The 56180-nt window shown below is 71.6% G+C and carries 52 protein-coding genes (2 of these 52 running past the window's edge); 24 read left to right on the forward strand and 28 right to left on the reverse strand.

What is annotated here, in order from left to right; genetic code table 11:
• The 5 genes from ACGFYP_RS08895 to ACGFYP_RS08915 all read right to left on the reverse strand — a co-directional run.
• Window positions 1-1916, reverse strand: the 5' portion of a protein-coding gene (locus ACGFYP_RS08895; RefSeq protein WP_393488140.1) for an ABC transporter permease. 952 nt of this gene lie to the left of the window's left edge; 1916 of the gene's 2868 nt are visible here — the first part of the coding sequence; its start codon is at window positions 1914-1916; its stop codon lies beyond the left edge, outside the window.
• The gene (locus tag ACGFYP_RS08900) at window positions 1913-2647 is read right to left on the reverse strand and encodes an ABC transporter ATP-binding protein (protein ID WP_361960036.1); all 735 of its coding nucleotides are present in this window, start codon (window positions 2645-2647) and stop codon (window positions 1913-1915) included. The genes ACGFYP_RS08895 and ACGFYP_RS08900 overlap by 4 nt, the downstream gene beginning before the upstream one ends.
• Before the next feature lie 182 nt (window positions 2648-2829).
• Window positions 2830-3510, reverse strand: a complete 681-nt coding sequence (locus tag ACGFYP_RS08905; protein WP_393488144.1) for a PadR family transcriptional regulator — start codon at window positions 3508-3510, stop codon at window positions 2830-2832.
• A 106-nt stretch (window positions 3511-3616) separates the two neighbouring features.
• Window positions 3617-4330, reverse strand: coding sequence for a hypothetical protein (locus tag ACGFYP_RS08910; protein WP_393488146.1), 714 nt, complete (start codon window positions 4328-4330; stop codon window positions 3617-3619).
• 359 nt (window positions 4331-4689) lie between these two features.
• On the reverse strand, window positions 4690-6339 hold the full coding sequence (locus tag ACGFYP_RS08915; protein ID WP_393488149.1) for a protein kinase: 1650 nt from the start codon (window positions 6337-6339) through the stop codon (window positions 4690-4692).
• A gap of 269 nt (window positions 6340-6608) precedes the next feature.
• On the opposite strand from ACGFYP_RS08915, the gene ACGFYP_RS08920 reads away from it, so the two are divergent.
• Entirely contained in the window at window positions 6609-8198 is a 1590-nt protein-coding gene (locus ACGFYP_RS08920) for a protein kinase (protein WP_393488153.1), read from the forward strand.
• 32 nt (window positions 8199-8230) lie between these two features.
• Here ACGFYP_RS08920 and ACGFYP_RS08925 read toward each other — a convergent pair whose 3' ends face one another.
• The 3 genes from ACGFYP_RS08925 to ACGFYP_RS08935 all read right to left on the reverse strand — a co-directional run bounded on the left by ACGFYP_RS08925 (window position 8231) and on the right by ACGFYP_RS08935 (window position 10651).
• Window positions 8231-9256 (reverse strand): phosphotransferase, encoded by a 1026-nt coding sequence (locus tag ACGFYP_RS08925; RefSeq protein ID WP_393489142.1) that lies wholly within the window; start codon window positions 9254-9256, stop codon window positions 8231-8233.
• 165 nt (window positions 9257-9421) lie between these two features.
• Window positions 9422-9838: a pyridoxamine 5'-phosphate oxidase family protein gene (locus tag ACGFYP_RS08930; protein ID WP_361960021.1), complete on the reverse strand. Its 417-nt coding sequence runs from the start codon at window positions 9836-9838 to the stop codon at window positions 9422-9424.
• A gap of 153 nt (window positions 9839-9991) precedes the next feature.
• Entirely contained in the window at window positions 9992-10651 is a 660-nt protein-coding gene (locus ACGFYP_RS08935; RefSeq protein WP_361960018.1) for a response regulator transcription factor, read from the reverse strand.
• Between the two features lie 338 nt (window positions 10652-10989).
• On the opposite strand from ACGFYP_RS08935, the gene pdhA reads away from it, so the two are divergent.
• Genes pdhA through ACGFYP_RS08950 form a run of 3 tightly spaced genes read left to right on the forward strand, consistent with a single transcriptional unit; the run spans window position 10990 to window position 14604 of the window.
• Window positions 10990-12159: a pyruvate dehydrogenase (acetyl-transferring) E1 component subunit alpha gene (pdhA, locus tag ACGFYP_RS08940; RefSeq protein WP_393488158.1), complete on the forward strand. Its 1170-nt coding sequence runs from the start codon at window positions 10990-10992 to the stop codon at window positions 12157-12159.
• Between the two features lie 2 nt (window positions 12160-12161).
• A complete protein-coding gene (locus ACGFYP_RS08945; RefSeq protein WP_361960012.1) occupies window positions 12162-13142 on the forward strand; it encodes an alpha-ketoacid dehydrogenase subunit beta in 981 nt (326 codons plus the stop codon).
• Window positions 13143-13182: 40 nt separating this feature from the next.
• Window positions 13183-14604, forward strand: a complete 1422-nt coding sequence (locus ACGFYP_RS08950; RefSeq protein WP_393489145.1) for a dihydrolipoamide acetyltransferase family protein — start codon at window positions 13183-13185, stop codon at window positions 14602-14604.
• A gap of 174 nt (window positions 14605-14778) precedes the next feature.
• Here the strand turns inward: ACGFYP_RS08950 and ACGFYP_RS08955 are convergent, their stop codons facing one another.
• Window positions 14779-15033 (reverse strand): hypothetical protein, encoded by a 255-nt coding sequence (locus ACGFYP_RS08955; protein WP_393488162.1) that lies wholly within the window; start codon window positions 15031-15033, stop codon window positions 14779-14781.
• A 230-nt stretch (window positions 15034-15263) separates the two neighbouring features.
• Between ACGFYP_RS08955 and ACGFYP_RS08960 the strand changes: the two genes are divergently transcribed.
• The 3 genes from ACGFYP_RS08960 (at window position 15264) to ACGFYP_RS08970 (ending at window position 17783) form a co-directional block, all read left to right on the forward strand.
• The gene (locus ACGFYP_RS08960; RefSeq protein WP_393488165.1) at window positions 15264-15707 is read left to right on the forward strand and encodes a hypothetical protein; all 444 of its coding nucleotides are present in this window, start codon (window positions 15264-15266) and stop codon (window positions 15705-15707) included.
• 124 nt (window positions 15708-15831) lie between these two features.
• Entirely contained in the window at window positions 15832-16473 is a 642-nt protein-coding gene (locus ACGFYP_RS08965; RefSeq protein ID WP_393488168.1) for a GntR family transcriptional regulator, read from the forward strand.
• Window positions 16470-17783 (forward strand): nitrate/nitrite transporter, encoded by a 1314-nt coding sequence (locus ACGFYP_RS08970; RefSeq protein WP_393488172.1) that lies wholly within the window; start codon window positions 16470-16472, stop codon window positions 17781-17783. Before ACGFYP_RS08965 ends, ACGFYP_RS08970 begins: the two co-directional genes overlap by 4 nt.
• Window positions 17784-17817: 34 nt before the next feature.
• On the opposite strand, the gene ACGFYP_RS08975 is transcribed toward ACGFYP_RS08970, so the two are convergent.
• Complete coding sequence (locus ACGFYP_RS08975) at window positions 17818-18642, reverse strand: maleylpyruvate isomerase family mycothiol-dependent enzyme (protein ID WP_393488175.1); 825 nt, start codon at window positions 18640-18642, stop codon at window positions 17818-17820.
• Between the two features lie 179 nt (window positions 18643-18821).
• On the opposite strand from ACGFYP_RS08975, the gene ACGFYP_RS08980 reads away from it, so the two are divergent.
• A complete protein-coding gene (locus tag ACGFYP_RS08980; RefSeq protein WP_393488178.1) occupies window positions 18822-19595 on the forward strand; it encodes a carbon-nitrogen family hydrolase in 774 nt (257 codons plus the stop codon).
• Between the two features lie 36 nt (window positions 19596-19631).
• On the opposite strand, the gene ACGFYP_RS08985 is transcribed toward ACGFYP_RS08980, so the two are convergent.
• Entirely contained in the window at window positions 19632-20123 is a 492-nt protein-coding gene (locus ACGFYP_RS08985) for an LURP-one-related/scramblase family protein (protein WP_393488181.1), read from the reverse strand.
• A 168-nt stretch (window positions 20124-20291) separates the two neighbouring features.
• Here ACGFYP_RS08985 and ACGFYP_RS08990 point away from each other — a divergent pair, with 168 nt between their 5' ends.
• Window positions 20292-20858 (forward strand): GNAT family N-acetyltransferase, encoded by a 567-nt coding sequence (locus ACGFYP_RS08990; protein ID WP_393488184.1) that lies wholly within the window; start codon window positions 20292-20294, stop codon window positions 20856-20858.
• A gap of 53 nt (window positions 20859-20911) precedes the next feature.
• Window positions 20912-22720, forward strand: coding sequence for an NHL domain-containing thioredoxin family protein (locus ACGFYP_RS08995; RefSeq protein WP_393488187.1), 1809 nt, complete (start codon window positions 20912-20914; stop codon window positions 22718-22720).
• 13 nt (window positions 22721-22733) lie between these two features.
• On the opposite strand, the gene ACGFYP_RS09000 is transcribed toward ACGFYP_RS08995, so the two are convergent.
• The 4 genes from ACGFYP_RS09000 to ACGFYP_RS09015 all read right to left on the reverse strand — a co-directional run bounded on the left by ACGFYP_RS09000 (window position 22734) and on the right by ACGFYP_RS09015 (window position 26829).
• Entirely contained in the window at window positions 22734-23096 is a 363-nt protein-coding gene (locus ACGFYP_RS09000) for a hypothetical protein (RefSeq protein ID WP_393488189.1), read from the reverse strand.
• Window positions 23097-23183: 87 nt separating this feature from the next.
• A complete protein-coding gene (locus ACGFYP_RS09005) occupies window positions 23184-23411 on the reverse strand; it encodes a DUF6458 family protein (RefSeq protein ID WP_361959967.1) in 228 nt (75 codons plus the stop codon).
• A gap of 53 nt (window positions 23412-23464) precedes the next feature.
• Window positions 23465-24754, reverse strand: a complete 1290-nt coding sequence (locus ACGFYP_RS09010) for a M18 family aminopeptidase (RefSeq protein WP_361959964.1) — start codon at window positions 24752-24754, stop codon at window positions 23465-23467.
• Window positions 24755-24999: 245 nt separating this feature from the next.
• A complete protein-coding gene (locus tag ACGFYP_RS09015; RefSeq protein ID WP_393488193.1) occupies window positions 25000-26829 on the reverse strand; it encodes an acyl-CoA dehydrogenase in 1830 nt (609 codons plus the stop codon).
• A 164-nt stretch (window positions 26830-26993) separates the two neighbouring features.
• On the opposite strand from ACGFYP_RS09015, the gene ACGFYP_RS09020 reads away from it, so the two are divergent.
• The gene (locus ACGFYP_RS09020) at window positions 26994-27506 is read left to right on the forward strand and encodes an SseB family protein (protein ID WP_361959958.1); all 513 of its coding nucleotides are present in this window, start codon (window positions 26994-26996) and stop codon (window positions 27504-27506) included.
• A gap of 113 nt (window positions 27507-27619) precedes the next feature.
• A complete protein-coding gene (locus tag ACGFYP_RS09025) occupies window positions 27620-28591 on the forward strand; it encodes a pirin family protein (RefSeq protein ID WP_361959955.1) in 972 nt (323 codons plus the stop codon).
• A 57-nt stretch (window positions 28592-28648) separates the two neighbouring features.
• Here ACGFYP_RS09025 and ACGFYP_RS09030 read toward each other — a convergent pair whose 3' ends face one another.
• A complete protein-coding gene (locus ACGFYP_RS09030; protein WP_393488198.1) occupies window positions 28649-28852 on the reverse strand; it encodes a DUF5708 family protein in 204 nt (67 codons plus the stop codon).
• 292 nt (window positions 28853-29144) lie between these two features.
• On the opposite strand from ACGFYP_RS09030, the gene ACGFYP_RS09035 reads away from it, so the two are divergent.
• The gene (locus ACGFYP_RS09035; protein ID WP_393488200.1) at window positions 29145-30233 is read left to right on the forward strand and encodes an AI-2E family transporter; all 1089 of its coding nucleotides are present in this window, start codon (window positions 29145-29147) and stop codon (window positions 30231-30233) included.
• A gap of 45 nt (window positions 30234-30278) precedes the next feature.
• Here ACGFYP_RS09035 and ACGFYP_RS09040 read toward each other — a convergent pair whose 3' ends face one another.
• Both ACGFYP_RS09040 and ACGFYP_RS09045 read right to left on the reverse strand, forming a co-directional pair.
• Window positions 30279-31097, reverse strand: coding sequence for an MBL fold metallo-hydrolase (locus ACGFYP_RS09040; protein WP_393488202.1), 819 nt, complete (start codon window positions 31095-31097; stop codon window positions 30279-30281).
• A 173-nt stretch (window positions 31098-31270) separates the two neighbouring features.
• Window positions 31271-33439, reverse strand: a complete 2169-nt coding sequence (locus tag ACGFYP_RS09045) for a SpoIIE family protein phosphatase (RefSeq protein ID WP_393488204.1) — start codon at window positions 33437-33439, stop codon at window positions 31271-31273.
• A 171-nt stretch (window positions 33440-33610) separates the two neighbouring features.
• On the opposite strand from ACGFYP_RS09045, the gene aspS reads away from it, so the two are divergent.
• The 3 genes from aspS (at window position 33611) to ACGFYP_RS09060 (ending at window position 37065) form a co-directional block, all read left to right on the forward strand.
• Entirely contained in the window at window positions 33611-35443 is a 1833-nt protein-coding gene (gene aspS / locus ACGFYP_RS09050; protein WP_393488206.1) for an aspartate--tRNA ligase, read from the forward strand.
• 183 nt (window positions 35444-35626) lie between these two features.
• Complete coding sequence (locus tag ACGFYP_RS09055) at window positions 35627-36451, forward strand: hypothetical protein (RefSeq protein ID WP_393488208.1); 825 nt, start codon at window positions 35627-35629, stop codon at window positions 36449-36451.
• Between the two features lie 263 nt (window positions 36452-36714).
• Window positions 36715-37065, forward strand: coding sequence for a DoxX family protein (locus ACGFYP_RS09060; RefSeq protein ID WP_393488210.1), 351 nt, complete (start codon window positions 36715-36717; stop codon window positions 37063-37065).
• A gap of 68 nt (window positions 37066-37133) precedes the next feature.
• On the opposite strand, the gene metG is transcribed toward ACGFYP_RS09060, so the two are convergent.
• Window positions 37134-38741: a methionine--tRNA ligase gene (metG, locus tag ACGFYP_RS09065; RefSeq protein WP_393488212.1), complete on the reverse strand. Its 1608-nt coding sequence runs from the start codon at window positions 38739-38741 to the stop codon at window positions 37134-37136.
• A gap of 148 nt (window positions 38742-38889) precedes the next feature.
• Between metG and ACGFYP_RS09070 the strand changes: the two genes are divergently transcribed.
• Window positions 38890-39543 carry a response regulator transcription factor gene (locus tag ACGFYP_RS09070; protein ID WP_393488214.1) on the forward strand — a complete coding sequence of 218 codons (654 nt, stop codon included), beginning with the start codon at window positions 38890-38892 and terminating at the stop codon, window positions 39541-39543.
• A gap of 35 nt (window positions 39544-39578) precedes the next feature.
• On the forward strand, window positions 39579-40736 hold the full coding sequence (locus ACGFYP_RS09075) for a sensor histidine kinase (RefSeq protein WP_393488216.1): 1158 nt from the start codon (window positions 39579-39581) through the stop codon (window positions 40734-40736).
• Here the strand turns inward: ACGFYP_RS09075 and ACGFYP_RS09080 are convergent.
• Window positions 40703-42055 (reverse strand): VWA domain-containing protein, encoded by a 1353-nt coding sequence (locus ACGFYP_RS09080; protein WP_393488219.1) that lies wholly within the window; start codon window positions 42053-42055, stop codon window positions 40703-40705. The two genes, ACGFYP_RS09075 and ACGFYP_RS09080, sit on opposite strands and share 34 nt — an antisense overlap.
• A 487-nt stretch (window positions 42056-42542) precedes the next feature.
• Here ACGFYP_RS09080 and ACGFYP_RS09085 point away from each other — a divergent pair, with 487 nt between their 5' ends.
• Window positions 42543-44618 (forward strand): PhoX family protein, encoded by a 2076-nt coding sequence (locus tag ACGFYP_RS09085; protein WP_393488221.1) that lies wholly within the window; start codon window positions 42543-42545, stop codon window positions 44616-44618.
• A 43-nt stretch (window positions 44619-44661) separates the two neighbouring features.
• Here ACGFYP_RS09085 and ACGFYP_RS09090 read toward each other — a convergent pair whose 3' ends face one another.
• From ACGFYP_RS09090 to ACGFYP_RS09125, 8 genes are all read right to left on the reverse strand, one after another.
• Entirely contained in the window at window positions 44662-45663 is a 1002-nt protein-coding gene (locus ACGFYP_RS09090) for a hypothetical protein (protein WP_393488223.1), read from the reverse strand.
• A 114-nt stretch (window positions 45664-45777) separates the two neighbouring features.
• Window positions 45778-47250 (reverse strand): APC family permease, encoded by a 1473-nt coding sequence (locus tag ACGFYP_RS09095; protein ID WP_393488225.1) that lies wholly within the window; start codon window positions 47248-47250, stop codon window positions 45778-45780.
• 199 nt (window positions 47251-47449) lie between these two features.
• Window positions 47450-49432 carry an FUSC family protein gene (locus tag ACGFYP_RS09100; RefSeq protein WP_393488227.1) on the reverse strand — a complete coding sequence of 661 codons (1983 nt, stop codon included), beginning with the start codon at window positions 49430-49432 and terminating at the stop codon, window positions 47450-47452.
• A gap of 65 nt (window positions 49433-49497) precedes the next feature.
• A complete protein-coding gene (locus tag ACGFYP_RS09105) occupies window positions 49498-49737 on the reverse strand; it encodes a DUF2630 family protein (protein WP_361960256.1) in 240 nt (79 codons plus the stop codon).
• Between the two features lie 27 nt (window positions 49738-49764).
• Window positions 49765-50820, reverse strand: a complete 1056-nt coding sequence (locus ACGFYP_RS09110) for an endonuclease/exonuclease/phosphatase family protein (protein WP_393488229.1) — start codon at window positions 50818-50820, stop codon at window positions 49765-49767.
• A 4-nt stretch (window positions 50821-50824) separates the two neighbouring features.
• Window positions 50825-51259 (reverse strand): hypothetical protein, encoded by a 435-nt coding sequence (locus ACGFYP_RS09115; protein ID WP_393488231.1) that lies wholly within the window; start codon window positions 51257-51259, stop codon window positions 50825-50827.
• Window positions 51256-51690 carry a hypothetical protein gene (locus ACGFYP_RS09120; protein WP_393488234.1) on the reverse strand — a complete coding sequence of 145 codons (435 nt, stop codon included), beginning with the start codon at window positions 51688-51690 and terminating at the stop codon, window positions 51256-51258. Before ACGFYP_RS09120 ends, ACGFYP_RS09115 begins: the two co-directional genes overlap by 4 nt.
• 38 nt (window positions 51691-51728) lie before the next feature.
• The gene (locus ACGFYP_RS09125) at window positions 51729-52529 is read right to left on the reverse strand and encodes an alpha/beta fold hydrolase (protein ID WP_393488237.1); all 801 of its coding nucleotides are present in this window, start codon (window positions 52527-52529) and stop codon (window positions 51729-51731) included.
• Window positions 52530-52659: 130 nt separating this feature from the next.
• Here ACGFYP_RS09125 and ACGFYP_RS09130 point away from each other — a divergent pair, with 130 nt between their 5' ends.
• From ACGFYP_RS09130 to ACGFYP_RS09150, 5 genes are all read left to right on the forward strand, one after another.
• Window positions 52660-54069 carry a PLP-dependent aminotransferase family protein gene (locus ACGFYP_RS09130; protein WP_393488239.1) on the forward strand — a complete coding sequence of 470 codons (1410 nt, stop codon included), beginning with the start codon at window positions 52660-52662 and terminating at the stop codon, window positions 54067-54069.
• A gap of 24 nt (window positions 54070-54093) precedes the next feature.
• Complete coding sequence (locus ACGFYP_RS09135) at window positions 54094-54567, forward strand: RrF2 family transcriptional regulator (RefSeq protein WP_393489150.1); 474 nt, start codon at window positions 54094-54096, stop codon at window positions 54565-54567.
• Between the two features lie 176 nt (window positions 54568-54743).
• Window positions 54744-55175, forward strand: a complete 432-nt coding sequence (locus ACGFYP_RS09140; protein WP_393488241.1) for a RidA family protein — start codon at window positions 54744-54746, stop codon at window positions 55173-55175.
• 105 nt (window positions 55176-55280) lie between these two features.
• Window positions 55281-55664: a hypothetical protein gene (locus ACGFYP_RS09145; protein ID WP_361959884.1), complete on the forward strand. Its 384-nt coding sequence runs from the start codon at window positions 55281-55283 to the stop codon at window positions 55662-55664.
• A 234-nt stretch (window positions 55665-55898) separates the two neighbouring features.
• Window positions 55899-56180, forward strand: partial view of an ATP-binding cassette domain-containing protein gene (locus ACGFYP_RS09150; protein WP_393488244.1) — the beginning only. 687 nt of this gene lie beyond the right edge of the window; only the first 282 of its 969 coding nucleotides appear in the window; it begins with the start codon at window positions 55899-55901; the stop codon falls past the right edge of the window.

Genomic DNA, 56180 nt, shown 5'->3' on the forward strand with positions numbered 1-56180 from the left:
TGCTCCTTGGAGAACTTCTCGGAGGGGTCCGAGCCGTCCTCGGTCGTCACCCACAGCGGGCACTCGTTGGCCTTGGGGATCACCATCTCGAAGCGGCCGCAGCCCGGGGCCTCGCTGTACGGGGCACAGCCCGTCTTGCCGACCTGGATGCGCTGGACGTCCGCGCGGGAGTCGACGGGCAGCAGCCGCTGCACGGCGTCACGCACCTGCGGAACGTCCCGGCCGCCGTCCTCCATCACGAGCGCGGAGACAGCGCCGTACGGCAGCTTCGCCGTGTAACCGGCCTCGTCCTGGGCCTCCCGGCTGGCCGCGTACGTGGAGACGGCGACCGTTCCCGCGACCGCGGCGAGCACGGCGGCGACGGCGGGTGCCGTACGGCCCCGGTTGCGCACCGCGTCCCGCAGGGCGAGGCGCGGCGAGAGCGGCAGCCAGCGGCCGGTGCGCCCGAAGAGACCCACCAGAGCCGGCGTCATGGCGACCACGCCCAGCTCGGCGAGGGCGCTGCCGCCCGCGACGACGATGAACTGGTCGGAGACCACCGAGCCGTACAGAGCGATCGCGCCGCCCAGGAGCAGGGCGCCCAGGCCGATCAGCGGCAGCACGCGGCTGCTGCGGCGGACGCCGCGACGGCCGGTGAGCGAGGCGAGGACGGTCTGCCGGGACGCGGTGACGGCCGGGACGATCGCGGCCAGCAGGCCGGTCAGGACGGCGATGAACGCGATACCGAGCAGTTCCAGCGGGCGGACGTCGAAGGAGCCGAACCGCTGGTTCATGGCGGCTTCGAGGAACGGCTGCAGCGCGAACGTGAGGATGAGCGCGAGCACGGTGCCCGTGACGGCCGCCGCGACGCCGATGACGAGACCGCCGCTCAGCACGATGGCGCGGATGTGGTGACGGTCGCCGCCGTTGGCACCGACGAGCCCGAGCTGACGGCGCGAGCGGCGGGCGCCCACGGCGAACGCGGGCCCGGCGAGCAGGCAGATCTCCAGCATCGCGAGGCCGACGACCGTGCCCGCCGCGGCGAGCTCGGCGGCCCGGGCGGCCGCGCTGTCCTCGAAGCCGCCCCAGCCTTCCTTCTGGTAGAGCGGCACGTCGGCCTTGGCGGGCGGGTCGAGGAGCACCGCACGCGAGGTGACGGCCACACCCTTGGTGTTGATCTTCTGGACGGTGTTCCACGTGAAACCACCGGCGGACTTCACCAGGTACGTGGTGTAGGCCTCGCCCGTGTCCAGGCCGCTCTTCTCAAGCACCTTGGCGTACGAGGCGAGGAAGGCGCCCGGGAGGGCGTTGATCTGGTCGGCCTTCAGATCGTTGGGGAGCTCGTACGAGCCCACGATCCGGAACGTCCGGGTGTCACCGCGCGCGGAGAGGGTGGAGCCGATGCTGAGCCCGCTGGTCTCCAGGAAGTGCGTGGTGGCGGCGATCTCGTCGGCCTTCTCGGGGAAGCGGCCGTCCTGGAGGCTCATGATGCCCCGGGCGATCGGGTCACCGGCCTTCAGCTCACGGACCTCGCTCTGGAGCAGCCCGTGGGTGGTGGTCAGCTTGGCGCTGCCGGTGCTGTCCGTGAGGACCGTGGAGCCGGCCGGGAAGGTCTTGGTGACATCGGTCGGACCGCTCGGCCAGACCCTGTCCTGGTAGTCCTCGGCCGTCGTGTTCGTCTCGCCGCTCGGATCCTGGAGGATCGGCACGCCGCTCACCTGGGCGTCGGTGAACCGGGCGTCGGCGGCGCCCATCGTCCGGCTCAGGTTCTCCTCGGTGGAGAGCTCGGAGCTGCGCAGGGTCAGGTCGGCGGCGCTGACGCCGAGGATGGGCAGGGCGATCATCGCGAGGACGAGGAAGCTGCGTCCCTTGGAGCGCCAGGCGTCACGGCGCGCGATGCGGATCGCGGCGCGCCAGGAGTGGAGCCACTTGTTCACCGCTCGGCCGCCTGGCCGGAGAGGAGCGAGTCGGCCTCGCTGCGCACGGTCTGGTCGACGACGGCACCGTCCCGCAGGAAGACGACCCGGTCGGCCCAGGCGGCGAACCGCGGCTCGTGGGTGACGAGGACGCCGGCGGCCCCGCCGTCACAGCGGGAGCGCAACAGGGCGAGGACGGACTCGCCGGTCTCGGAGTCCAGGGCACCGGTGGGCTCGTCCGCGAGGACCAGGCGCCGGTCGCCGACGAGTGCGCGGGCGATGGCCACGCGCTGCTGCTGACCGCCGGACATCTCGTCGGGGAAGCGGTCGGCGAGGTGACCGAGGTCCATCTCCTCCAGCGCTGCCACGGCCTCGACGCGCGCCTTGCGGGCCGGGACACCGTCCAGCTCGCGGGGCAGGGCGACGTTCTCGGCGGCGGTCAGCGCCGGGATGAGGTTGTAGTCCTGGAAGACGTAGCCGATGCTGCGGCGGCGCAGGGCTGCGAGCGCCTTGCGGCCGGCGGTGGTGATGTCGGTGTTCTCGACGATCACCCGGCCGGAGGTGGGTATGTCGAGGCCGCCCGCGATGGTGAGCAGGGTCGACTTTCCGGAGCCGGACGGGCCCATGACGGCGACGAGTTCACCGGGGTAGACCGCGAGGTCGATGCCGCGCAGGGCGTGCACCTCGGTGGCGCCGGAGCCATGGACGCGGGTCAGGTTCTGGAGTTGCAGCACGGGCTGCGCTGTGGACATGGAGGGGTCCCCCTTGGGCGTACGGACGCGGGTGGCGTTCTCGTACGGAGCGGATGAGCGGACGGAGCGGATGGAGAGGTGGCGCCTGCCGGCCGGAGGGTCGGTGACGCGGACGGCTACCTGGGCGGTACGGCCTGGGCGGTAGGTACGGCCTGTGCGGTTCGGCCACCCGGGCGGTGCGGCTACCCGGGACCCGGCGTGGACCGCGCCGCAGCCGGCGACACGGGCTGGGACACGGGCTGGGACGCGGGCTGAGAAGCAGGCCGTGACGGCGGGTCGGCGGGCTCGGGAGGCCGGGGCTCCCCCGTGCCGACGGCGGACGCCGAGAGCCGGATCAGCCGGGCCTCGCAGTGGTCCAGCCAGCGGGCCTCGGCCTCGGTCTGGAAGATCAACTGCTCCAGGACGAGGAGCCAGGCCACGTCGTCGCGTTCCCGGGACCGGCCGCTCTCGAGCGCGGCGAGCGCCTGGGCCTTGAGCCGGGTGTAGTCCTGCATCGCCTGCACGGTGTGACGGCGCTGGGACTGGATGACGGCGCGGATGTCGACGCCGGGCGCTCCGACGGCCATGGCGAGCTTGATGGCGAGCTCGTCGCGGGCCGGGCTGGTGCGGTCCACGGGCTTCTCGAACCAGTTACGCAGCTCTGCGCGACCGCCGTCGGTGATCGAGTAGAGCGCGTGACCGGCCTCGTCCTCGCCGTCCTGGGCGACCATGCCGTCCCGTTCGAGACGGTTCAGGGTCGTGTAGACCTGGCCGACGTTGAGCGGCCAGGTGGAGCCCGTGCGGGACTCGAACTCCGTACGGAGCTGCGAGCCGTAGCGAGGCCCGCGTTCGAGGAGGGCGAGAAGCCCGTGGCGGATCGACATACTCAGTATGTATACCGAGTATGCCGACGCGGACAAGCGACCTGAGACGGAGCTTCCGCGTCCGTCTCAAGGGGGACACACGGGGGCCTGCGGGGGACCGGGCCCCTCAGCGGCGCCGCATCCGGAGGCCGAGGAAACCGATGCCGAGCCCCATGAGCGCGAGCCCGGCGCCCAGCGTGACGACGGGAATCTGCCGGTCAGTGGCGGTGGTGGCAGTACGGGCGCCGACCCCGGGGGCGGCGGCGGGCACGGTCGCGGCCGGCGAAGCGGAATCCGTGGCGTCCGTCTCCGGTGCCGCTTCGAGGACCTCTTCCGCCGCGTCCGCCTCCTCGGGCGGCTCCTCCGAAGGCTCCTCGGCTGTTTCGGATTTGGTACGAGACGGCTCCTCCGACGCGTCCGTTCCGCTCGGCTTCGGCGGCGCGGCGGGGCGCCCGGGCCGCTCGCGACCCTCTCCTGCGGGACGCCCGGCGAGCGAGCCGGACGGGGTGGGTCCGGGGACCTCGGAGGTCGACGCCGGGGTCGAGGGCGCGCCGGAGCTCGGCGCGCCGGGCGGCCCGGAGGCGCCGGGGGTGGGGGTGCCGGGCCCCGGCGAGGCGGAGGCGGAGGCGGAGGTGGAGGCGGTCGGGGTCGGTGAGGTCGGCGCGCCCGATGTCGCCGGCGCCGAGGGCCCGGCGGTCCTGGTCGAGGACGGGGACGACGAGGAGGATGAGGACGACGAGGTCGAGGTCGACGTCGTGGACGCCGAAGCGGGTGCCGGAGCGGGCCGCTCGTGCCCGTACGCCACCGGTACGGCGCCGACCAGCAGCCAGCACGCGACCACAGGGCCGAGCGCCCGCCACCGAGGCCCCCACCACCGAGCCGTCCGAGCCCGCAGCGTCTGTGCCCGCAGCTTTCGAGCCCCCGGCGTCCGTGCCCGTCGAACCCGAAACCGAACCCGCGCCCGCCGGGCCCGTGGCCGAAGTGGCCGCAACGGTCGCAACGGTCGCAGTGGTCGCGGTCTCCGTACCCGTAGTGCCCGCATCCGCGTGCTGCGGAGTCCTGGAGTCACCGGGTGACCCCCTCCCGTGCCGAGCCGCCGAGGTATCCAACTCAGCGTCACATGACGGGACAATTCCGGCATCCGGGCGCCCGCGCACGGATGAAGGCCGCCCTGACACTCACCGGACAGAGGAACGCGGACTACTGCCCCGGGTTGCCCGTCGAGATCTCCAGGGTGAACTCGGCGTCGTCCTTGGACGCGTCCTCACCGGCCGGCGGGTACTGGCTGAGCACCGTGCCCTCGCCGTACGTCGCCTCGTCCACCGGGGTCTGCTTCGTGAGCTTCCACCCAGCGGCCTGGATGCAGTCCTTCACCGACTGGATGTTCTTGTACGTGAAGTCGGGGATCTCGAACTTCGACGGGTCGTCGCTCGACTCCCTCGGCTGGGTGCACTTCTTCACGTCGATGGTCTTCGTCAGGTCAGGGCCCTTGTGCCCCGGCGCGACCGACTGGCTCTGGCTCGGGTCGCCGCCCGTGCCGTTCCCCTTGTTGTCCTTGTTGTTCAGGTTGATCGCGGTGATCACGCCGCCGATCACGAGCAGCGCGGCGACGGCCGCACCCACGATCATCGGCACGTTCCGCCGGGAACCACCCGAGCCGCCCGACGTCCCGACGCCCGTCGAAGGCTGCGGAGACGGCTGAGGAGACATCGAGTACGGCCCGGGGGTGGGCGTCTGGTACATCGGGGCCGGCGGCGGGGTCGGCGCCTGCTGCGGGTACCCGTAGGAGGGTGCCGGCGCCGGCGTCGGCGGACCGTAGGGACTCGGCTGCGGCGTCGGCTGCTGGTACGGGTGCTGGACCCCGTGCGTCGACGGCGGCGGCGTCTGGCCGACCGGCGGGAAGACCGCCGAGCCCACGCCCGCACCGCTGCTGACCGGACCGCCCGCCACGATCACCGGCGCGCCCGTCTGACCGGCCGACAGCACCCGGAGGCACTCGTCCTGCATCGAGGCGGCGCTCGGGAAACGCTCGTTCGGGTTCTTCTTCAGCGCGCGGGCGACGAGCGCGTCCATCGCCGGGGTGACCGAGCGGTTGATGGACGACGGAGCGACCGGCTCCTCCTGCACGTGCGCGTACGCGATGGCGAGCGGCGAGTCGGCGTCGAACGGCAGACGGCCCGTGAGCAGCTGGAACAGCATGATGCCGACCGAGTACAGGTCGGAGCGGGCGTCCACCGCGCGGCCGAGGGCCTGCTCGGGGGAGAGGTACTGCGGCGTGCCGACGACCATGCCCGTCTGCGTCATCGAGGTGACACCGGACTGCATGGCGCGCGCGATGCCGAAGTCCATCACCTTGACCACGCCACGCTTGGTCATCATCACGTTGCCGGGCTTGATGTCCCGGTGGACCAGGCCCATCTCGTGGCTGGTGTCCAGGGCGGCGAGGACGTCCGCCGTCACCTTGAGCGCCTTGTCCGCGGGCATCGCGCCGAACTGCCGCACGTCGGAGGCGAGGACCGAGCCGAGCGGCTGGCCCTCCACGTACTCCATGACGATGTACGGCATGACGGAGCCGTCGAGGGTGTCCTCGCCGGTGTCGAAGACCGAGACGATGTTCGTGTGCGAAAGCTTCGCGACCGCCTGCGCCTCGCGCCGGAACCGCTCGCGGAACGACTGTTCCCGGCCGAGTTCCGTGTGCAGGGTCTTGATGGCGACCTGCCGGTCCAGGGCGCTGTCGTACGCCAGGTAGACGGAGGCCATGCCGCCTTCGCCGAGCAGGTCGCGAAGCTGGTACCGGCCGTTCGCTACCGAACCGCCCGCATAGCGGCCCTGGGCGCCGTCCTGGCTCATTCGTGCTCCCCCTACGCGCGCGTGGCGGCGCTGATCGTGAATTTCCTGGCCAAGTCTGCCCCAGGGCACCGACACGTCAAGCCGGGTGCCCGTTCCGTGACCCTCCGCGCAAGAAGCGTCTCGGAAGCGTTACACGAACCGGCCGGAATTTGCACGGGTGTACGCGCAGGGGGTTGGATGGCCGGTCCACTCGGACCGTGGTGTCGGACGAAGCCTGTAGCGTGACGACGGCACGGCTCCACACGACAGACACATGACGGCGAGGACTGATGGCACCCGAATCCGAAGCAGGCGGCGGCCTGTCGGGCGCGGCCGCGGAGTCCTGGGGCGTCGGCGGAGTCGTCGGTGACGGACGGTACCGGCTGACGCACCGCCTCGGGCGGGGCGGCATGGCCGAGGTGTTCGCCGCCGAGGACGTTCGCCTGGGACGCACCGTCGCCGTCAAGCTGCTCCGCTCGGACCTCGCCGAGGACCCGGTCTCCAAGGCCCGCTTCACGCGCGAGGCCCAGTCGGTCGCCGGCCTCAACCACCACGCGATCGTCGCGGTGTACGACTCCGGCGAGGACGTCGTCGGCGGCCAGTCCGTGCCGTACATCGTGATGGAGCTGGTCGAGGGCCGCACCATCCGGGACCTGCTGATCAGCGCGGAGGCGCCGGGCCCCGAGCAGGCCCTGATCATCGTCTCCGGTGTCCTGGAGGCGCTCGCCTACTCGCACCAGCACGGCATCGTCCACCGTGACATCAAGCCGGCGAACGTCATCATCACGCACGGCGGCGCGGTCAAGGTGATGGACTTCGGCATCGCGCGCGCCCTGCACGGCGCGCAGTCGACGATGACCCAGACCGGCATGGTCATGGGCACGCCGCAGTACCTCTCCCCCGAGCAGGCGCTCGGCAAGGCCGTCGACCACCGCTCCGACCTGTACGCCACCGGCTGTCTGCTGTACGAACTCCTCGCGCTGCGGCCCCCGTTCACCGGCGAGACCCCGCTCTCGGTGGTCTACCAGCACGTCCAGGACACGCCGGTCCCGCCGTCCGAGGTCGCCCACCCCTCGCCGCCGGAGCTCGACGGGCTCGTGATGCGCTCGCTGGCGAAGGACCCGGACGACCGGTTCCAGAGCGCCGAGGAGATGCGCGGGCTGATCCAGTACGGCCTGCAGATGCTCCAGCAGGCGGGCGGTCACACGGGCATGTGGAACACGGGCCCGGTGGAGGTGCACGAGGGCGGTCACACCCCGGTCGGCGGCGTCGCGGCGACGACGGCGATGGGGCACCCGATGCACCACGAGACCGCGCAGGGCCCGATCCTGCCGCCGATGAACCCGGACGACGGGGGATACGACGGCGGTGGCCGCGCCGGCTACGGCCAGGACGGCGGCTACGGCCGCCAGGGCGGCGGCAAGCGTGGGCGGGGCAAGGTGCTGCTCTTCCTGTCGTTCGCGCTGATCGCGATCGTGGCGGGTGTCGTGTACGCGCTCGACAAGGCCGGTAACACGGGCAACGACAAGCCGACGACGCCGATCAGCAACACGCCGACCCCGTCCTCGGAGACGCCGACGCCGTCGCAGGAGCAGAGCCAGGACACCCAGGAGCCGGACACGTCCACCGGCGGTGGCAACGAGGAGCCGTGGACGAGGCCTCCGACCACCCCGCAGACGACGCCGCCGACGACGCCCCAGACGACGCCGCCCACCACGCAGCCGACGCCGACGGACGACGGTTCGGACGACGGCGGCACCACGGGCGAGCCGACGGACGAGCCGACGGGCGAGCCGACCGACAACACGACGGAACCCCCGACGACCATTCAGGGGAGCACCGGGCAGCCGACCCGCGGCGGCACCGGCTCCACCCCCTGACCTCCTGAAGGAACCCCTGACGGACTCGTCCGTCACCCCGCGAACGCGTCGCGTACCGCCTCGTACTCGCGGGTCCACCACACCGCCAGGGCCGACGCCGCAGGAAACTGCGGGTCGGCCCTTCGGTCGTGGAGCTGGTAGCGCCAGCGCAGTATCCAGAAGTCGTTGAGCCGCTCCCACCACACCCGGTGCACCGCGGAGGCGAGCTCGGCCCCGTCCGCGCCCGCCGCCCGCCGGTAGGCCCGCGCGTACGCCCGTACCTTCGCCAGAGCCAGCTCCCCCGCCGGCCGTACGAAGAAGATGGCGGCGGCCCTGACCGCCTCCTCCGCCCGGGGCTGGACGCCGAGGCGGTCCCAGTCGACGATCGCGGCCGGTTCGGCGCCCCGGTAGAGCAGGTTCAGGGGGTGGAAGTCGCCGTGCACCCAGCCGGCCGACGCGGCGCGCGGCGGGCGGCGGTGGGCGTGCTCGGCGAGCAGCACCCGGCGTTCGAGCAGCCGGTGCTCGGCGAGCGCGTCGAAGCCGGTGCGGGGCCGGTGGGCGCGGGCGAGGCGGAGGAGCTCGTCGATGACGCGGAGGGTGTCCTCGGGGCGGGCGCTCTCGTGCCCGTCGCCGGGCGGCGGGGACTCCATCACCTGCTCCAGGCAGGTGTGGACGTGCCCGAGGAGCGCGCCCAGGCGTCGCGAACCGCCCTTCGAGAGCTGGGCGCCGTCGCGGTGGCGGCCGTCGATCCAGGGGTGCAGGGCGTAGCAGCGGCCGCCGATGACGGCGACCGTGCGTCCTGCGGAGTCGGCGAGCGGCGGGGCGACGGGCAGGCCGAGGGCGTGCAGGCGCTGGGTGGCGCGGTGCTGGCGGCTGATGGTGTCCCGGTCGGCGGTCGGGGCGTCGAGGTGCTGCTTGAGGAAGTAGGCGCCCCGGGTGGTGGAGAGGCGGTAGCCGCGGTTGAGGAGGCCCTGGGTGACGGGTTCGCAGGAGAGCGGCTCGCCGGCCTCGCGATAGCGCCGCAGCAGGGCGGTGACGGGCGGGGCGAGCGGGGAGGGGCCGACGGGCGGCGGGGGCATCGAGGAGCCGACGGGCTGGGCCGACAGCCAGGAGCCGACGGGCTGGGCCGACATCGAGGAGCCGGTGGGCTGAGCGAGCAGGCCGAAGGGCGGCGGGGCGAGCGTGGGGGCGCTCACGGGCGGAGCGAGCGTTTCAGATGAGCGCGGCACTCACCAGATGTTAGATCACGCTACGTGCTGGAGGTGTCGCTCGGTGGTGTAGTCGAGCTGGTGCACGGTCACGAACTGGGGCTCGATGCGCATGTAGATGGGGTCGAAGGGTTCGCCGTCCACGACCTGCGGGGTAGGGCCGAAGGCGACGAGCTGCTCCTCGGTCGGCTCGACGACCTCGGCGGTGCCGGTGAACTGCACGGACCAGAGGTTCTCGGCGCCGGAGTTGAAGTTGTCCGCGCCGTACGCGACGACGCTTCCCGCGCAGGCGCGGTGGTAGCCGAGGCCGCGGTGCATGCGGAGCAGGACGCAGTCGTCGACCACGATGTGCCGGGCGGGCGCGACGAACGGCATCGCGCGCATGCTCGTCGCCACCCGTCCGTACGAGACGCGGCTCAGCAGCTCGATCGCGCGGATCTCCTCGGTGGACATGGCTTCCACTCTCCGCCACCGGCACCGGGCCGGGAAGGGGCGCCTGCCCCGGTTCGCCGGGGACGTAGGTCCCGAATCGGGGTCCGCACCGGGTCGGGCCGAACGGGTGACCCCGGTGACCCGGTGCGACCCGGTGACCCGTGGCCTCGGCCCTCAGTGCCGTTCGGCCTGCATGCGGGCCACGTACGCCGCGGCCTGCGAACGGCGCTCCATGCCCAGCTTCGACAGCAGGCTGGAGACGTAGTTCTTGATGGTCTTCTCCGCCAGGTGGAGCCGTTCGCCGATGGCCCGGTTGGTCAGGCCCTCGCCGATCAGATCCAGGATCTTGCGCTCCTGTTCCGTCAGATTGGCGAGCTTGTCGTCACCCTTCGGATTGTTTCCGTCCCGCAGCCGCTCCAGGACGCGGGCGGTCGCGACCGGGTCCAGCAGGGACTTCCCCGCCGCCACGTCCCGTACCGCCGAAAGCAGCTCGTTTCCGCGGATGGCCTTGAGGACATAACCCGAGGCCCCGGCCATGATCGCGTCGAAGAGCGCCTCGTCGTCGGCGTACGAGGTGAGCATCAGGCACTTGATGTCCTCGTTCTGCGAGCGCACCTCGCGGCAGACCTCCACGCCGCTGCCGTCCGGCAGCCGCACGTCGAGCACGGCCACGTCGGGGCGGGTCGCGGGGATCCTGACCAGGGCGTCGGCCGCCGTACCCGCCTCTCCGACCACCTCGATGTCGTCCTCCACGGAGAGCAGCTCGTGGACGCCGCGCCGGACGACTTCGTGGTCGTCCAGCAGAAATACCCGGATTTTTCCATCTTCGCGCACGCAGTCAGTCTCACATATTGGCTCTTCCCGTGCCCGGGGTGTGCGGGATAACGTGCCGGTGTTCCGGCGGCCTGCGAGGCTGTTGCCAGCGCGCTGACCAGCTACTGTTCCCACATTTCTCGATTTACTTGGAAATCCAAGCAAAATCGCAGGTCAAATGGGGTTTCGCAGTAATGCGAAGCAGTGGGTAACGTGCCTATGACAGGGCGCTCGCCGGGGCAACCTGTCACGCCCGACCCGGCCGAGTCGCACCCACCCCGTGCGCACGTCCGGACAAGGCGAGCCGCACTGGCCTTTCCCGGCAACCCCGGGGGCCGGACCGACGGAGGAGTACGCACGTGACCGTGGAGAGCACTGCCGCGCGCAAGACGACGCGACGCAGCAGCGGCACCAAGCGCACGGCCAGCGCCAGCGCGACCGCCAAGAAGTCCCGGGCTTCGGAGCCCGAGCTCGTTCAGCTGCTCACGCCCGAAGGGGAGCGCGTCCAGCATCCCGAGTACGACATCGACCTGAGCGCCGACGAGCTGCGCGGCCTCTACCGGGACATGGTCCTCACCCGCCGCTTCGACGCCGAAGCCACCTCCCTGCAGCGCCAGGGCGAGCTGGGCCTCTGGGCCTCGCTGCTCGGCCAGGAGGCCGCGCAGATCGGCTCCGGCCGCGCGCTGCGCGACGACGACTACGTCTTCCCGACCTATCGGGAGCACGGTGTCGCCTGGTGCCGCGGGGTCGACCCGACGAACCTGCTCGGCATGTTCCGCGGTGTGAACCACGGCGGTTGGGACCCCAACAGCAACAACTTCCACCTGTACACGATCGTCATCGGCTCGCAGACCCTGCACGCCACCGGCTACGCCATGGGCGTCGCCAAGGACGGCGCGGACTCGGCCGTGATCGCGTACTTCGGTGACGGCGCGTCCAGTCAGGGAGACGTCGCCGAATCCTTCACGTTCTCCGCGGTCTACAACGCGCCCGTCGTGTTCTTCTGCCAGAACAACCAGTGGGCGATCTCCGAGCCCACCGAGAAGCAGACCCGTGTGCCGCTCTACCAGCGCGCGCAGGGCTACGGCTTCCCCGGCGTCCGCGTCGACGGCAACGACGTCCTCGCCTGCCTGGCCGTGACCCGCTCCGCCCTGGAGCGCGCCCGCAGGGGCGAGGGCCCGACCCTCGTCGAGGCGTTCACGTACCGCATGGGTGCCCACACCACCTCCGACGACCCGACCAAGTACCGCGCCGACGAGGAGCGCGAGGCCTGGGAGGCGAAGGACCCGATCCTGCGGCTCAAGGCGTACCTGGAGCGCGAGGGCCACGCCGACGAGGCGTTCTTCGAGGCCCTGGAGGCGGAGAGCGAGGCGCTCGGCAAGCGCGTCCGCGAGGGCGTCCGCTCCATGCCGGACCCGGACCACATGGCGATCTTCGAGAATGTCTACGCCGACGGCCACGCGCTGGTCGACGAGGAGCGCGCGCAGTTCGCCGCCTACCAGGCGTCCTTCGCCGAGGAGGGCAACTAACCATGGCCGTACAGAAGCTTCCCCTGGCCAAGGCGATCAACGAGTCGCTCCGCACGGCCCTCGAGAACGACCCCAAGGTCCTCATCATGGGTGAGGACGTCGGCAAGCTCGGCGGCGTCTTCCGGGTCACCGACGGACTGCAGAAGGACTTCGGCGAGGACCGGGTCATCGACACCCCGCTCGCCGAGTCCGGCATCGTCGGCACCGCGATCGGCCTGGCCCTGCGCGGCTACCGGCCCGTCGTGGAGATCCAGTTCGACGGCTTCGTCTTCCCCGCGTACGACCAGATCGTCACGCAGCTCGCCAAGATGCACGCCCGCGCGCTCGGCAAGATCAAGCTGCCGGTCGTCATCCGGATCCCGTACGGCGGTGGCATCGGCGCCGTCGAGCACCACTCGGAGTCCCCCGAGGCGCTCTTCGCGCACGTCGCCGGCCTCAAGGTCGTCTCGCCGTCGACCTCTTCGGACGCGTACTGGATGCTCCAGCAGGCCATCCAGAGCGACGACCCGGTCATCTTCTTCGAGCCCAAGCGCCGCTACTGGGACAAGAGCGAGGTCGACACCGAGGCCATCCCGGGCGAGCTGCACAAGGCACGCGTCGCCCGCGCGGGCACGGACCTCACGCTCGCCGCGTACGGCCCGATGGTGAAGGTCTGCCTGGAGGCCGCCGCGGCCGCCCAGGAGGAGGGCAAGTCGGTGGAGGTCCTGGACCTGCGCTCGATGTCCCCGATCGACTTCGACACCATCCAGACCTCGGTCGAGAAGACCCGCCACCTGGTCGTGGTCCACGAGGCCCCGGTCTTCTACGGCTCGGGCGCGGAGATCGCCGCCCGGATCACCGAGCGCTGCTTCTACCACCTGGAGGCCCCCGTCCTGCGGGTCGGCGGCTACCACGCGCCGTATCCGCCGGCGCGCCTGGAGGAGGAGTACCTGCCGGGTCTGGACCGCGTGCTCGACGCCGTCGACCGCTCGCTGGCGTACTGACGGGCTGGAGGAGAGCATCGTGACGATCCGCGAATTCAAGATGCCCGACGTGGGCGAGGGCCTCACCGAGGCCGAGATCCTCAAGTGGTACGTCCAGCCGGGCGACACGGTCGCCGACGGTCAGGTCGTGTGCGAGGTCGAGACGGCGAAGGCGGCCGTCGAGCTGCCGATCCCGTTCGACGGCACGGTCCACGAACTGCGCTTCCCCGAGGGCACGACGGTCGACGTCGGCCAGGTCATCATCTCGGTGAACGTGGGCGGGGGCGCGCCGGCGGCGGAGGCCGCTCCGGTGGCTGCGCCTGAGGCCGCCCCGGTGGCAGCTCCGGTGGCCACTCCGGTGGCCACGGAGGCTCCGGCGGCGGGCACCGAAGAGGCCGAGGAGGACGAGCCGCAGGGCCGTCAGCCGGTCCTGGTCGGCTACGGCGTGGCCGCGAGCTCGACCAAGCGCCGTGCGCGCAAGGGCGTGGCCGTGCCCGCGCAGGCCGCCGCCGCGATCCAGGGCGAGCTCAACGGCCACGGCGGCGGCACCGTGACCGCCACCCGCCCGCTGGCCAAGCCTCCGGTACGGAAGCTGGCCAAGGACCTGGGGGTGGACCTGGCGACGGTCACGCCGACGGGCCCGGACGGCATCATCACGCGCGAGGACGTCCACGCGGCCGCCGCCCCGGCGCCGGCCGTCGAGACCCCCGCGCCCGTGGCCGCGGCCCCGGCCCCGGCTGCGGCGCCCGCGGCGACCCCTTCGCCCGCGGTGTCCACGGACGCCCGGGAGACGCGTACCCCCATCAAGGGCGTGCGGAAGGCCACGGCGGCCGCGATGGTCGGCTCGGCCTTCACCGCGCCGCACGTCACCGAGTTCGTCACCTTCGACATCACGCGCACGATGAAGCTGGTCGAGGAGCTCAAGTCCGACAAGGACATGGCGGGTCTGCGGGTCAACCCGCTGCTCCTCATCGCCAAGGCCGTCCTGGTCGCCGTCCGGCGCAACCCGGAGATCAACGCGGCCTGGGACGAGGCGAACCAGGAGATCGTGCTCAAGCACTACGTCAACCTGGGCATCGCCGCGGCCACCCCGCGCGGTCTGATCGTGCCGAACATCAAGGACGCGCACGCCCAGACCCTGCCGGAGCTGTCGACGTCCCTGAGCGAGCTGGTCGCCACCGCCCGCGACGGCAAGACGACCCCGGCGGCGATGCAGGGCGGCACGTTCACCATCACCAACGTCGGCGTCTTCGGCGTCGACACCGGTACGCCCATCCTGAACCCGGGCGAGTCCGCGATCCTCGCGGTCGGCGCGATCAAGCTCCAGCCCTGGGTCCACAAGGGCAAGGTGAAGCCGCGTCAGGTCACCACGCTGGCGCTCTCCTTCGACCACCGACTGGTCGACGGCGAGCTGGGCTCCAAGTTCCTGGCGGACATCGCCGCGATCCTGGAGCAGCCGAAGCGCCTCATCACCTGGGCGTAAGAGTCCAGTTGAGATGTTTCACGTGAAACGCCCGGCCGGGGAGTACATCGTCCCCGGCCGGGCGTTTCACGTTGAGCGGGTCATGTTGACCTGACAGGCGCACGGCGGACGGGGCGCCTTCGCGGCTCAGTCGAGCGCCGTTCCGATGGGGCGCAGCGCCAGCTCCGCGTCGCCTCATGTGAAACGCCCGACCGGCCCCACCGGGGCGGGGGTCGCCGTTTCTCTGCCGGCCGCGCGTCGCGGAACGGCCTGGAGGCCGAGTGCGAAGCCGAGCGCGAAGCGGCTCGTACAGCCGTACTCCTGCATGAGCTGACGCACCCGTCTCTGGACGGTGCGTTTGCTCAGGGCAAGGGTGCGTGAAATGCGCTCGTCGCTCCACCCCCGTACCAGCAACGCGACGATGTACTGATTGTCCACGGTGTCGTGCACGCCTCGTCTCCTCCTGCTTCCGCAGCCCCCCGGGTCTTGGCGATTGCGGCCACGGTAACCGCTTCCATATGCCGTCCTGTACAGGTCCTTTCGGCCATCTGTCTGAATCCGGCTTGACTGGCGGGAAGACGACAGATTGACCACGGCCGACCCCCGGGGGCCGCGAGTTCGCCATTAGCGTTCGGAATCGCAAGGAAGTTCCACCCATTCATTTGACGGAGGAAATGACCTTGAAGATTCGATTCGCCGCACTGGCCGCCGTCGCGGGACTCACCGGCGCCCTCGCCCTCTCCGCCCCCGCACAGGCCGCGGAGGTCGATGTGCAGGTGGCGAAGCCCGCCGGGGCCTCCGCGCTGGCCGACTACACGCTCTGCGCCACCATCTACACGAACGGCACGGCAGCCGGTAAGGGCTGCTTCTCCTCGTACGGCGACAAGTTCACGATGGACGACTACAAGTCCGACGGCCTGCGGGTCGTCGCCGAGTGGTACACCGACTACGGACGCAGCGGCGAGTGCCACTGGTCCGCGGGCGCCGACGGCGGCCAGGGCGTGTGCAACTACGACATGCGCGAGGACGGCCGCGTCAACTTCCGCGTGGCGGTGCGCAACGGGGCCGACGCGGCCAACTCGGCGGCGACCAGCTGGTCCGGCTACGTGCCGATCGGCGGCTGACGACGCTGCTGCACGGCGTCGAACACCTGCACCGCGTTCCTCTTGTACACGTGACCGCAGACAGGCCCGTCCGTATCGCGGACGGGCCTGTCTGTTGCACCCCTGTTGTATCTAAGCTGTGCGCATGCCATCAGCGCCCCCAGCAGCCGACCGCGTCTACATGCACGTCAAGCAGGCCGTCCTCGACCGTCGGTACGAGGGCGGGACGCTGCTCACCGAGGGCGAACTCGCCCAGGCCGTAGGGGTGTCCCGGACCCCCGTACGGGAAGCGCTGCTGAAGCTGGAGATGGAAGGGCTGCTCAAGCTCTACCCCAAGAAGGGCGCCCTCGTCCTCGCCGTCTCCGCGCAGGAGATCGCCGACGTCGTCGAGACCCGGCTGCTCGTCGAGGAGTTCGCCGTCCGCCGGGCCGTCCCCGCGTCCGCCGCGCTCGTCGAGCGGCTCGAAGAGCTCCTGGAGGAGCAGAAGCGGCAGGCCGAGGCCGGCGACCTCGCCGAGGTCGCCGTCACCGACCGCTGCTTCCACGCCGAGATCGTCAAGCACGCCGGGAACCAGATCCTCGCCCGCCTCTACGACCAGCTCCGCGACCGTCAGCTGCGGATGGGCGTCGCCGTCATGCAGTCCCAGCCCGACCGGATCGCCAAGAACATCACCGAGCACGCCGAGATCCTGGAGCGGATCAAGGCCGGTGACGCGGAGGGCGCCGCCCACTGCGTCCGCCAGCACCTGAGCTGGGTCAAGGTCCTGGTCCGGGGTGAGGCGAGGTGAGCCGCGACGGACACGGCTCCGCCGTCACGCTCCCCGGCGATCCGCCCGGCGGCCGGCGCGCCGCCCTCGTCTGGGGCGTCGGCGTCGCGGTCTACTTCGTCGCCGTCATCTTCCGTACGTCCCTGGGTGTCGCAGGACTCGACGCCGCCGACCGCTTCGACGTCAACGCCTCCGCCCTCTCCACCTTCTCCATACTCCAGCTGCTCGTCTACGCCGGCATGCAGATACCCGTCGGCCTCATGGTCGACCGGCTCGGCACCAAGAAGGTGCTGACCATCGGCGTCGTGCTCTTCACCGTCGGCCAGCTCGGCTTCGCGCTCTCCCCCTCGTACGGCACCGCCCTCGCCGCCCGCGCCCTGCTCGGCTGCGGTGACGCGATGACCTTCATCAGCGTGCTGCGGCTCGGCACCCGCTGGTTCCCCGCCCGGCGCGGCCCCCTCATCGCCCAGGTCGCCGCGCTCTTCGGGATGGCCGGCAACCTCGTCTCGACCATCTTCATCGCCGGCGCCCTGCACGAACTCGGCTGGACGACCACCTTCGTCGGCAGCTCGATCGCGGGCGCCGTCGTCCTCGTCCTGCTGCTGCTCTTCCTCAAGGACCACCCCGAGGGCCACGAACCGCCGCCCGCGCCGCGTGCGGGCCCCGCGTTCGTCCGCCGCCAGATCGCCGAGTCCTGGCGGGAGCCGGGCACCCGGCTCGGCATGTGGGTGCACTTCACGACGCAGTTCCCGGCGATGGTGTTCCTGCTGCTGTGGGGCCTGCCGTTCCTGGTCGAGGCCCAGGGCCTCTCGCGGGGCGTCGCCGGCGAGCTGCTGACGCTCGTCGTGCTCTCCAACATGGTGGTGGGCCTCGCGTACGGGCAGATCATCGCCCGGCACCACACCGCCAGGGCCCCGCTCGCCCTCGGCACGGTCGCGGCGACCGCGCTGTTGTGGGCCGCCACCCTCGCGTACCCCGGCGACCGTGCCCCGATGTGGCTCCTGATCACGCTCTGCGCGGTCCTCGGCGCCTGCGGGCCCGCCTCGATGATCGGCTTCGACTTCGCCCGCCCCGCCAACCCGCCGGAGCGTCAGGGAACGGCCTCCGGAATCGTCAACATGGGTGGTTTCACCGCCTCGATGACGACACTGCTCGCGGTCGGCATCCTCCTCGACGCGACCGGCGACAACTACCGGATCGCCTTCGCGTCGGTCTTCGTCCTGGAAGCCCTCGGCGTCGTACAGATCCTGCGCCTGAAGTCCCGTACGGCACGCAGGGAGAAGGAACGCCTGGTCGCGAGCCGGGTGGAGGCCGTGCACGTCCCGGCGTAGAAGGCGGAGAAGGCGGAGAAGCGGAGCCCCGGGGTCAGGGGGTGACGGCGAAGTTGTCCAGGATGGCCTGGCCGAGCTCCGTGTCGCCCTCGATCTTGATCCGGTCGGCGACCGCCGCCGGCCGGACCCGGCCGCAGGCGAGGCGTACGTACGTCTCCCAGTCGAGCGCCAGCGTCACCGCGGGTCCGAGCGACGGAGCGCCGTCGACCGAACCGCGGCCCTCCGCGTCCACCCGTACCGTCCGCAGGAACTCCACCGGCCCGTGCACATCGACCACGACCGCCGAGTTCGGGGGCGCGCCCGCGTCCTTCGCGACGACCTTCGGCAGCGCCGCGAGCAGGTTGTCGCGGGTCACCAGGGCGCCGGGGGAGTCCAGGTTGCCCGGCCGGCCGAGCGCGACGCGCAGGTCCTGCTCGTGCACCCAGACGTCGAAGGCACGCATCCGGTACGCCACTTCGAGCGTCTGCTCGGCGCCGAGGGGGGCGCGGATCAGATGGTCGGGCTGCCGGTTCTCGTTGCGCAGCTGGCGGGCGCGGCGGATCAGGATGTACTCCAGCTCCGAGGTCATCTCGGGGCCGGTGTGGTGCCGGCGCACATCGACCTGCATCTCCATGTAGCGGGAGAACTCACCGCGTACGTGGTAGAGGTCGCGGGGCAGCGAGTGGATGGGGCGCGGATCGCCCAGCATCTCGCACTCCATGCCGATCACATGGGACACGATGTCGCGCACCGACCAGCCCGGGCACGGTGTCGCGCGGTTCCATTCGCCCTCCACGAGCGGCTGCACCAACTCGGCTATCGCTTCGATGGAGTGGGTCCAGGCGTCGGCGTAGGTCTGGAGGCTGGGATGGACGGTCACGGGACCCCTCGGCGGTTCTGCGGTGCACGGGCTGACGATCGAGCGGACAGGCGGGCTGGAGACAAGACTGCGTGGGAGGCTCGGACGCTAAGTTACGCTGCCCGAAGGCACCCCGGCAGTGCTTTCGTGTGACGATCGTAGGCCTGTGTTGACGGCTCGAATGCCAGGACGGTGGTAGTGTGCGCGCCTCCCTCATCCAGATCGCAGTAGACCCGGACGAACCGGTCGTTTCGCGCCGCGCGCGGGTGGCCGAGCTGGTGCGCGCGGAGCGCGGCGCCGCGGACCTGGTGGTCCTGCCGGAGCTGTGGCCGACGGGCGCGTTCGCGTACGAGTCCTTCGCGGCGGAGTCGGAACCGCTGCGCGGCCCCACGTACGAGGCGATGGCGGAGGCCGCGCGGGACGCGGGGGTCTGGCTGCACGCGGGATCGATCGTGGAGGCGGAGGGCGGCGCGCTCTACAACACCTCGCTCGTCCTCTCCCCGGCCGGTGACCTGGTGGCGCGGTACCGCAAGATCCACCGCTTCGGCTTCGACAAGGGCGAGGCCGTGATGATGGCGGCGGGCGAGGACCTGGTGACGTTCGCCCTGCCGGACCTCACGGTCGGCGTGGGCACCTGCTACGACCTGCGCTTCCCGGAGCTGTTCCGCGCCCTCGTGGACGCGGGCGCCCAGGCCTTCGTCGTCCCGGCGGGCTGGCCGGCCCGCCGCCGCGCCCACTGGACGGTCCTCGCGCGGGCGCGGGCGGTGGAGAACCAGGCGTACATGCTGGCCTGCGGCACGGCCGGCACCCACGCGGGCGTGGAACAGGCGGGCCACTCGATCGTGGTGGACCCGTGGGGCGAGGTCCTGGCGGAGGCGGGCGCGGGGGAGGAGATCCTGCGCGTGCAGCTGGACCCGGCGAAGGTGACGACGACGAGGGAGCAGTTCCCGGCCCTGAAGGACAGGGTGCTGTAGAACCGGATGCTGTAGGACGGAGCCTGTGTCGGGGGCCTACCCCTCGCGCTCCCGCTCGGCCATCCGGATCACGCACACGGCGACCGCGATGAGCAGCGAGGCGTCGGTGTCCTCGCGGACGACGTTCACGGCGTACGTGTCACGGACGCGGAACCACTGCCGGGAGATGTGGGCGAGGAGCTCGCCGTCGTACTCGACGGTGAACTCCCGGTCCAGGATCCGCCCGCTGACGTCCAGTTCGGTCCCTTCGACGAGGGTGACCCGGTAGTGGTTGCGGAGCAGCGAGAGCCGCTTCCTGCGGATGGTGGCGAGCGGCTCGTCGTCCCGCTCGATCGTCATCGCGTCCCGCAGGCTGAACATCTTCTGCCGCAAGGTGACCAGCACTTGCCCGAGCGGATCCTTCAGCTCCAGCGTGTCACGCAGCCGCAGGGCCTTGCCGTCGACGAGGAAGGCGTGGCGGCCCTGCTCGTCCTCGATCCAGTAGTCGTCGCCGATCGCGAAGATTTTGTCCCGTACGAGATATTTCATGCCGGTACCGCTTCCCCGCGGGGTGGCGGTTCACTCCCCGGCGAGGCGAGGCGACGCACCGGAGCGGTGGCTGCCCGAGGCATCGACTACGTGGATCCCGCCGACCCGCCGGGAGAGGTCGCTTTTATTGCTTGTCGCCTCGCCGACACGAGCCTCTAACGTGGCCGCATGAGCGACATATGGGTGGGCGAGAAGGTGCGTTTGCGGGGTGTCGAGGTGGAGGACTGGGAGGGCTTTCGAGAGCTTGCCCGGCACACCGTCGACATGCGCAACGCGGACGTCGTCGAGCCGCCGCGGTCGGACGAGGGCTTCCGGGCCTGGACGGCTGAGCGGGCCGGGCGGGCCCCGGGGGGCGCGGCCTTCCGGCTGGTCGTCGAGACCCTGGCCGACCGGGCCTTCGCGGGCTCTGTGACGGTCGGGGACACCGACCGCCGCGCGGGGCGCTTCAAGGTGGGGATCGAGATCACCCGCGAGCAGCGCGGCCGCGGGTACGCGGCGGAGGCCACCGAGCTGGTCCTCACCTACATGTTCGCGGAACAGCGCTACAACAAGTGCGAGGTCGAGATCTACGCCTTCAACGACGCCTCCCTAGCCCTCCACCGCAAGCTCGGCTTCGTCGAGGAAGGCCGGCTCCGCCAGCACGAATTCTTCGCGGGCGCCTACCACGACGTCGTCCTGCTGGGCATCACCGCCGACGAACACTGGGCCACCCACCCCCGCCCGTCGGTGCGCTGACCTTCTCGTACGGCCGTGACGGGCCGTTCACGATCGGGTGGCAAGCTTGAAGCATGAACGATGCCGCCCCGGCGCCCACCCCCGCGCCCGAGCCCCGACGACGTGCCCGTGTCCGTGCCCCCGAGCTGATCGGTCGAGGGGGGTGGATCAACACCGGTGGCAAGGAGCTGAACCTCGCCGACTTCCGAGGTCGGATTCTGATCTTGGATTTTTGGACCTTCTGCTGCATCAACTGCCTGCACGTCCTCGACGAGCTCCGGGATCTGGAGGAGAAGCACCGCGACACGGTGGTGATCGTCGGCGTGCACTCACCGAAGTTCGTGCACGAGGCCGACCACAGGGCCGTCGTCGACGCCGTCGAGCGGTACGAGGTGCACCACCCCGTTCTCGACGACCCCGAGCTCGCGACCTGGAAGCAGTACGCCGTACGGGCCTGGCCGACGCTCGTCGTCATCGATCCCGAGGGGTACGTCGTCGCCCAGCACGCGGGTGAGGGGCACGCCGACGCGATCCGTAGGCTCGTCGAGGAGCTGGAGGCCGAGCACGAGGCCAAGGGGACGCTGCGGCGCGGGGACGGGCCGTACGTGCCGCCGGAGCCCGTCGCGACCGACCTGCGCTTCCCGGGCAAGGCCGTCCTCCTCGCGGACGGGAACTTCCTGGTCTCCGACACCACCCGTCACCAGCTCGTGGAGCTCGCCGCCGACGGGGAGACCGTGGTGCGGCGGATCGGGGAGGGCGAGTTCCGGGAGCCGCAGGGGCTCGCGCTGCTCCCCGACGGCAAGGCCGTCGTCGCCGACACCGTCCATCACGCTCTGCGTACGTACGACCCCGCGACCGGCCTGATCGAGCGGATCGCCGGCACCGGGAAGCAGTGGTGGCAGGGGTCGCCGACCTCCGGCCCGGCCCTCGACGTGGACCTCTCCTCGCCGTGGGACGTGGCCTGGTGGCAGGGCAAGGTGTGGATCGCGATGGCCGGTGTCCACCAGCTGTGGACGTACGACCCCGAGACGGGGACCGTGCAGGTCGCGGCCGGTACGACCAACGAGGGGCTCGTCGACGGGCCCGCCGCCGAGGCCTGGTTCGCGCAGCCCTCCGGGCTCACGGCCACCGAGGACCGGCTGTGGATCGCCGACTCCGAGACCAGCGCCCTGCGCTGGATCGACACCGACGGCGTCGTCCACACCGCCGTCGGCACCGGGCTCTTCGACTTCGGCCACCGCGACGGCGCCGCCGACCAGGCGCTGCTCCAGCACCCGCTCGGTGTGACCGCCCTCCCCGACGGGTCCGTCGCGATCTCCGACACGTACAACCACGCCCTGCGCCGCTTCGACCCGGAGACCGGTGAGGTGACGACGCTCGCGACCGATCTGCGCGAGCCGAGCGACGCCGTCCTCGTCGGGGACGAGATCGTGGTCGTCGAGTCGGCGCGGCACCGGCTGACCCGGCTGCGGCTGCCCGAGGAGGCGGTCCAGGTCGAGGCGGTCGCCCACCGTACGCAGCGCGAGGCCACCGAGGTCGCGCCGGGCCGCCTCCGGCTCGACGTGGTCTTCCAGGCGCCGAAGGGCCAGAAGCTCGACGAGCGCTACGGCCCGTCCACCCGGCTCCTCGTCTCCTCGACCCCGCCGGAGCTGCTGCTCGGCGGCGAGGGCACGGGTACCGACCTCTTCCGGGAGCTCGACCTCAATCCGGAGATCACGGAGGGCGTCCTGCACGTCTCGGCGATGGCCGCGTCCTGCGACGACGACCCGGCCAACGAGTACCCCGCCTGCCATGTCCATCAGCAGGACTGGGGCGTTCCTGTGAAGGTGACGGACGGTTCTGCCACCCGCCTGCCCCTGATCCTCGCCGGCATGGACGCGTAAGCCCCTGCCACGCCTAGCGTACGAATCCCTGGTTCTTGGACGGCACGCCCGCCGCGCCGTCCAAGCATCCGGAGACCCAGGCGGCCGGGTCGTGCACCGCCCGGTCGCCGCCCATCCCCATGCGCTCCATGGCCGCGCACTCGCCGGTCAGCAGGGCTTGGGTGCGCTCCCCCGTCATGTCCGCCTTCCGGATCCGGACGGCCTGCAGATAGCCGCCCTCGTAGGCGATGTCGGTGCCCCAGGGCGGGCGTTCGTTGTACGTGGCGATGGCGTAGCCCGCCACGGTCGTGCCGATCAGCACGGCCGCGGCGACGCAGGCGATGAACTTCCCCCGGGGCGGGCCCTCATGACGAACCAGATGATCCAGACGCTCCATGAGTCCGACGGTGTCAGGAGCGACCTTTCCCGGATGTTTCGCGCGGCGCCGAACACGGAGACCGCACGCAAACCCGTGCCCCGCGTCTCAGTAGCGGCGGTCGCTCCGATCCTCCTCCACCACGGTGGAGTTGGCCGGAGGGACGACGAGCCGTCGCCGCCGGGCGATGCTGGTGAAGGTTGCCAGACCGATGAGACCGACCACCATCATGATCAGTCCCACCAGGTCGAGGTTGACGCCGTCGAGCTCCCAGTCCGTGGCGAACGTGAGGATCGCGCCCGCGGCGATGAGGATGATGCAGCCTCCCAGGCCCATGAATCCCGCCTCCTAGTGGGGTAGTTGGGATCGGGTACCCGGGATCGGGCGCGTCATCCCTCCAGGAAGGCCACCAGGGCGTTCGCCAGGAGGTACGGGTCGTCGGCGCCGCAGAGTTCGCGGGCGCTGTGCATCGAGAGGCAGGCGACGCCGATGTCGACCGTGCTGATGCCGTGGCGGGCCGCCGTGATCGGGCCGATCGTCGTGCCGCACGGCATGTCGTTGTTGGAGACGAAGGACTGCCACGGCACGCCCGCCTTCTCGCAGGCCGCCGCGAACACCGCGCGCCCGCTGCCGTCCGTGGCGTACCGCTGGTTGACGTTCACCTTGAGGATCGGGCCGCCGTTGGGGCGCGGGTGGTGCGTCGGGTCGTGGCGCTCCGCGTAGTTGGGGTGGACCGCGTGGCCGACGTCGGAGGAGAGGCAGATGGAGGCCGCGAAGGCGCGGGCGCGGTCCTCGTAGGCGCCGCCGCGGGCGTAGACGGAGCGCTCCAGGACGTTGCCGAGGAGGGGGCCCTGGGCGCCGGTGTCGGCCTCGGAGCCGTTCTCCTCGTGGTCGAAGGCGGCGAGGACCGGGATGTACGGGAGGTCCGCGCGGCCCGCGACGGCGGCCAGGGCGGCGACGCCCGCGTGGACCGAGATCAGGTTGTCCATGCGCGGCCCGGCGACGAGTTCGCGGTCGCGGCCCAGGTAGGAGGGGGCCTCGATGGCGTGGACCATGAGGTCCCAGCCGCTGACGTCCTCGGCGTCGACGCCCGCCTCCTCGGCCACGAAGCGGATCAGGTCGCCCTCGTGGACCTCGCCGAGGCCCCAGATGGGCTGCATGTGGCGCTGCCGCTCCAGCTTGAGGCCGTCGTTGGCCTGGCGGTCGAGGTGGATGGCGAGCTGCGGGACGCGCAGCACGGCGCGGTCCACGTTCACGAGGTGGTGGCTGCCGTCCCGCAGGGTGAGCCGGCCCGCGAGGCCGAGGTCGCGGTCGAGCCAGGTGTTGAGCAGCGTCCCGCCGTAGATCTCGACCGCGACCTGGCGCCAGCCCCGCGCGCCCATGTCGGGCTGCGGCTTCACGCGCAGGTTGGGGGAGTCGGTGTGGGCGCCGACGATCCGGTACGGGGTGTGGGGGGACGCGCCCTCCGGTACGTACCAGGCGATGAGCGCGCCGCCGCGGATCACGTACTTGCCGCCGGTCGTCCCGTCCCAGGCGGCGGTCTCCTCGACCTGGCGGAAGCCGGCCTTCTCCAGCCGCCCGGCGGCGTTGGCCACGGCGTGGTACGGCGACGGGGAAGCCGCCAGGAACGTCATGAGGTCGTCGGTGTGGCCGCGGTCGAAGCGGGCGGTGCTCGTCATGGGTTCACCTTACGCACGCCCCGGAATACGGCGCCGGGGCCCCGATGGACGGAACGGTTCCCTCCTGTCGGTGGGCCGATTCCGGTGGCCTGTCGGAGGGTCGTTCCGGTGGCTTGCAGGGGCTCGTCACGGTGGCCTGTCGAGGGGTGCCTCCGCGGCTCACCGAGCGACTCGCCCTCCCGAAGCAGAACGGCCCGCTCCCCTCCCCGGGAGCGAGCCGTTCCTCGTTGGACGGGGGCGCGTGGTTAGAACGCGGCCTCGTCCAGGTCCATCAGCGAGCCGTCGACGGCCTCGGCGAGCGCGCGCTCGGCGCCCACGCCCGGCAGGACGTTCGCGGCGAAGAACTTCGCGGCCGCGATCTTGCCCGCGTAGAAGGCCTGGTCCTTGGCGGAGGCGCCCGCGGCCAGCTTCTCGGCGGCGACGGCCGCGCCCTTCAGGAGCAGGTAGCCGACGACGACGTCGCCGGAGGCCATCAGCAGGCGCGTGGTGTTGAGGCCCACCTTGTAGATGTTCTTGACGTCCTCGCCGGTCGCGGTGAGGTCGGTGAGCATCTTGCCGACGATGCCCTCCAGGTCCACGGCCGCCTTGGCGAGCGCGTCGCGGGCGCCGGCCAGCTCCTCGCCGCCCGTGCCGACCGCGAGGAACTTCTTGATCTCCTCGGCCAGCGTGTTCAGGGACGCGCCCTGGTCGCGGACGATCTTGCGGAAGAAGAAGTCCTGGCCCTGGATGGCCGTGGTGCCCTCGTAGAGGGTGTCGATCTTGGCGTCCCGGATGTACTGCTCGATCGGGTACTCCTGCAGGAAGCCGGAGCCGCCGAAGGTCTGCAGCGACTGCGCGAGCTGCTCGTAGCCCTTCTCGGAGCCGTAGCCCTTCACGATCGGCAGCAGCAGGTCGTTCAGGCCGTGCAGCGCCTTCGCGTCCCCGCCCGCGGCCTCCTCGATCTGGATCGCGTCCTGCACGGCGGCCGTGTAGAGGACGAGCGAGCGCATGCCCTCGGCGTAGGCCTTCTGCGTCATCAGCGAGCGGCGGACGTCCGGGTGGTGCGTGATGGTGACCTTGGGGGCGGCCTTGTCCATGAAGTTCGCCAGGTCGGTGCCCTGGACGCGCTCCTTGGCGTACTCCAGGGCGTTGAGGTAGCCCGTGGAGAGGGTGGAGATCGCCTTCGTGCCGACCATCATGCGGGCGAACTCGATGATGAGGAACATCTGGCGGATGCCGTCGTGCTTGTCGCCGATCAGCCAGCCCTTGGCGGGGTGCTGGTCGCCGAAGGTCATCTCGCACGTGTTGGAGGCCTTGAGGCCCATCTTGTGCTCGACGTTCGTCGCGTACGCGCCGTTGCGCTCGCCCAGCTCGCCGGTCTCCCAGTCGAAGAGGAACTTCGGCACGAGGAAGAGGGAGAGGCCCTTGGTGCCGGGGCCCGCACCCTCGGGGCGGGCGAGGACGTAGTGGAGGATGTTCTCCGACATGTCGTGCTCACCGGACGTGATGAACCGCTTCACGCCCTCGATGTGCCAGGAGCCGTCCTCCTGCTGGACCGCCTTCGTGCGGCCGGCGCCGACGTCCGAGCCCGCGTCGGGCTCGGTGAGGACCATGGTGGAGCCCCACTGCTTCTCGACGGCGATCTGCGCGATCTTCTTCTGCGCTTCGTTGCCCTCGTTGTGCAGGATGCCGGCGAAGGCCGGGCCGGAGGAGTACATCCACACGGCCGGGTTCGCGCCGAGGATCAGCTCCGCGTAGGCCCAGATCAGGGAGCGCGGGGAGGTGGTGCCGCCGATCTCCTCGGGAATGCCCAGGCGCCAGTACTCGGAGTCCATGAAGGCCTGGTACGACTTTTTGAAGCTCGCCGGGACGGGCGCGGTGTTGGTCTCGGGGTCGAAGACCGGGGGGTTGCGGTCGGCGTCCGCGAAGGACTCGGCCAGCTCGTTCTCGGAGAGGCGGGTCAGCTCCTCCAGGACGCTCTTGGCGGTCTCGACGTCCATCTCCTCGAACGGACCGGTGCCGTACACCTTGTCGCGACCGAGGACCTCGAAGAGGTTGAACTCGATGTCGCGGAGATTCGACTTGTAGTGCCCCATGGCGACGGCTCCGTAAGGATCGGGGAGGCAGGTTCCTCGTACACGTACCAGCGAGTAGCAAATGCTCTCTCCGATGATGCTACCCGCCGGTAATAAGAAGCAACCCCTATCCGGTCATCTGTGACGACAATCGCTACGGTCGCCCACTCGCTAGGCTGTGCGCCATGTACGGCTACGAGCAGAATCCGGGTGCCCAGCAGCAGTACGCCCCGCCGCCGCAGCAGCCGATGGCGGGCGGGATGCCGGGCATGCAGGGCGGGATGCAGGGGGGCATGCAGGGCGGGTACGGCCAGCAGCCGCCGCTCTATCCCGAGCCGTCCCCGCCCTCCCTCGCCGACGCCGTACGTGCCTTCACGACCGGGTCCCTGGCGGCCGAGGACTTCCAGCAGATCTTCGCGACCTCGAAGGTCTACTGCCCCCGCGGCGACAACCCCGGCTTCCTGGCCCTGCACAACACCCAGCAGCCGGTCATCCCCATGTTCACGTCACTCAAGGAGCTGCGGCGGTACGCGGGCAAGGAGTCGAAGTACTTCGTCATCACCGGTGCCGAGGTGATCGACCTGCTGCCGACCGGCTACGGCTTCGTCCTCGACATGGAGGGCGACCACCGCATGGTCTTCGACGCCAAGGCCGTGGAGCAGATGGTCGACTTCGCGATGCGCCGGATGTACGGCTGACCCATCCTCGAAGTGTGGAGAGCGCCCGGGAGGAATTCCTCCCGGGCGTTCCGCGTTCCGGGTGGCAGGAAGTTCATTGTTCAACTAAACTGGTCGCACAAGGAGGTCCCGCCATGCCCGCTGTGACTGTCGAGAACCCGCTCGCCCTGCCGCGCGTCGCCGCCCCGGCCGACGCCGTCTCCCGCCCCGTGCTCGCCGTGACCACGGCCCCGTCCGGCTTCGAGGGCGAGGGTTTCCCGGTGCGCCGCGCGTTCGCCGGGATCAACTACCAGTACCTCGACCCGTTCATCATGATGGACCAGATGGGAGAGGTGGAGTACGCCCCCGGTGAGCCCAAGGGCACCCCGTGGCACCCCCACCGCGGCTTCGAGACGGTCACGTACATCATCGACGGGATCTTCGACCACCAGGACTCCAACGGCGGTGGCGGCACCATCACCAACGGCGACACCCAGTGGATGACCGCCGGCTCCGGCCTGCTCCACATCGAGGCCCCGCCGGAGTCCCTCGTCCTCAGCGGCGGACTCTTCCACGGCCTCCAGCTGTGGGTGAACCTGCCGGCCTCCGACAAGATGATGGCCCCGCGCTACCAGGACATCCGCGGCGGCCAGGTGCAGCTGCTGACCTCCCCCGACGGCGGCGCGCTGCTCCGCGTCATCGCGGGCGAGCTCGACGGCCACGCCGGCCCCGGCATCACCCACACCCCCATCACCATGATCCACGCGACCGTACGGCCGGGTGCGGAGGTGACCCTGCCGTGGCGCGAGGACTTCAACGGCCTCGTCTACGTCCTCGCCGGGCGCGGCACCGTGGGCGCGGAGCGCAGGCCGGTCCACATGGGCCAGACCGCCGTCTTCGGCCAGGGCGGCGCGCTCACCGTGCGCGCGGACGAGAAGCAGGACGGGCACACGCCCGACCTGGAGGTCGTCGTCCTCGGCGGACAGCCGATCCGCGAGCCGATGGCGCACTACGGCCCGTTCGTCATGAACACCCAGGCCGAACTCCGCCAGGCCTTCGAGGACTTCCAGGCGGGCCGCCTCGGCACGATCCCGGCGGTGCACGGGATGGGCGAAGGCGGACTGTAGGGCCCTTCGGCGGACACGAGGGCCGAGCCTCCCGAGGCTCGGCCCTACCGACCGCGCTCAATCGGGCTTCACGGGACTCGACTTGCGCATCGTCTCGAACAGGCCCAGCGCGGCGAGCACGCCGCCGACGCACATCAGGACCACGCCGACCTTCGTCAGCGTGACGACGGGGGTCTCCACCCCGTCCGTGAACAACCGCAGGGACAGGCCGACAGCGAAGGTGACGACACCTTCCAGCAGTTTCTTCGACGCCTGCTTCATGTGCGGACACTCTCCTTCGAGAACGTGCGCCAGTGCTCCGCGCACCGTCTACGGGTCTTCATTCAGCCTAGGAACGGAGCGGGGATCCGCCCTCCTCCCGCGGGACGAGCCGGACTACACCGTTCGACGGACCGGCATCCGGCATCCGGGTCCCGGGTCCCGGCATCCGGGTCCCGGTAGGTATCCGGGTCCCGGTATCCCGTCCCCGAAACCAGTACCCGTCCTGACGGTGCGTCACTCGTCCGGCCCGTAGCGCAGGACGACGCGCCGAGGGGCGTGGTCCGGTGGACGGGTGCAGACGCAGGGCCCGCAGAGGCCCCTCCTTCCCGACGCCGCCCGGCGGACCGCCGCCTGGTGCGCCGTGCTGCTGCTCGTCGCCGGGGTCGCCGCCGTCGGGATCTGGCTGTGCGTCGTGTTCCAGACGGCCGTCACGCCCGTCCTGCTCGCGATCCTCGGCACCGCGCTCCTCGGGCCCCTCTACCGGCGCCTGCTGCGGATGAAGGTGCAGAAGTCGCTCGCCGCCGGGCTCACGGTCCTCGCCGTGCTCGGCTTCGTCGGCGGCGCCACCTACATCGTGGTCCTCGCGCTCATCGAGACCGGCGACCAGATCATCGCCTCGCTGCGGCAGGCCGCCCTCGACATCGCCGACCATCTGGGCGCCGCCGGGACCTCGATCGACGACCTCGCCAAGAACGCGAAGTCGCTGCTGCAGAAGTTCGGCGGGACCGCCGCCTCCGGGGTGCTCACCGGGCTCAGCGTCGTGGGCCAGGTCGTCGCCATGGCCGTCCTCGCCCTGCTGCTGATCTTCTTCTTCCTCCGCGACTCCGACCGGGCGGCCGGCGTCCTGCGCTCGCTCGCGCCCGAGTCGACCGGCGACACGCTGGAGGCCATGGGCCGCCGGGCCTTCGAGGCCGTCGAGGGCTTCATGCGCGGGACGACCATCGTCGCCCTCGTCGACGCCGTCCTCATCACCATCGGGCTGCTGGTCCTGCGGGTCCCCGGGGCCGTGGGCCTCGGCGCGCTCGTCTTCGTTACGGCCTACATCCCGTACCTCGGCGCCTTCCTCTCCGGGGCCGTCGCCGTCCTCGTCGCGCTCGCCGACCGGGGCTTCGTCATCGCGCTCTGGGTCCTGGGCGTGGTCCTCGCCGTCCAGGTCATCGAGGGGAACGTCCTCCAGCCCGCGATCCAGAGCCGTACCGTCCAGATGCACCCGGCCGTCGTCATGCTCGCCATCACGGCCGGGGCGTCCGTCGCCGGGATCCTGGGCATGCTCCTCGCCGTCCCCGTCACGGCCGCCGCCTTCGGGGTGATCGGCGAGCTGCGCGACCGCTACGGGACGGCCGGGACGGCCGGGGCGCAGGAGGCGGCAGCCCCCGACTGACGCGGGTCGGGGCCGTGGCTCGGTCGGGACGTGAGGGCGGACAGGTCAGGTCGCCGCCGGCATGCCGCCCGGTTCGAAGGACGCCAGCATCTGCTCCAGGGCCGCCTGGTCGGGGCCCACGAACGGGTCCACGTCCGGCGCCATCATGATCGTGTCGATCATCAGGTCCGTCATCCGTACGGCCGGCGGCAGATGCGTGCTGAGCACGATCTCCGGGTTCATCTCCCGTAGCGGATCGACCGTCGCCCGGTACTTCGCCGCGTCCACGATGTGCACCCACGGGCTGTCCACGCTCGCCCACAGCAGCTGCGTCTGCCGCAGCTCCTCCGGCTTGAGGTCGTTCGCGTGGCCGCTCTCGGCCAGTTCGGCGGTCGGCATCGGCCCGCCGAAGCAGTCGGAGCTGAAGCAGATCCGGGTCTTCTCGTCGTAGAAGCCGACGGTCGCCGGGTTGTCGAAGAGCGGCGGCCGGAAGGCGTCGAGCGTGCGGTCACCGACGTCCATGGACTGGCCGGGGTTGAGGAAATAGACGCGGTCCATCGGCAGCGGGCGCTCGGTGGTCATGATCCCGGCGCCGATGAAGGTGGTCACGACCTTCGCCTGCGGCGCGGCGACCAGCAGGTCGAAGATGCCGCCGGTGTGGTCGCGGTCGGGGTGCGTGAGCCAGATCCAGCGGACGTCGGCGGGGTCGATGACCGAGCCAAGGGCGTTGACGAAGTCGCGGTCGGCCAGCGAGAGCCCGGTGTCGACGACGACGGGTTCCTTGGCCTTGAGGACGTAGGCGTTGGCGGGAATGTGGCCGATCCCCGGTGCTTCGAGGCTGTCGGCCAGGACGGTGGTGTCGCTTCCGACCTTGTGGGTGTCCATGGCGTACTCCGTGGTCCCCCCGGCGGCGGCGCTCGTACGACACCAGTCTCCTCCGCGGCCGTACACCCCGCGCGCGCTGTGCGCGCCCCCGCGCCCCGGCGTCCGTCCCGGCGCCCCCGCGCCCCGCGCCTCCCGTACTACGCTCCCGCGCTCCCGCGCCCCCGTGCGACGCCTCAGGCCCCCGTGGCAGCCCCGTCGTCGGACGGCGGCTCGTTCAGCTCGAACCAGATCGACTTGCCCTCGCCCTGCGGGTCCACGCCCCACGCGTGCGCCAGCATCTCCATCAGGACCAGACCGCGCCCCGACGAGGCCATCTCCCCCGGGTGCCGCTTGTGAGGCAGCTCGTCGCTGGCGTCGGCGACCTCCACCCGCAGCCGGCGCCGGGAGCCGTTGGAGCAGGTCACCTCGGCGATGAGGAGCGCGTCGCCGTCCGTGTGGATGAGGACGTTGGTGACCATCTCGGAGACCATCAGGACCGCCGAGTCGACCTGGTCCTCGTCGACCCAGTCGTGCAGCAGCTGCCGCATGTGCTGGCGGGCGGCGGCGATCCGCTCCGGTTCGGCCTGCGCGACGGTCATCATCGTGCGGCGCGGGGCCTGGCGGGCGGTCGGGCCCTGGCGGGAGAGGAGCAGGACGGCGATGTCGTCCTCGCGGCGGTCGGCGAGCGGCCCGGTGGTGTAGTGCGAGCCGGGGCCGTGGACGGCCTCCACGAGGCTGTCGGCGAGCTCCTCCAGGGATTCGCCGTCGTGCCCTTCGAGCAGGGCCCGGATGCGTTCCCAGCCGGTGTCGAGGTCGTGTCCGCCGGTCTCCAGGAGCCCGTCGGTGCACATCATCAGGGTCTCGCCGGGCTCCAGGGTGAACCGGGTCGTCGGATAGTCGGTGTCCGGGTCGATGCCGAGGGGCAGCCCGCCGGCCGTGGGGCGCAGAAGAACCGTTCCGTCGGTCATCCGGACCGCCGGGTCGGGGTGCCCGGCCCGCGCGATGTCCACGACACCGGTGACCGGGTCGATCTCCAGGTACAGGCAGGTCGCGAAGCGCGGCCCGCCGCCCAGGACGCCCCCGTCACCGTTCGCACCCGCGCCCTCGTCGCCACGACTCCCCGGGGTGTCCCCGTCGTGCCCGTTCTCCGGGGTGTCCCCGTTGGTGATCCCGTACAGGAACCGGGAGGCGCGGGAGAGGACGGCGTCCGGCCGGTGGCCCTCGGAGGCGTACGCGCGCAGGGCGATCCGCAGCTGGCCCATCAGCCCGGCGGCGCGCACGTCGTGGCCCTGGACGTCGCCGATGACGAGCGCGATGCGGCCACCCGGCAGCTGGATCATGTCGTACCAGTCGCCGCCGACCTGGAGCCCGCCGCCGGTCGGCACGTACCGGGCGGCGATGTGCAGGCCCGGGATGCCGGGGCCGATGACGGGCATCATCGTCCGCTGGAGGCCGAGCGACAGTTCGCGCTCGGACTCGGCGACGCCCGCCCGGGCGAGGGCCTGGGCGAGCATCCGGGCGACGGTCGTGAGGACGGAGCGCTCGTCGGGGGTGAAGGCGACGGGGTGCTTGAAGGCGGCCATCCAGGCGCCCATGGTGCGGCCCGCGACGATCAGCGGGAGGTACGCCCAGGACTGTCTGCCGAAACGTTGCGCCAGGGGCCAGGTCACCGGGAAGCGCCGCAGGTACTCGTCCGGCGTCGGCAGATAGATCGCCCGCCCGGTCCGTACGACCTCGGCCGCCGGGTAGTCGGTGTCCACCGACATCGAGGTGAAGGGGCCCTCGTCGCCCACGTTGTGCCCGTGGTGGCCGATGATCGTCAGCCGCTCGCCGGCGACCCCGAAGACGGCGAGCCCGTCCGGCGAGAAGCCCGGCATGGAGAGGGAGGCGGCGACCCGCAGCACCTCGGCGGTCGACCGGGCCTCGGCGAGCGCCCGGCCCGCGTCGAGCAGGAAGGCCTCGCGGGAGCGCCGCCAGTCGCCGGTGATGGGCGTACGGGCGGCGGTGCCGGGCTGCGGTTCGGCGACCTCCTGGAGGGTGCCGACGAGCTGGTAGTCGGCGCCCTCCAGGAGCGGCTTGGACCTGCTCCGTACGGTACGGATCACCCGTCCGTGGCCGTCCATGATCCGCAGCCGGGCCTCGGCGAGGGTCCCTTCGGCGACGGCGAGGTTCACGACCCCGTCGATCTCGTTCCAGTCGACGGGATGAAACCGGGAGCGTACGGCCGCCTCGGTGAGCTGGACCGGTTCGGCGGGCAGCCCGAGCAGCCGGGCCGCCTCGGCGTCGAGGGTGACGATCCCGGATGCGTTGTCCCAGCGCCACAGGCCGGTCGCGATCGCGGCCAGGACATCCTCGGTGCGCATTGCCCCACTTTATGAATATCGGACAGAAGGTCGCCACCGAGCGTATTCGAAATGCGATCTTGGGTCTCCCGGTAGGCTTGGCCGGGTCTGCCGTCTCGGCGGCGCACACGCTGCCGTCCCGACGGCACGCCCCTTCTGTTCCCGTAGATCACGAAGACTGGATGAACGACGATGCATCGGTACAGGTCCCACACCTGCGGCGAGCTCCGCGCCTCTGACGTCGGCACCGACGTCCGGCTGAGCGGCTGGCTGCACAATCGGCGCGACCTGGGCGGCATCCTCTTCATCGATCTGCGCGACCACTACGGCATCACGCAGCTCGTCGCCCGGCCGGGCACGGCCGCGGCGGAGGTGCTCGACAAGCTGACGAAGGAGACCGTCGTCCGCGTGGACGGCAAGGTCGTCTCGCGCGGCGCGGAGAACATCAACCCGGAGCTTCCGACCGGCGAGATCGAGATCGAGGCCGCCGAGGTCGAGGTCCTGGGCGCGGCCAAGCAGCTCCCCTTCACCGTCAACACGGACGACGGCGTGAACGAGGAGCGGCGCCTGGAGTACCGCTTCCTCGACCTGCGCCGCGAGCGCATGCACCGCAACATCATGCTGCGCTCGGCCGTCATCGCCTCCATCCGTTCGAAGATGGTGGCCCTCGGCTTCAACGAGATGGCGACGCCGATCCTCGCCGCGACCTCCCCCGAGGGCGCCCGCGACTTCGTCGTCCCGTCCCGCCTGAACCCGGGCAAGTTCTACGCGCTGCCGCAGGCGCCGCAGCAGTTCAAGCAGCTGCTGATGATCTCCGGCTTCGACCGCTACTTCCAGATCGCGCCGTGCTTCCGCGACGAGGACGCCCGCGCGGACCGCTCGCCGGGCGAGTTCTACCAGCTCGACGTCGAGATGAGCTTCGTCGAGCAGGAGGACGTCTTCCAGCCGATCGAGAAGCTCATGACGGAGATCTTCGAGGAGTTCGGCGGGGGCCGTCACGTCACCTCCCCCTTCCCTCGCATCCCCTTCCGCGAGTCGATGCTGAAGTACGGCAACGACAAGCCGGACCTGCGCACGGCCCTGGAGCTCGTCGACATCTCGGACGTCTTCGAGGCGTCGGAGTTCAAGGCCTTCGCGGGCAAGCACGTCCGCGCCCTGGCCGTCCCGAACACGGGCGACCAGCCGCGCAAGTTCTTCGACTCCCTGGGCGACTTCGCGGTCTCCCTCGGCGCGAAGGGCCTGGCGTGGGTGCGCGTCGGCGAGGGCAACGCCCTCACCGGCCCGATCGCCAAGTTCCTCACCGAGGAGAACATCAAGGTCCTCACCGAGCGCCTCGGCCTGGAGCCGGGCCACGCGATCTTCTTCGGCGCGGGCGAGTTCGACGAGGTCTCCAAGATCATGGGCCCGGTCCGGGTCGAGGCCGCGAAGCGCGCGGGCCAGTTCGAGGAGAACGTCTTCCGCTTCGCGTGGATCGTGGACTTCCCGATGTACGAGCGGGACGAGGAGACCGGCAAGATCGACTTCTCGCACAACCCGTTCTCGATGCCGCAGGGCGGCCTTGAGGCCCTGGAGACCCAGGACCCGCTGGACGTCCTCGGCTGGCAGTACGACATCGTCTGCAACGGCATCGAGCTCTCCTCGGGCGCGATCCGGAACCACGAGCCCGAGATCATGTTCAAGGCCTTCGAGATCGCGGGCTACTCCCGCGAGACGGTCGAGCACGAGTTCGCGGGCATGCTCCGCGCCTTCGAGTACGGTGCCCCGCCGCACGGCGGCATCGCCCCGGGCGTGGACCGCATCGTGATGCTCCTGGCCGACGAGCCGAACATCCGCGAGACGATCGCCTTCCCGCTGAACGGCAACGCCCAGGACCTCCTGATGGGCGCCCCGACGGAACTCGACGAGTCCCGCCTGCGCGAGCTGCACATCCAGCTCCGCAAGCCGGTCGAGTCGAAGGTCGTCGAAACCCCCGCCACCACCGACCGCCCGATCACGGACGCGGTCCACCCGGACGCGGCGCGGTAGTAAGCAGCCGTCCCTCGGACGAGTGAAGGCCCGGGATCCTCGGATCCCGGGCCTTCGGCATATGCCACGGTGCCGGAAGGTGAACCGAGTTCCGTCGAATCGGCCATGTTCGCAAGGGAGTTGGTGACTTCCCTGACGTACCGTTGAAGCAACGTTCGGCAACCGGGGGGTGCGATGAGCGACGTGGTGACGCCCGCAGACGACGAGGACGGCGCCGGGGGCGCGGGGGGTCGTAGAAGCAGCAGGACCAGGAAGGCGGCCGAGCTGGCCGCTGTTGTCTCAGCGGTGACCGCGCTGGCGGCCCTGGTGTTCGGGCTGTTGGGGGTGATCGGCTCCGGTGGCGCCGCGGGTGAGGGGCGCGGTGCCGGATCCGGGCAGTCGACCGGGCAGACCGGGGAGGCCGCGCCGCCGGCCGAGAGCCCGTCGGCCAGTGCGACCGGGGTCCGGCCCAGCGACACGTCCGACTCCTCGGCATCGCCCTCGCCCGGAAGCCCCTCGCCCCGCCCCTCGTCCTCCCCGCCCTCCGCACCTCCGCCGGTGCCACGAGGCTGGCACGTCGTCAGGGCGAAGGCGCTCAGCCTTGAGGTCGCCGTACCCAACGGCTGGAAGCTCGACGAGGACAGCGCGCTGCAGTCCACCTGGGTCTCTCCCGACAACCGCTACGTGATCGGCGTGAAGCGGGACAGCACCAACGGGCACAGCGCCCAGTCGGCGGCCATCGGTCAACTCGCCTGGTACCGGAAGACGGCGGAGTCGAAGATGGAGGCCCTGAAGGCCACGACCCACCCGGACCGACAGGGCGGGAAGCCCGCGGTACGGATGGAGATGGACTACCACTGGCCGGCGGGGGCCATCCCCTGCCACCGGACCGAGATCTTCGTCGCGGGCGAGGGCGGCCAGGTCTACCAACTCCACGTCAACGACCAGCAGTACGACGCCAAGCCCTCGGCCCTGCCGCAGCTGCTCGCCACGGCTCGGGCGCACTTCCGCACGGACCTCACAGCCTGAGGACTCCTGCCCGAACATGTGGGCCTGTCGAGCCTCGAAGTCATCAAGTTCGACGACGGCACGGCGATCGGACGGTCGTCCGCCGTGTCCGGTGGGCGACCGGTCACCGACCTGCGGAGCACCTCGCCCCCGTGACCCACACGTGTGAACGGGGTTCGATGAAGCTCTTCGGCAGGGGCTGTCACACCTCTCGGCCGGGCTCCGTCAGTGCTGTGTCCGGCTCGGTCGAGGCGGATACGGGAGAGGCTGAAGGAGCCGTCGAGATGTTCGCCGAGATGACCACCACCGCCATCGTCGTCACCGCCCTCGCCGCGTTCATGGCCGGGTTCTCCGGCGCCTCGGTCTTCCTCCGGGCGACGTTCGTCGTCGAGCCTCTCGCCGACTACGGCGTGCCGCGGGCCTGGTGGAACTGGCTCGGGGCCGCCAAGCTCGCCGGTGCCCTGGGGCTCCTCGTCGGGTTCTTCGTGCCCGTGATCGGGACCCTCGCCGCGATCGGGCTGGTCCTGTACTTCGCCGGTGCCGTGATCACCGTGCTCCGCGCCCGCTCGTACGGCCACGTGCCCTTCCCGCTGGTCTACATGGCGCCCGCCGTCGCCGTCCTCGTGATCGTCTGACCTGTCCGCACGGCGAAGGCCGCCACCCCCGAGCGGGGTGGCGGCCTTCGCCGTGAGACGTGCGGACGTCAGTCCTTCTTCGGGTCCTCCAGGCGGGGGAAGAGGACCGCGCCCTTCGTCACCGTCGTGCCCGCCGGGAGCTGGCCCCACTCGCCGGCCGACTGGACCGGCTGGGAGGGCAGGGCGCCCAGGGCGGCGTCCGCGCCCAGGGAGTCCCAGAGCTTCTGGGAGGTCTCCGGCATGATCGCGTTCAGGAGGACCGCGACGCCGCGCAGGGACTCGGCCGCCGTGTAGAGGATCGTCGCCAGACGGGCGCGGCCCGCCTCGGACTCGTCCTTGGCGACCTTCCACGGCTCCTGCTCCGTGATGTAGCCGTTGACCTGCTTCACGAAGTCGAAGATCGCCAGGATGCCGCCCTGGAAGTCCAGCTCCTCGCCGATCTTCAGGTCGGCCGTCGCGACGGCCTTCGCCAGGCCCTCGTGGATCGCCTTCTCCGCGTCACCGTCGGCCGTCGCGGCCGGCAGGGCGCCGTCGAAGTACTTGCCGACCATCGCCGCGACCCGGGACGCCAGGTTGCCGTAGTCGTTCGCCAGCTCGCTCGTGTAGCGGGCGGTGAAGTCCTCCCACGAGAACGAGCCGTCGCTGCCGAAGGCGATCGCGCGCAGGAAGTACCAGCGGTACGCGTCCACGCCGAAGTGCGAGGTCAGGTCCTGCGGCTTGATGCCCGTCAGGTTCGACTTCGACATCTTCTCGCCGCCGACCATCAGCCAGCCGTTCGCCGCCACCCGGCCCGGGACCGGAAGCCCCTGCGCCATCAGCATCGCCGGCCAGATCACCGCGTGGAAGCGCAGGATGTCCTTGCCGACCAGGTGCACGTTGGCCGGGAAGGTCTCCGCGAACTTCTCCGGGTTCTCGTTGTAGCCGACCGCCGTCGCGTAGTTCAGGAGCGCGTCGACCCACACGTAGATGACGTGCTTCTCGTCCCACGGCACCGGGACGCCCCAGTCGAACGTCGAGCGCGAGATCGACAGGTCCTGCAGGCCCTGCTTGACGAAGTTCACGACCTCGTTGCGCGCCGACTCCGGCTGGATGAAGCCCGGGTTCGCCTCGTAGAACTCCAGCAGCTTCGGGCCGTACTCGCTCAGCTTGAAGAAGTAGTTCTCCTCCTTGAGGATCTCCACCGGCTTCTTGTGGATCGGGCACAGCTTCGTGCCGTCCTCGGCCTCGATGAGATCGCCCGGGAGCTTGTACTCCTCACAGCCCACGCAGTACGGGCCTTCGTACCCGCCCTTGTAGATCTCGCCCTTGTCGTACAGGTCCTGCACGAACTCCTGGACGCGATCCGTGTGCCGCTTCTCCGTCGTACGGATGAAGTCGTCGTTCGCGATGTTCAGGTGCTCCCAGAGGGGCTTCCACGCCTCCTCGACGAGCTTGTCGCACCAGGCCTGGGGCGTGACGTTGTTCGCCTCGGCCGTGCGCATGATCTTCTGACCGTGCTCGTCCGTGCCGGTGAGGTACCACACCTTCTCGCCGCGCTGACGGTGCCAGCGCGTGAGCACGTCGCCTGCGACGGTCGTGTAGGCGTGGCCCAGGTGAGGAGCGTCGTTGACGTAGTAGATGGGGGTCGAGACGTAGAACGCCTTCGCCCCCTGCTTCTCGGATCCAGTGGCCGCCATGGTCGAAATCCTAACGGGCAGTTCAAGATCCACTCACATCGATAAGGGTCGACGACCGAGGGGTGGGACGGGGCGGGAGCGCGGAGACGTCCGCGAAACGTTGTCCGGCGTAGAAAGAGCCGTGGCCGTCAGCAGCGAGGAAGAGATCATGCGCGTACTTGTCGCCGAGGACGAGGAGGTCCTCGCGGAGCTCCTCGCCACCGGGCTGCGGCGGGCCGGCTTCGCCGTCGACACCGTCTACAGCGGCGACGCCGCCCTCGCCTACCTGGGCCTGCACGACTACGACGTCGTCGTCCTCGACCGCGACCTGCCCCGCGTCCACGGCGACGACGTGGCCCGCGCGCTCGTCGGCCGCTCCGCCCGGACCCGGATCCTGATGCTGACGGCTTCCGCCTCGACGGAGGACCGGGTGGAAGGGCTCGACCTCGGCGCCGACGACTACCTCGGCAAGCCCTTCGAGTTCCCCGAGCTCGTGTCCCGGGTGCGCGCCCTGCGGCGGCGCAGCGCCCGGCCCGTACCGCCGAGGCTCGCGCGGGCGGGCGTGGAGATGGACACCGTACGGCGTGACGTGACGCGGGACGGGCGGGCGCTCGACCTGTCCCCGAAGGAGTTCTCCGTCCTGCAGATCCTCCTTGAGGCGGACGGGGCGACGGTCTCGGCCGAGGAGCTCCTGGAACGGGCCTGGGACGCCCACACCGACCCCTTCACGGGCGCGGTACGGGTCTGCATGAGCAAACTGCGCGGGAAGCTCGGCGAGCCGGCGCTGATCCGGACGGTGCAGGGAGTGGGGTACGCGCTGTGACGACGGGGATGTCAGGGACGTCGGGGACGTCAGGGATGTCAGGACTGCCAGCCGGATCGCTGGGTGCCGGGTCCACCATCCGGACGCGGATCGCGCTCGTCTACGGGGGCGTCTTCCTCGTCCTCGGCGGCTGCCTCCTCACCGTGGTGAACCTGCTGTCCCGCGCCGGTACGGAGGGCGAGGCGGAGGCGATCGCGGCGCGGGTGCGGGTGGTCGCGCCGTTCGAGACCGTCACCGCGTACCGGCTCAGCGACGACGTCAGCCGGGCCGCCGGCGAGCAGATGCTCATGTGGTCCTGCATGGCCCTCGTCGCCATGGCGTTCTGCGCCGTCGCCGTGGGGTGGTGGACGGCCGGGCGGGTGCTGCGGCCCGTGCACGAGATGACGGCCCGGGCGCGGCGGCTCTCGGAGCGGAACCTCCACGAGAGGATCGCGGCGAGCGGTCCCGACGACGAGCTGAAGGAGCTCGGCGACACGATCGACGCGCTGCTCGGTCGGCTCGAGGCCGCGTTCGACAGCCAGCGGCGGTTCATCGCGAACGCCTCGCACGAGCTGCGGACCCCGCTCGCCACCCAGCGCGCCGCGATCCAGATCGGCCTCGACGACACGAACGAGGTCAAGCAGGTCCTCCTGGACAGCAACCGACGCAGCGAGCGCCTCATCGAGGGGCTGCTGATGCTGGCCCGCAGCGAGCGCGGGCTGGAGCAGCGGGAGGACGTGGAGCTGGGGGCGGTGGTCGAGGAGGAGTGCGAGACGTACGGGGTGGAGTACGGCGGCCCCGGTGGCGGGGGTGTCGTGCTCGGGAGTCGCGTCCTGCTCGGGCAGCTCGTACGGAACCTCGTCGCGAACGCGGTCGCCTACAACGTCCCCGGCGGATCGGTGGACGTGCGCGTGGACGCCGGCGTGCTGACCGTCGCCAACACGGGGCCGGTGGTCGCGGCAGCCGATGTGCCGGGGCTCTTCGAGCCGTTCCGGCGGGGCGAGGGGCGCGACCGGATGGGGCCGGGGGCGGGGCTCGGCCTGTCGATCGTGCGGTCGATCGCGTCGGCGCACGGAGGGACGGTGGGCGCGGTGGCCCGAGGGGAGGCGGAGGGCGGGGGCCTGGTGGTGACGGTGACGTTGCCGATCACCGTCACCACCGGGCCAGCCGTCGGTTCCGGTCAGGCCTCCCAGGTGGAGAGCAGCCCGCGGTAGAAGTCGGCGTGGGCGGTCTCCGAGGGGGTCCCCCCGGCGAGGTAGTGGCCGGTGCGGGGGGCGGTGAGCTTACGGACGAAGTCGAACGCCTTGTTGTCCTCCTCGCCCCACGCGACGAACTGCCAGTGGATCGGGCGCTCGGCGGCCTCGGCGAGCGCCTGGGTGGCGGCCGTCTTGGACTCGGGGGCGCCGTCCGTCTGGAAGACGACGAGGGCGGGGCGGGTGGGGTCGGCCTTCTCGTGGTGGGCGAGGACCTCTTCGACGGCGCGGTGGTAGTTCGTACGGCCGAGGCGGCCGAGGCCCGCGTTGATCTCGTCGATGCGGCCGTCGATGCCGGCGGGGCGGAGTTCGGCGGTGCCGTCGATGTCGGTGGAGAAGAAGACGGCGGTGACGGCGGCGTCCTCGGTGAGGTGCGCGGCGAGGGCCACGGTCTGCTCGGCGATCCGCTGGACGGACCCGTCCTTGAAGTACCCGCGCATCGAGCCGGACCGGTCGACCACCAGGTACACGGCGGCCCGAGCATCGATCAGCCCGCGCTCCTTGAGCACCTCCTCGGCGGCCGCGTACGCCTCACCGAGCTGAGGCGCGTCGGCCAGGGGCGAGGGGGTGGCGGCCGGGACGGCAGCCGGTGCGGGTTCCGGCGTGGGGGTGGGTGCGGGTTCCGGCGCAGGGGTGGGTTCCGCGGCAGCCTCGGGCTCGGCCTCGGCGACTACGGGCTCCGGCTCCGGCTCCGGCTCGGGCTCGGTCACGACGGGCTCCGGCTCCGGCTCGGCCTCGGCCACGACGGGCTCGGGCTCTTCGGCGACCTCGGGCTCGGCTTCGGCCACGACGGGCTCGGGCTCGACCTCGGCTACGACCGGCTCGGGCTCCTCGGCCACGACGGCCTCCGGCTCGACCTCTGCCACGACGGCCTCGGGCTCCTCCGCCACGACCGGCTCCGGCTCGACCTCGGCCACGACGGCCTCGGGCTCTTCAGCGACCTCCGGCTCGGCCTCCGCCACGACCGGCTCGGCCTCCGGGACGACGGCCTCGGCCTCCGCCTCCGGCTCAGCCTCAGCCACCACGGCCTCCGGCTCCGCCTCAGCCACCACGGCCTCCGGCTCCGCCTCAGCCACGACCGGATCAGCCTCAGCCTCCGCAGTCACAGGCGAAGTCGCCGTCCGTGCAGCCGGGACCTTCGGGTTGTCGAAGGCGGCCGCCACCAGGTCGTCCGCGGCGCGCTTGGCGTCGTCCTGCTCCAGGGCCGACGCCGCGGGCGCCGACGAAGCCGGTGTCGAAGCCGTCGCCGAAGCGGTCGAGACCGTCGCAACAGCCTCCACAGGCTCCGCAGCAGCAGCTGCAGTAGCCGCCGCCGGCGTCGTCGCCTCCTCCTCCCGCTCCCGTGAGGCCGGGGCCCCCTGGGCCGGGACGGAGGTTGCCGGGGAATCAGCGTGCTGTTCCGCACGATCGCGTCCGAACACCTTGCGCAGCAAGCTCCGAATGCCCATGGGCGAGGCCTTTCGCATGAGTTGAGTGCGGTGAATGTCCGTACTGGCAGGAATCATCCCTGGCCAGGGCGGACACGTAAGGTTAGCGGCCCCGGGTGTGTCGCCTTCGGTGGCCCATAATCGACCCTCCCCGGCTCCCGCGCGGCTCGCGCCACGCCCGCGAAGAGCCTCCGAACGAACCTCCGTTCCTGCCCATTCATGCAGCGTTCACTTCAGCGCCGCCCCCGTGCAGATGTGTGCACATAACGTCACCGCCGGACCAATTCCCGACACGATGTCGGGGCCAAGGGGCGGCGCGAACGCGCCGGAGGAGGACCAAGTGCGCAAACTGCTGCCGCTGCTGAGCACCAACCCGCACGGAGGCGGCCGTTCCGCCCTCACCTGCCGGTTCCGCTGTGGTGACGCCTGCTTCCACGAGGTGCCCAACACCAGCGACAACGAGTACGTCGGCGACGTCATAGCCGGCGTCCTCTCCCGCCGTTCCATGATGCGCACCGCCGCCGTCGTGACCGTCGCCGCCGCCGCGGGCGGCGCCGTCCTCGGCTCCGGCAGCACGCCCGCCGTCGCCGCCGGTGCCGCCGACGACGCCGCCTCGGCCGTCGCCAAGGGCCGCCGCCCCGTCGCCGACGGTGCCCGCGGTCTCCGCTTCACGCCCGTCGCGCCCAACACCGCCGACAAGGTCACCGTCCCCACCGGCTACGACCAGAACGTCGTCATCCGCTGGGGCGAGCCCATCCTCCGCGGCGCCCCGGCCTTCGACGCGAACAAGCAGACCGCCGCCGCGCAGGCCGGTCAGTTCGGCTACAACAACGACTTCCTGAGCCTCCTCCCCCTCCCCGGGGAGCGGGACCGTCAGCTCCTGGTCGCCAACCACGAGTACACCGACGAAATCCTGATGTTCAAGGCGTACGACGCCGAGAACCCGACCCGCGAGCAGGTCGAGATCGCCTGGGCCGCCCACGGTCTCTCCGTCGTCGTGGTCCAGGAGGAGCGTCGCTCCGGCAAGCTCACGCCCGTCACCCGACACGCGCTCAACCGCCGTCTCCACACCACCAGCGAGTTCGAGCTGACCGGCCCGGCCGCCGGCTCCGCGCTCCTGAAGACCTCCGTCGACCCGACCGGTCGCAAGGTCCTCGGCACCCTCAACAACTGCGCCGGCGGCACCACCCCCTGGGGCACCACGCTGCACGGCGAGGAGAACTTCAACCAGTACTTCGCCAACGGCTCCAGCGCCACCGACAAGCGCTACGGCGTCGGCACCGGTGCCTCCGAGCGCAAGTGGGAGCGGTTCGACAAGCGCTTCGACCTCAAGCAGGAGCCCAACGAGGTCCACCGCCAGGGCTGGGTCGTCGAGCTCGACCCGTACGACCCCCGGTCGACCCCCAAGAAGCGCACCGCGCTCGGCCGCTTCAAGCACGAGGCCGCGCAGCCCCGCCTCACCGAGGACGGCCGCCCGGTCGTCTACATGGGCGACGACGAGCGCTTCGACTACTTCTACAAGTTCGTCTCCTCGAAGCGGATGATGAAGGGCAACTCGCGGGCGGCCCGCGAGCACAACCTCACCCTCCTCGACGAGGGCACCCTGTACGTCGCCAAGCTGACCGGCGACAGCCCGGCCGCCCAGATCGACGGCACCGGCAAGCACCCGTCCGACGGCGAGTTCGACGGCTCCGGCGTCTGGATCCCGCTGGCCACCGGCAACGTCTCGCACGTCGAGGGCATGACCGCCGAGGAGGTGTACGTCTTCACCCGCCTCGCCGGTGACAAGGTCGGCGCCACCAAGATGGACCGCCCCGAGGACGTCGAGCCCTCCCCGCGCACCGGCCGCGTCTACGTGGCGCTGACCAACAACACCAACCGCGGCAAGGGCACCAACCCGGGCGCCGACGAGGCCAACCCGCGCAACCTGAACAAGCACGGCCAGATCCTGGAGCTCGCCGAGAACTTCGACGACCCGGCGGGCGACGGCTTCGCCTGGCGGCTCTTCCTCGTCGCCGGCGACCCGAACGACCCGGCCACGTACTTCGCGGGCTACCCGAAGGACAAGGTCTCCCCGATCTCCTGCCCGGACAACGTCGCGTTCGACCCGCACGGCAACCTGTGGATCTCCACCGACGGTGCCCAGCTCGGCTCGCACGACGGCCTGTTCGGCGTCGCCACGCAGGGCGAGCGGCGCGGCGAGCTCAAGCAGTTCCTGACCGTCCCCAAGGGCGCCGAGACCTGCGGTCCGATCATCCAGGACCGCCGCGTCATCGTCGCCGTCCAGCACCCGGGCGAGCTCGACGGCGCGTCCGTCGAGAACCCGAAGTCGGAGTGGCCCGACGGACCGGGCAAGATCGTCCGCCCGTCGGTCGTCTCCGTCTGGCGCCGCGACGGCCGCGACATCGGCGTCTGAGTCACGGTGCGATGAGGTACTCGGTGTGAGGGGCGCCCGCCCCTCACACCGGGCCCGCCCCCACACCCAAGCCTTCCCTGAACCGCGTGAACTGCTCCTCCGGGTCCCCCGTGTACGCCCACGGCACCCATGCCGCCCGCACGCCGAGCATCCCGAGCACCTCCCGCGCCACCTCCACCTGGCCCGCGTAGCAGGCCGCGTGCGCGAGGTAGTTGAGGTCCGGCACCTCCTCCGGCGCCACCGGCCCACCGGGATCCCGGCCGCCGATCCAGCGCTGGTGCGTCCGGCGCAGCTCGTCCACCGCCAGCTCGTGCTTCCAGTGCTGGTCGAAGCCGCGCACCGGGCCACGCCCCAGCGCCCCGTCCGCGATGTAGCGGTACTCCTCCACCCGCGCCACCTGCACCAGGACCGGCAGCGGCGAACCGGGCGGCGCCACGCCCGCCGCGTCCCGCGCGAAGTCGTACATCGCCCCGTGCGTGCCGTGCCACCGCGCCGACAGGTAGCGCATCACCTGCGCGTGACCCTCGGTGTTGTACGGGTCCCGGTGCCGCAACTCATCGAACCACTGCCGCAGTTGGCGGCGCTGCACCCCGCCGTCGTACAGCCGCGCCACCGAGAGCAGCGAGACCCACGGCATCGGGTCGGCGGGCGCCGCCTCCGCCGCCCGCAGACACGCGTCCACGGTCGTGTCGACCCGTGCCCGGTCCACGACCGTGCCCCGTCCGGCCGCGATCGCCGTGTCGAAGACCCGTACCACCTCGGTCGCCGCCCGCAGCACCGCGGCGTCCGGACTGTCGGGCTCGGCGGCGCGCCAGGCCTCCACCGACGAACTGCCCGCCGCCGCGTGGGCGAGGAGCCGTATCCGGTGCGTCCGGCGCGCCCAGTCGTCGCCCGTGTCGCGCAGCAGATCCCGTACGCCCTGCCAGCGGCCGATGACGATGTCGTGCCGCGCCTCGGTGAGCGCGCGGTCGCCGAAGTCCGGGTCGAAGACGGGGGTGAAGCGCGCGGAGCGCCCCGAGCGCGCCGATCGACGGAGTGCGGCCATCCAGGTCCTCCCTCGGACGTCGGAAGAAGTCAGAAGCCAAGAGTCGGAAAACGAAGGAGTGGGTGGGGCGGGCTTCGGCCATCTGACATCGGAAGCCCGTCGCCGGTTCCCGCCTCAGAAGTCCGTCGACAGCGATTCGTCCGCCCTGCGCGCCCTCGGCGTGCTCGGTGCGAACGGTTCCGCCGCCGCGAGGGCCCGAGCCGCGTCCAGCCGCGCCGGCCGGTAGTACGCGCTGCCCCGGCGCCAGTACACGAGCATCGGCACCACCCCCACGAGCAGCCCGCCGAGGCCCACGACCCGGGCCGTCATGGACAGTTCGCCGAGCGACTCGACGAACGCCCACAGCATGAACGCGGAGCCGAGGAGCGGCCAGACGCCGCCGATCAGGAAGTTCCGTACGGAGGTCAGCAGCATCCGCCGGTACGCGACGACGGCGGCGAGGCCCGCCAGGGCGTAGTAGAACGCGATGAGGAGGCCGATCGCGGAGACCGCGTCGCGCAGGATCCGGCTCATCGAACCGGCGGTCGCCGCCGCGCCGAACATCAGCAGCGCGGCGCCGCCGACGGAGGCGATCGCCACCCACGGGGTGTTCCAGCGCCGGTGCACGGTCCCGAGCGCGGCCGGCATCGTACGGTCGCGGCCCATCGCGAAGAGCGAGCGGGTCACCTGGATGAGGGTGGTCTCCAGGGTGGCGACCGTCGACAACAGCACGGCCACGACCAGCAGTTTGCCGCCGACGCCGGGCCAGATCTCCTGGCCGAGGACGGCCAGGACGTTCGCGCCGCCGGACTGGATCTGGTCCGAGGTCAGCAGCACGTTGACCGCGATCGTGAACGCCTCGAAGAGCAGGAAGACGACGCCGACGCCGACGAGCGCGGCGAGTCCTGCCGTACGGCGGCTGTCCCTGGTCTCCTCGCTGAGGTTGCTGGTGACGTCCCAGCCCCAGTAGTAGAACGCGGCGATCAGCGCGCCGGAGGCGAAGCCGGCCGGGCCGTCGAAGTGGCCGAAGCCGAGCCAGGACCAGTCGAAGGCGGTCGCGTGCCCCCGGTGCAGCAGGGCGGCCAGGATGAACGCGACGAGGATGAACATCTCGACGCCCGACATGAGCAGTTGGGCCCGTACGGTGAGCCGGGCGCCGCCCAGGACGACGAGCAGCATCATCAGGAACCAGCCGGCGCCGACGGCGGCGGCGAGCGGGGTGTTGTCGGCGAGGTCGGGGTCGATCAGGGAGAGCGTCAGGGCTCCGGCGGGCAGCGATCCGGCGACCATGAACACGGTCGCGGAGACGACGAGGGCCCAGCCGGAGAGGAAGCCGAGGAAGGGGTGGAGGGTGCGGCCCACCCAGGAGTATCCGGCGCCCGCGTTGACGTCGATCCGGCCGAGGCGCGCGTAGGCGAGGACGATGCCGAGCATCGGTATCGCGCAGTACAGCAGCGCCGCCGGTCCCGCCAGGCCGACCGCGCCGAAGAGCACGGCCGTCGTCGCGGCGAGCGAGTAGGCGGGCGCACTGCCCGCGACGGCCATGACGATGGTGTCGAAGGTCCCGAGGACATTGGGCTGGAGCCCTCTGCCGGTGGTGGTGCGCATGGCGGATGTCCTTGGGGGGCACGGGAGCGGTGCAGGACGAAGTGACCGTGCCGACCGAGTCGGTTGTTCGCCGGACCGCGCACGGATCAAGGTGAATCGAGCGCATCGTAGTCGCACGGACGGGTTCCGGTAACGGCGGCATGGAACGTTCCGTTCAGTGACCGCCGGTAAGGGCATCCGTGCGCCCCCGGCGGGGTGTTTAGGGGCTGTCCGGCGGATCCGGAGTGGCACGGGGAGTGGCGATGGCGCGGGCCGCCATGACCTCCTGGCGCAGCGGGGCGAGCACCCCTTCCTCGTCGCCGGTCAGCTCCGCCCGTACCTCCACCAACACGTCCGTGCCGCGCAGTCCGTCCGCGAGCTCGCGCAACTGCTCCTCCACGGCCGCCACTTCCTCCGGTTCGGGCGGGGGCGCTCCGTGGTTGACGCGGACCCGGGCGGCGGTCGTCGCGTCGACGATCCGTTCCACGGCGACGACCAGCGGCCACCAGGCGGAGGCGACGGTGCCGGTCGGCGGCGGTTCGGTCAGGGCGCGTTGGAACTCGGAGCGTACGGCGGACAGGTCGCGGTACAGCTTGCGCCGGGCCCGCACCCGGGCGCCCGGGTCCTCCTCCTCGGGCGCGCAGAACGCCCGCGCCACATAGGCCGCCGTGTCGGCGACGGAGTCGGCGAGCCGGTCGCCGATGCGGCTGTGCCAGGACTCGGGCCAGAGCAGATAGCCGGCGACGAGCGCGATCCCGCAGCCGATGAGGGAGTCGTAGAGCCGGGGCAGCACCAGGTCGAAGCCCTGCTGGTTGAGGAGGTCGGAGAGCAGCAGGATGACGGGGGTGATGGCCGCCGTCTGGAAGGCGTACCCCTTCGCGGAGAAGGCGGGGATCAGCGCGGCGAGCACGATCATCACCGGCACGTACCACCAGCCGCGCGGCACTTCGGCGAGGACGAGCGCGGCGGTGACGAGCCCGACGGCCGTGCCGAACGCGCGGAGCACGGCACGGGAGAAGACGGAGCCGAAGTCGGGCTTCATCACGAAGGTGACGGTGAGGGCGACCCAGTACGAGCGGGGTACGTCGAACACCGAGACCAGCGACTGGGCGAGGCCGATGCAGAGCGCGAGCCGCAGTCCGTACCGCCACGAGGCCTCGGAGAGCAGGACGCCCCGGACGGCGCGGCGCGCCCGTACGCGCAGGGCGGCGGGGCGGCCGAGGCGGTCGTCCACGTTGAAGGGGTTCGGCTCCGCCTTGTGGACGACGGTCGCCGCGTGACGCAGGGCGTGGTCGACGGCCTTCTCGGCGGGGCGGGTGGCCTCGGGGAGGTCAAGGACGGGGGTGCCGGTGCGGCCCTCCTCGACGGCGTCGGCGAGGTCGCGCACGGTGGCGGGGATCGCGGGCGGGAGGGGGCGGTGGAAGCGGAGTGCGGCGATGTGGGCGGCCGGGGCGGCCTCCACGAGCGGGATGACGGCGTTGAGCTGGGCGAGCAGCCGTACGAGGATCGGCGCGCGGCCGTGCTCGCGGGTGCGGCGGGCGAGGACGAGGTCGTACGACTGGTTGAGGGAGGTCGTGACGGCCTGCCGCCGCTCGTCGTACGCCGGTGTGCCGGCGGCTTCGAGGACGTCGGCGACGGCCCGGTAGGTGCCGGCCACGGCCGTCCGCTCGGGGGCGAGGCCGCGCAGCGGCCAGCCGAGCAGGGTCAGGACGAGGACGAAGGCGCCGCCGATGCCGAGCAGCAGGGGCGGTTTCCACCAGGGCTCGGGCATCGGGAGACCGGCCCCGACGACCGCGTTGAGGAGCAGGAGCAGCCCGGACACGGAGGCGACCGCGCCGACGGAGGAGATCATCCCGGAGACGAGCGCGATCAGGGTGAGCACGGCGACGGCGAGCCAGCCGTCGCCGTGCACGAGGGTGCCGAGGGTGACGCCGAGGGCGCCGAAGAGCTGGGGGACGGCGATGTTGTAGAACCGCATCCGGTACGCGTCGGCGGTGTCGCCGATGACCCCGGAGAGGGCCCCCATGGAGACCAGGGCCCCGTAGACGGGCTCGTCGACGGCGAAGCCCACGGCGAGCGGCGCGGACAGCGCGACGGAGGCACGGGCGACGGCGGCCCACGGAATCGGCGCGGCCGCGGGCCGCAGGCCGGCGGTGAGCCAGGCGGGCGGGGTGAGACGTCCGGGGCGTGCGGGGCGTGCCATGGGGTCACGGTACGCGGATTGTGGGGCTTCGCCCCGGTTCGGTCGCGGTGGCCTTCCACCTCCGGTCAGTTGCGGTAGCCCTCCACCTCTGCTGCCGGGCGGACCGCGGCCGTGTCCGGGTCTTCGCCGAACTCGGTCTTCGCGCGGCGCTGGCGCAACAGGTCCCAGGACTGGTCCAGTTGCACCTCCAGCTCGGCGAGCCGGGTCAGCTCCTCCGGGAGCAGGCCGCCCATGCGCTGACGCAGGGCCCGCTCCTCCTCGACGAGGGCGCCGATGTTCGCCAGGATCTGCTCGTCGTCGTGCATGTGGTCCATGTATTCAAGCGTGGCCGATCAGCGGCCCGCGTGCAGGTCGAGCCCGGTCAGGACGGCCCGGTGGTCCGAGCCCGGCAGGTCGAGGAAGCGGACCGAGCGGACCCGGAAGTCGTCGCTGACCAGCACATGGTCGATCTGGACGTACGGCGGAAGCGACAGCTCGCGCGGCCACGTCGGGGTCCTGGCGGCGCCCGCGAGGCGGGCCGCGTCGTGGAGCCGGCCCGCGTCGAGGACCGCGCGGAAGGCGGCGTGGTCCTGGGAGGCGTTGAAGTCGCCGGCCAGCAGCATCGGGGAGCCGGCGCGGTGTGCGGCGGCCGCGGACTCCGCCACCCGCCCCAGCTCGCGCTTCCACGCGTCGACCTGGCGGGGGATCGGCGGCAGCGGGTGCGCGAGGCGGAGCTCGACGCTCCGGCCACCGATCGTGGCGGTGGCGCCGGGCATCCCCATCGCCGCCGGGAGCGGGGGGCGCGCGGTCAGCGGGTACGCGCTGAGGATCACCGAGCCCGTCGAGCCCTCGCCGTCCACCACCACCCGGTGCGGGAGACCCGTACCGGGGTCCGTACCGGGGTCCGTACCGGGCGTGGCGCCGAGGGCGGCCGTGAGGGTGTCGACGCAGGCGCGGTCGCACTCGGAGACGTACACGAGCTGCGGCCGCTCCCGCCGTACCGCCTCGACGAGGGCGTCCGTCGCCTCGCCGAACTCGACGTTCGACGCCAGCACCCGGAGCCGCTCGACGACAGGGCCGCGGGCGCTCGTCGAGTCCGGCCCGTACGGCAGCGTGAACCAGGCCGTGGCCAGCAGGACGAGCACCGCCCAGCCGGCCAGGAGGCGGCGCCGGGCGGCCAGGGCGAGCAGCGCCGCGAGCGCGGCCGGGAGGGTGAGCCAGGGCAGGAACGACAGCGCCTGCGGTACGGGGGTCGGCGCGTCGGTGTCGAGGAGCCGGCAGCCGGTGACGACCGTCGGCACGGCCACGAGCAGACCGGCGGCCCAGGCGGCGAGACACCACCTGGGCCGGGGGTTCGTCGGGGCGGGTTCGGGCGCCGAGGACGGGTGAACTGCCAGGAGTTGCTCCACTCCGTCAGTGTCGCAGCGCCTGGGCCACCTCGGCCGTCGTCGTGCCCGACAGGGTGCGGTTGCTGCGCGCCGTACCGGCCTTGGACGTGCCCGGTTCGACGCCGTCGATGTTCAGGACGACCGCGTCGAGCAGATTCCCGCCGCCGTCACGGAAGTTGACCATGACGGTGTAGTCCGCGCTCTTGTCCTGCGGGTTGGTGGCGGTGATCTCGGCCGTGGTCCGGTCCCCGTCGGTCTTCGTGGGACCCGCCTTCACGTCGCCGGTGGCGTTCACCCCGTCCTTGACCTGGTTCATCTTCTCCTCGGCCGCCGAGGCCACGGCCGCCGTCGCCGAGGAGACGATGTCGCCCGCCTTCTGCTGGTCCTCCTCGGTGCAGCCGGTGACGGCCACGGCGAGGAGGACGGCGGCGGACGCGGCGAGCGTGCGCGTACGGATCACACCGTGTCCTTGCGGAAGGAGGTGTCGTCCGAGACGAGCGCCCAGATCACGAAGATCGAGACGGCCATGGAGAACAGCGCCCACCAGGGGTGGTAGGGCAGGAACATGAACTGGGCGATGACGTTCAGGGAGGCCAGGACGATGCCGCCCATCCGTCCCCACTCGGAGCCCTTGAGGATCCCTGCGCCGGCCGCGGCGACCAGGATGCCGAGGATCAGATGGATCCAGCCCCAGCTGGTCAGGTCGAACTTGAAGACGTAGTCGCCGACGCGCTGGTAGACGTCGTCCTCGGCGATGGCGGCGATGCCCTGGAGGATGTCCAGGATGCCGATGACCACCATCAGGACACCGGCGAAGAGGGTGCCGCTGGACGCCCATGCTGCGCCGGAACCGTTGCTCTGCTTCCGGGGAGGTGCGGTGTTCTGGCTCATGGGCTCATCGTCCGGGCGCCGCCCCGGGAGCGGCCTCTTCAGCTGGGCCGATCGAGTGAGTCGAGGAACGTGGCAAGGGCCGCGTCGAACTCCTCCGGCCGCTCCAGGTTCGGCATGTGCGCCGCCCGCTCGACGACCACGAGCGTGGAGTGGGGCAGCGCCGCGTGCATCGCCTCCGCGTCCGCCACCGGCGTGAACGCGTCGTCGCGGCCGACCACGACCAGGGCCGGTACGGAGACGGTGGTCAGCAGCGCGCGGTAGTCGGGGCGCTCGGCGCGGCCGCGCAGCGCCGCCGCCGCGCCCTCCGGGGCGGTGTCGCGCATCATCCGGTGGACGTGGGGCGCGACGTGCGTGTTGTACGGGGCGACCATCCGGTCCAGGACCTCGTCGGCGTACCCCCGCATGCCCTCGCGGACGAGCCGCTCGGCCGTCGCGTACCGGCCGGCCCTGCCCTCCTCGGTCTCGGCGGCGGGGAACGTGTCGGCGAGGACAAGGCCGCGGATCCGGTCCGGGAAGCGGCGGTAGCACTCCATGACGATCTGGCCGCCCATGGAGAGACCGCCGAGCACGAACTCCTCGACGCCCAGGTGGTCCAGGAGCGCCGCGAGGTCGTCGGCGAAGACGGAGAGCGGGGTGGTGCCGGGGACGACGGTGGTGGCGCCGTAGCCGCGCAGATCGGGGGCGAGGACCCGGTGCGTGGCCGAGAAGCGGTCGATCTGGTGCCGCCACATCGAGCGGTCGAAGGGATGGCCGTGGATCAGGACGAGCGCGGGTCCTGCGCCCTCGGGCCCCTTGTCCTCGTAGCCGATCGTGATTCCGTTGATCTCTGCGGAAGGCATGGTCAGAGGCTAGGCAGAGGCTCGTCCTCGGTGCAATGAGATCCTTTGCTCTCGGTGCAATGACCCTGGAGGCCCAGGGTCGTGCGCGAGGGCGGAACACCGAGGGCGGAACACCGAGGGAGGCATACCGGTGGAGGAGTACCGGCGGATCGCCGATCTGATCGCGCGGCGGATCACGGACGGGCGGCTGCGCCCGGGCGACCGGCTGCCCCCGCAGCGGGTGCTCGCGCGCCGCCACCGGATCGCCGACTCCACGGCGATCCGGGTGTACGGAGAGCTGGCGCGGCGCGGTCTCGTCGTCGGCGAGGTGGGGCGCGGGACGTTCGTACGGGCGGCTCCGCCGCCGCCGGGTGCCGCGCTCGCGCTCGCCGAGGCGAGCGGGGACGCGCCGGTCGACCTCCAGCTCAACTACCCGGTGGCGGAAGGGCAGTCGGAGCTGATGGCCCGGGCGCTCGCCGCGCTCGCCCGCGCCGACGTCCTGGGCGGGGAGACCAGCCGTCCGGCGGCGGCCACGGGCACACCGGAGGCGCGTGCCGCCGCCGCGCGGGTGCTCGCGCGGCCGGGCTGGGCCCCCGACCCCGACCGGGTGCTCTTCGCGGGCAACGGCCGTCAGGCCATCGCGGCGGCGCTCGCCGCGCTCGTACCGCCCGGTGGCGCGCTGGGCGTCGAGGCGTTGACGTATCCGCTGGTCAAGACGGTCGCGGAGCGGCTCGGGGTACGGCTCGTGCCGATCGGGCTCGACGGGGAGGGGATGCGGCCTGACGCCCTGGCGGCCGCCCACCGCGCGGGCCCGCTCTCCGCCGTGTACGTCCAGCCGACGCTGCACAACCCGCTGTCCCTGACGGCGGGTCCGGGGCGGCGGGCCGAACTGGCGGAGGTGCTGCGGGAGTCGGGCCTGACCGCGATCGAGGACACCACCTGGGCCTTCCTCGTCCCGGACGCCCCGGCGCCGCTCGCCGCGTACGCCCCGGAGCGTGTGGTGCTGGTGGACAGCCTCTCCAAGCGCCTCGCGCCCGGTCTCACCGTCGGCCACCTCGTCGCGCCGGAGGGGGCCGAAGCGCCGACGGTGGAGGACCTCGCGCGGGCGCTGCGCTCCGGCGCGTGGACGGCGGGCGGCCTCGCGCTCGCGGCGGCGACCCGGTGGGCGGCGGACGGCACGGTCGACGCGCTCGTGGCGGCGAAGCGCGCGGACGCGGCGGCCCGGCACGCGCTGGTGGTGCGGCACCTGGGCGCGTACCGGATCCGCACCTCGCCGCACGCGTACTACTGCTGGTGGGAGCTGCCGGCGCCCTGGCGGGCGGAGACCTTCGTGGCCGCGGCGGCGGAGCGGGGCATCGCGCTGACCCCGGGCCCCGCGTTCGCGGTGGACGGGCGGGGGCGCGGGCCGGTCCCGGGGCGCGGGCTCGCGCGCGGGGCGGCGGACGCGGTCCGGGTGGGGCTGGCCTCGCCGCCGGTACAGGTCCTGGCGGGGGCGCTCGCGCGGCTCGCGGAGCTCGTGGAGCGGGGGCCGGACGGAGAGGGGTTGCCGCATCTATTCTAGATATCTAATATCCAGGATATGAGGATGAACGAGGGCGTCGAGTGGGCGTTGCACAGCTGCCTCAACCTGGCCTGGATCGGGCCGGAGCGGGCGGTGACGGCGGCGCGTCTCGCCGCCTACCACGAGTTGCCCGCGGCCTACCTCAACAAGCAGCTCCAGGCGCTCACCCGGGCCGGGATCCTGACCTCCGCCTCCGGCCCCAAGGGCGGCTTCCGCCTTGCGCGACCGCTGGACCGGATCACCCTGATGGACGTCGTCACGGCGATCGAGGGCCCGGGAGAGGCCTTCCGCTGCGGCGAGATCCGGCAGCAGGGTCCGGGCGCGGGCCCGGCGGACGGGTACGCCGCCGAGTGCGCGATCGCGGGCGCGATGGGCGCGGCGGAGCTGGCCTGGCGGCGGGAGCTGGCGGCCCGGACGCTGGACGGCGTACGGGAGCGGGCGGAGCGACAGGCGCCGTCGGCCCCGGACCGCATCCGGCGCTGGTTCGCCAACGTCTGAACCTCGTCCGCGTCCGAGCGGACTACGAGCCGGCTTCGAGCCGACGCGTGGGGTGGCGCCCTCCTCGGCGGGCTGATCACCGACGCGACCAGGCTCACCGCGGTGCTCTCCACGGGCGCCGCGCTCACTCCGGCCGCCTGCCTGACGGCCGTACTCTCCGGAAGGAAGCCCACCTCATGAGCACCGACACCACGACCGTCACGGCCGACCGGCGCACCATCACCAACCCGCCCACCCTCCACGACCCCTCGGCCTTCGGCTACAGCCACGCGGTCTCCGCGCCCGGTGAACTCGTCTTCATCGGCGGCCAGTACGCCTCCGACGCGACCGGCTCCCCCGTCCCCGGGGACTTCGCCGCCCAGGTCGAGCAGGCCTTCACCAACCTCCGGCTCGCCCTCGAAGGCGTCGGGCTCGGCTTCGAGCACGTCGTGCGCCTCGGCTCGTACATCGTCGACCACGACCTCGCGAAGCTGGAGGTGCTGGGCAAGGCGCTGCACGGCGCCTTCGGGGACCGGCTGCCCGCGCAGACGCTCAGCGGCGTCGCCTCCCTGGCGCTGCCCGGGATGCTCTTCGAGATCGACGCGGTCGCGGTACGCCCCGCGAGCTGACCCGGCGGGCCGGTCCCGGCCCCCGTCCGGGTTGCGGGGGCGGGGGCTCCGGGTGTGCCCTTGAGGATGAGTGGTGAGGGGGGCGAGAGCGAAGGAGCGCCTGCCATGGCCGCACACGCAGCGGTACCGACGCGACGGCACATGAGCACCCACGGCTGGGGCCTGCCCGTGACGCTGGGCTTCGCCTACGGCATCTACGCCGCCGCCATCCAGCGCTCCGGAGGCGTCATCACCTGGGGCCAGGTCGTCCTCGGACTGGTCTCCGGAGTGGTGCTCGCCGGCGCGGTGTACGCGCTGCGGCACATGGGCCGCACCCTGCCGCGCGAACTGCGCGCGGCGGCCTGGGCGGTGCTCGCCGGCTGCGCGATCGGCTTCCTCTTCAGCCTGTCCGACGCGAGCGTCCTGTCCGGGGCGATCCTCGGCCTGGTGGTGGCGGCGGGCACCTTCGTCACCGCGTTCTACCTCTTCTACACGCACGAGCCTGCCTGAACGGCTCCACGCACGAGCCTGCCTGAGCGGCCGTTCCGGCGGGAACGCCCCGGGTGGCGTCGGGTCGCCACCCCGGGCGTCGCCACCCCGGGCGTCGCCCGACGGCCCGGCGGGCCTCCGCCGTAGGCCGGAGCCCCGCCCCGCCCCACGCACAGGCGTTCCCCTGGCATCCCGGCCACCTTCGTCGGAGACTGGTTGAAGCGCACTCGCACCCGGCAGCCGGGAGGACATCGCATGACCGACCTCGCCATCGAGACCGAGGGCCTGGTCAAGGTCTTCGGCACGAACCGTGCCGTCGACGGCATCGACCTCCGCGTACCCGCCGGGACCGTCTACGGCGTCCTCGGGCCGAACGGCGCCGGGAAGACCACGGCCGTGAAGATGCTCGCGACCCTGCTGCGCCCCGACGGCGGCCGGGCGCGCGTCTTCGGCAAGGACGTCGTCAAGGACGCCGACACCGTGCGCGGGCGCGTCAGCCTCACCGGGCAGTACGCCTCCGTGGACGAGGACCTCACC

The sequence above is a fragment of the Streptomyces sp. NPDC048370 genome (assembly GCF_043200825.1).
Classification (GTDB): domain Bacteria; phylum Actinomycetota; class Actinomycetes; order Streptomycetales; family Streptomycetaceae; genus Streptomyces.

What these genes read in the sequence shown, in the direction of transcription:
- ACGFYP_RS08900 (WP_361960036.1), bottom strand. Translation starts at nt 2,647, where the DNA reads ATGTCCACAGCGCAGCCCGTGCTGCAACTCCAGAACCTGACCCGCGTC.
- ACGFYP_RS08905 (WP_393488144.1), bottom strand. Translation starts at nt 3,510, where the DNA reads ATGTCGATCCGCCACGGGCTTCTCGCCCTCCTCGAACGCGGGCCTCGC.
- ACGFYP_RS08915 (WP_393488149.1), bottom strand. Translation starts at nt 6,339, where the DNA reads ATGAGCCAGGACGGCGCCCAGGGCCGCTATGCGGGCGGTTCGGTAGCG.
- ACGFYP_RS08920 (WP_393488153.1), top strand. Translation starts at nt 6,609, where the DNA reads ATGGCACCCGAATCCGAAGCAGGCGGCGGCCTGTCGGGCGCGGCCGCG.
- ACGFYP_RS08925 (WP_393489142.1), bottom strand. Translation starts at nt 9,256, where the DNA reads ATGCCCCCGCCGCCCGTCGGCCCCTCCCCGCTCGCCCCGCCCGTCACC.
- ACGFYP_RS08930 (WP_361960021.1), bottom strand. Translation starts at nt 9,838, where the DNA reads ATGTCCACCGAGGAGATCCGCGCGATCGAGCTGCTGAGCCGCGTCTCG.
- ACGFYP_RS08945 (WP_361960012.1), top strand. Translation starts at nt 12,162, where the DNA reads ATGGCCGTACAGAAGCTTCCCCTGGCCAAGGCGATCAACGAGTCGCTC.
- ACGFYP_RS08950 (WP_393489145.1), top strand. Translation starts at nt 13,183, where the DNA reads ATGCCCGACGTGGGCGAGGGCCTCACCGAGGCCGAGATCCTCAAGTGG.
- ACGFYP_RS08965 (WP_393488168.1), top strand. Translation starts at nt 15,832, where the DNA reads ATGCCATCAGCGCCCCCAGCAGCCGACCGCGTCTACATGCACGTCAAG.
- ACGFYP_RS08985 (WP_393488181.1), bottom strand. Translation starts at nt 20,123, where the DNA reads ATGAAATATCTCGTACGGGACAAAATCTTCGCGATCGGCGACGACTAC.
- ACGFYP_RS08990 (WP_393488184.1), top strand. Translation starts at nt 20,292, where the DNA reads ATGAGCGACATATGGGTGGGCGAGAAGGTGCGTTTGCGGGGTGTCGAG.
- ACGFYP_RS08995 (WP_393488187.1), top strand. Translation starts at nt 20,912, where the DNA reads ATGAACGATGCCGCCCCGGCGCCCACCCCCGCGCCCGAGCCCCGACGA.
- ACGFYP_RS09000 (WP_393488189.1), bottom strand. Translation starts at nt 23,096, where the DNA reads ATGGAGCGTCTGGATCATCTGGTTCGTCATGAGGGCCCGCCCCGGGGG.
- ACGFYP_RS09005 (WP_361959967.1), bottom strand. Translation starts at nt 23,411, where the DNA reads ATGGGCCTGGGAGGCTGCATCATCCTCATCGCCGCGGGCGCGATCCTC.
- ACGFYP_RS09010 (WP_361959964.1), bottom strand. Translation starts at nt 24,754, where the DNA reads ATGACGAGCACCGCCCGCTTCGACCGCGGCCACACCGACGACCTCATG.
- ACGFYP_RS09015 (WP_393488193.1), bottom strand. Translation starts at nt 26,829, where the DNA reads ATGGGGCACTACAAGTCGAATCTCCGCGACATCGAGTTCAACCTCTTC.
- ACGFYP_RS09020 (WP_361959958.1), top strand. Translation starts at nt 26,994, where the DNA reads ATGTACGGCTACGAGCAGAATCCGGGTGCCCAGCAGCAGTACGCCCCG.
- ACGFYP_RS09025 (WP_361959955.1), top strand. Translation starts at nt 27,620, where the DNA reads ATGCCCGCTGTGACTGTCGAGAACCCGCTCGCCCTGCCGCGCGTCGCC.
- ACGFYP_RS09030 (WP_393488198.1), bottom strand. Translation starts at nt 28,852, where the DNA reads ATGAAGCAGGCGTCGAAGAAACTGCTGGAAGGTGTCGTCACCTTCGCT.
- ACGFYP_RS09040 (WP_393488202.1), bottom strand. Translation starts at nt 31,097, where the DNA reads ATGGACACCCACAAGGTCGGAAGCGACACCACCGTCCTGGCCGACAGC.
- ACGFYP_RS09045 (WP_393488204.1), bottom strand. Translation starts at nt 33,439, where the DNA reads ATGCGCACCGAGGATGTCCTGGCCGCGATCGCGACCGGCCTGTGGCGC.
- aspS (WP_393488206.1), top strand. Translation starts at nt 33,611, where the DNA reads ATGCATCGGTACAGGTCCCACACCTGCGGCGAGCTCCGCGCCTCTGAC.
- ACGFYP_RS09060 (WP_393488210.1), top strand. Translation starts at nt 36,715, where the DNA reads ATGTTCGCCGAGATGACCACCACCGCCATCGTCGTCACCGCCCTCGCC.
- metG (WP_393488212.1), bottom strand. Translation starts at nt 38,741, where the DNA reads ATGGCGGCCACTGGATCCGAGAAGCAGGGGGCGAAGGCGTTCTACGTC.
- ACGFYP_RS09070 (WP_393488214.1), top strand. Translation starts at nt 38,890, where the DNA reads ATGCGCGTACTTGTCGCCGAGGACGAGGAGGTCCTCGCGGAGCTCCTC.
- ACGFYP_RS09075 (WP_393488216.1), top strand. Translation starts at nt 39,579, where the DNA reads ATGTCAGGACTGCCAGCCGGATCGCTGGGTGCCGGGTCCACCATCCGG.
- ACGFYP_RS09090 (WP_393488223.1), bottom strand. Translation starts at nt 45,663, where the DNA reads ATGGCCGCACTCCGTCGATCGGCGCGCTCGGGGCGCTCCGCGCGCTTC.
- ACGFYP_RS09095 (WP_393488225.1), bottom strand. Translation starts at nt 47,250, where the DNA reads ATGCGCACCACCACCGGCAGAGGGCTCCAGCCCAATGTCCTCGGGACC.
- ACGFYP_RS09100 (WP_393488227.1), bottom strand. Translation starts at nt 49,432, where the DNA reads ATGGCACGCCCCGCACGCCCCGGACGTCTCACCCCGCCCGCCTGGCTC.
- ACGFYP_RS09105 (WP_361960256.1), bottom strand. Translation starts at nt 49,737, where the DNA reads ATGCACGACGACGAGCAGATCCTGGCGAACATCGGCGCCCTCGTCGAG.
- ACGFYP_RS09120 (WP_393488234.1), bottom strand. Translation starts at nt 51,690, where the DNA reads ATGAGCCAGAACACCGCACCTCCCCGGAAGCAGAGCAACGGTTCCGGC.
- ACGFYP_RS09125 (WP_393488237.1), bottom strand. Translation starts at nt 52,529, where the DNA reads ATGCCTTCCGCAGAGATCAACGGAATCACGATCGGCTACGAGGACAAG.
- ACGFYP_RS09135 (WP_393489150.1), top strand. Translation starts at nt 54,094, where the DNA reads ATGAACGAGGGCGTCGAGTGGGCGTTGCACAGCTGCCTCAACCTGGCC.
- ACGFYP_RS09140 (WP_393488241.1), top strand. Translation starts at nt 54,744, where the DNA reads ATGAGCACCGACACCACGACCGTCACGGCCGACCGGCGCACCATCACC.
- ACGFYP_RS09145 (WP_361959884.1), top strand. Translation starts at nt 55,281, where the DNA reads ATGGCCGCACACGCAGCGGTACCGACGCGACGGCACATGAGCACCCAC.